This window comes from Methylobacillus glycogenes JCM 2850 (genome assembly GCF_000617925.1).
GTDB classification, from domain to species: domain Bacteria; phylum Pseudomonadota; class Gammaproteobacteria; order Burkholderiales; family Methylophilaceae; genus Methylobacillus; species Methylobacillus glycogenes.
In genome coordinates this window covers 518,615-574,743 of record NZ_BAMT01000001.1, presented here as the reverse complement: position 1 = coordinate 574,743, position 56,129 = coordinate 518,615, and the positions used below count along the sequence as shown (strand labels likewise).

Here is a 56,129-nt window from a genome sequence, read left to right as displayed (position 1 = left end):
CTGATTGATTTTGAAGTGCCACAATCCGCCCCAACCGCAGGCTGGGGCGCAGGTGTACGCACCGCCTATGCCACAGAACTGGAAGCGCTGAAGAGCGGCAAGGTAGATGTGATTTTCACCAAGGGCGCACGTGGCTATGAAGCCGCTGAAGCCAATGGCCTGACCATTATTTATGATGTACGCCAGCACCCTGATGCCCGCGTACGTGCCAACAATGGCGCACCACGTCCTATCACGGTTGATGCCGAGTTCCTCAAGCAACGCCCTGACCTGGTAGCACGCTTCCTCAGCCGTATTGTGGATGCGGGTGATTGGGCTGCCGCTCATGAAGCTGAAACCGTGGCTTATATCGCCAAAGAAAGCGGCTCTAATGACGAATACGTGCGCAAGGCCTATGGCAACGACATTCATCTGCGCCAGGGTACAGACCTCAGCGCTGAATCGATAGAAGCGCTGGAAGGCTACAAAAACTTCCTGCTGGAGTGGGGTTTCATCAAGGCAGACTTTGACGTTAAAGCCTGGATAGACCCAGCACCACTGGCTGCTGTGCTGAGCGGTGCTGCTAAAAAAGCCGCCTAATAAGCTTATAACAAACAACCATATCAAGCCTTAACTTCATGTGGTTAAATAAGGCAGTCCTACATCTGGGACTGCCTTATTTTTTGGGCCTGAGCGGCACGCCAGACCTCAGGCCTGTTACCCCCGGAACAAAAACAGGAGATCAACATGGCTACATTACGTTTAGGCGATACCGCGCCTGACTTCACACAGGATTCCAGCATAGGAAAACTATCCTTCCACGAATGGCTGGGTGACAGCTGGGGCATCTTCTTCTCACACCCTGCCGATTACACCCCGGTGTGCACCACAGAGCTGGGTGCCACCGCCAAACTGGCGGGCGAATTCAAAAAGCGTAACGTCAAAGCCATTGCGCTGTCGGTAGACCCGGTAGATTCACACAAGGGCTGGATCAGCGATATTAATGAAACCCAGGGCACAGAAGTCAACTTCCCCATCATCGCCGATCAGGATAGAAAGGTAGCAGAGCTGTATGACCTGATACACCCTAATGCCAGCACCACCGCCACCGTGCGCTCAGTATTCATCATAGACCCAAAGAAAAAAATCCGCCTGACGCTGACCTACCCCGCCAGCACAGGCCGCAACTTCAACGAAATCCTGCGCGTGATCGATTCTTTGCAACTGACCGAATACCACAGCGTGGCCACCCCCGCCAACTGGCAGGATGGCGATGACGTAGTGATTGTGCCGTCGATTACCGACCCGAAGTGCTGAAAGAGAAATTCCCCAAGGCTATAAGGCCGTCAAACCTTACCTGCGCCTCACCCCGCAGCCCAATAAATAAACTGCAAACCACCCTGCCCGCGCTTCAGCGGGCATTTTTTTGCCTGGCGTGGGTGGGCACGAGGGGCGCGCATAAGGGCATGCGAGAAAAAAACCAGAAAATTTTTTCACATGGCCCGCAAGCCAAACTCAAGCCCGGCATTAGCGAGAAGTATTGATTCAAAAAGGAAAAATTCAGCGCGTCAAAATCAGCTGAAAAAGCGCCCTAAAATAATCATAAAAAAATGGCGAAACTTGTTGACCATACCCCTGAGAGCTTTATAGTACGGCCTTCATCGATTCCCCGATAGCTCAGTCGGTAGAGCAACGGACTGTTAATCCGTGTGTCCCTGGTTCGAGCCCAGGTCGGGGAGCCAGATAAAAAAAGGCCAGTGCAAATGCACTGGCCTTTTTCATTATTGGCTAATAATTCAGCGCGAATGTCCCCCGCGTTAAATTAGTATTGATTATCGACTTCTCTTCTTTTCGACCTCTCTTGAAAATTTACCTGCATTCGAACTTGCATCAGTGGCACCGTTTTTTCAGCAATTACCTAGCTAGCCATCTCATGATGATGTTTTGTTTTAGCTTTAAAACCGCAGTAAAAGAAAAAGCCGACATAAGTCGGCTTCTATTCACTCCTTACTGAAACACTTTATTTTGCTGCGTTTTCAGCAGTAGCGGTTTTAGCTGTAGTAACTTCTTTCACAACAGTACCATCAGACTTTTTGCCAAGTAGAATTTGATTTTCAACTTCGTCCTTACGGTCATAGACAAGGTTTTCGCCCATTTGCACCTTGATCCAGCCAGGATAGGAATAAGCCGTACCCTTGTTGTGATCTATGATGGCACCAATACCGCCACCAAAAATAATGTTTCCGTACATGCCGCCATTAGCGCGTGAAACCACAGTGCCATTGCCATCTAATTGGCCATCAACTGCACAACGCACTGATAAATTCTCGCCTGACCTATGAACATTGAGTGAGCCAGGAGTGTATGTTTTCCACTCCCCCCTATCGTTGCGAGCGACACACTCTATTCCTTTTACTGGCTTGTTGTCTGCAGAATAAGTTTCGATCTGGATATTTTGGTAGGCGTCTTTGGTGATGGTAGCGCAACCAGACACAGTGGATACAACAGCTAGCACAGCGGCTAGCTGGATAATGCTCTTGCTCATAATTCCCCTTGAATATTTAATTAAACTTCGTATTATTTTTTTGTTTAGTTAGTTATTTATCTACAACCTTTCTAAACGCACGAAATATTAATTGAATACAAGTATCATTTGAAGTCTATTAAATTGAAATTTTTATAAAAATCCAACTTAATTCTCAAACAATAAAACTATTTACGCTCATACGAAGGGCATTAATTATCGGCCATCCCCTCAAAGTGAGCATGCGAATATTTTATCAATATCAAACAATTACCATTTGGTGATTAATGATATATTGATTTAGTCAATTTTTGCACTTTGGCCTTATTAGAAAAATATTGTCACGACTAGAGTCTGTTTTAACGCTATGTGCGTATGTCGGTAATTATCAGATATACCCCATCATAGGTAATTAGCTTGGATGGACTTGGTTAATCTATGATTGAGTCGCAATATAGCTTTTTGTGAATCTGAAATATGTAATCACTGCTTATCGCTTGGCAGTTTTTATATGCGCGTAAATAGTTAGCATAATTGTGCGATTTCAGAAAATTAGAAATTCACTCGTACAGTGCGATGAGCCCCTACTCACACTACAACACTACCCCTTTGCAACATGTTCAGGTTTGCCTTTGCGCTTGGTAGAAGCCAGCTCCTTTAATTCTTTCTGGCTCATGGATTTCTCCATCGTCTTAGAGGCACCCTTAAGACTGCTCTTGCTGACCTTGCCACGCTTGGCTGCAAGCGCTGCGCCTGCGGCTTTTTGCTGGGCTTGGGATTTGGCTGGCATGATGTTTCCTTAAGTTTGTTTAACACGGTTTCAGCTTAAGCCTGCGCTTGTCCATCTGTAGTTAGGTATAGGCCGAATCTGCTGTCAGTGCGCAGCCATGCCCAGCCTAAGTCTGGCTTAACACCCTCAGCCTCACCCATGCTTGCCAAACCCTGCCTCTGAATAAACGGGCACCTTGTGCTGACTTCATGGTCGTAAAAGTTTGCAGATGTCTATCAATAAAATAATCTAAGGAGCCTAGCATGAGCACAAAAAGCCGTTTTAGCCCTTTACAGCGCACCTTGCTGGCCTTGTTGCTGGCGGTGCTGGCCGGGGTGGGGATTTACCGCGTGATAGGCCCAGAGCCGCCCTTGCCTGAGCCTGCACGCACCGATATAGAAGCGCAGGCGCGGCACCTGGAGCAGCGTGCAGCTGAGGCCAAGGCCGATGGCGATAACAACACCAGCAAGTGGATGACCGCGCCGCTGGTGAAAGATGGGGTGGATGCCAAGAAAGTAGAGCCTGATGAAACCCCGCTGGCGGAACCCAAGGTTGAACCGCATTGAGGGCTTGCAGTTATGCTCAACGCTCTGGCTGATATCTCTAAGAAATGATCAGTAGTGATTTGGCCAAGTAGTGATTCAACTTAGCAGTGATTCAATTAAGCAGCGATTTAACATAGACGCCCCACCTTGCCCCCATTAGCATGCTGTACAGATGTACAGCATGCTTTAAAATGCCTGGCTATACCGTGGTTTAATTACGCTTGAATCACCCCTGCCTGATGTTCAACTCACTTTGATGCCCTGCCCATGTTGCCTGCTTATGTATTGCTAGATCTTGAAACCACTGGTGCCACTGCCGTCAGCGACAGAATTACCGAGATAGGTCTGGTGCGTTATGAAAACGGTATAGAGGTAAAGCGCTGGCAGACGCTGGTGAACCCTGAAATGCATATCACGCCTTTCATACAGCGCATTACCGGCATTGATGATGAAATGGTGAAAGATGCGCCCTTGTTTAAGGATGTGGCGCATGAGTTGCTGGAGCATCTGCATGGCGCGGTGCTGTGCGCGCATAACGTGCGTTTTGACCATGGCTTTCTCAAGAGTGAGTTCAAGCGCCTGGGCATTACGCTGCGGCAAAAGGTGTTGTGCACGGTGAAGCTCTCGCGCCTGCTTTACCCTGAGCACAAAAGCCATGGGCTGGATGCGATTATTGCGCGCCATGCCATTCATTGCTCGGCGCGTCACCGGGCCATGGGTGATGTGGAGGTAATGGAGCTTTTCTTGATGTAGCCGCGCGTGAGCATGGCATGGTGAAGCTGGAGGCCACCGCTGCGGAACTACTCAAGAGCCAGTCCCTGCCTTTGGGGCTGGATGCGCAATTACTGGATGACCTGCCCGAGCAGCCTGGGGTGTATCTGTTTTATGGCGAGAATGCGCTGCCTCTTTATGTAGGCAAAAGCACCAATATCCGCTCCCGTGTGCTCTCGCATTTTAATAGCGACCATAGCCGTGCGCGTGGCATGCGCATCACGCAGGAAATCAAACATGTGGAATGGATAGAAACCGCAGGTGAATTTGGTGCCTTGCTGCTGGAGGCGCGGCTGATCAAGGAGCGTCAGCCTATTCATAACCGCCAGTTGCGCCGCGAGCGCCAGCTTTGCGCCTGGCAGCTAAGCCCTGACCCAGCGGCTCAGCCTTGTTAAACCTGGCAGACCTCAACGAAACCCAGCCGGATGCGCTGGGTGAGTTATTTGGCACTTATCGCAGCAAGCGCCAGGCCATAGCCGCGCTGCGGCAGATAGCCGAGGCGCATCAATTATGCCCACAGGCGCTGGGGCTGGAACCGGGGGCTGGGGCTTGTTTTTCGCAGCAGTTAAAACGCTGTAAAGGCGTATGTTGCGGCAAGGAGGCACCAGCGCTGCATTATCTGCGGTTGAAGCAGGCGCTGATCAGCCATCAGCTCAAATCCTGGCCTTATCCTGGCAAGCTCGGCATACAAGAGCATGGCCAGGATAAATCCGTGATTCATGTGTTTGAGCACTGGTGCTACCTCGCAGCGTCAGCGATGAAGCCGGGCTGGAAAGCCTGCGCGAAACCCGGCTGCAGTTCAGCTTTGACCTTGATACCTACAAGCTGCTGCAAAAGCAAATCAGCAAGTCCAAACTCAAACTGTTGCAGCTCTAGCTTTTAGGTTATAGCTTTTAGCTTATAAACCTGGACTACCCGCCCAACGCTAAAACTCCTGCCCGGCCTCATAAGCATGGTAAAGCTCGGCGTAATGCCCGCCTTGCTGCATCAGCGCGTTATGCGCGCCCTGCTCCACCACCTGCCCCTCACGGATTACCGCTATGCGGTCAGCATCACGTATGGTGGCTAAACGGTGCGCAATGATAATGGCGGTACGGCCTTCGCACAGGCGGCGCAGCGCATGTTGTATCTTGCGCTCGGTCTGGATATCCACCGCCGAAGTGGCTTCATCCAGAATCAAAATCGTTGGGTCCGCCAAGTAAGCCCGCACCAGGCACACCAGTTGGCGCTGACCATGACTCAAGTGGCTGCCCAAAGCCCCCACCTCGGTATGGTAGCCATGCGGCAAGCGGCTGATGATGTCATGCACGCCCAGCGCTTCTGCCGCTGCTATCAACTCCGCCTCACTCGCGCCCGGCCGTGCCAGACGCAGATTATCCAAGATACTGCCGCTAAACAGCACATTGTCTTGCAGCACCACGCCTACATGGCGGCGCAAGGCATGCTGCTCACTGATTTCACATCCTTGCCATCAACCAGCACCGCCCCGCCCTGCACTTCATAAAAGCGCGTCAGCAATTGCACCAGCGTGCTTTTGCCATGCCCGGTAGGCCCCACTATCGCCAGCACCTCGCCTGCATTGACCTTGAGATTAAGGTTTCTGATCACCGGATTAATCGCTTCCGGGTGATAGGAAAACACCACATCCTTAAACTCCACCTCACCGCGTATGTCTTCAAACGGCTGCGGCTGTTCCGGGTCACGTATCTCGGCCTGGGTATCCAGCATCAAGAAAATACGCTGCGCCGAGGCCACGCCATTGATATAGCGCTCAAACAGATCACCCAGCTCTTGCAGTGGCCCCAGGAACATAAACACATAAAACATGCTGGCGGCCATCTGGCCAAAGCTGATATGCCCCAGCGCCACTTCACGTCCGCCAAACACAATCAGCAGCATCATGCCCAGCGTGGTCAAAATGCTGGTGAAATGCGTAAACCAGCCTGACATTAAAGTGTTGCGGATCAAGGCATTGATAAAGTCGCGGATCAATACACGGTAACGGTCACGGTTGCTGTCTTCCTGCCCGGTTTGCTTGATCATGCGCACCCCGGCCACGGTTTCCACCAGATGCGCGGTGAAGCGCGCACGGTTTTCTGCCACCCGGGCGTAATTGCTTTGCGCCAGGTATTTGAACAGCCAGGTAGAAAGCAGCAGCAAGGGGATGATAGAAGCCAGGCTAAAGAACAGCACTGGTGAAGTCAGCCACAGCAATATGCCCGCCAGCACGCTGCGCAGCATGGCCGAGAGAAACTCGGGCGGCCCCTGAATCAGCAATGGCTCCAGCGCATCTACATCACGATCTATGCGTGAGACGATGCGGCCAGACTTGGTGCGGTCAAAATAACCCACGCTCAAGTGCTGCACATGATTAAACACGCTGACGCGCAAGCTGTTGAGCAGGCGTATGGCAGCGGAACCTGAGAGATATTGCGAAACCCCAGCCAGACCAAAACGCCCGGCCCAGGAAACACACATCCCCGCCAGCACCCAGGCCAGGATATGCGTATCCAGGCTGTAAGCGCCTGTGAGGTCACGCACCAGGCCGTGATCTATCACCTGCTCTATCAGCAAGGGCCGTGCAAACACCAGCGTCACCAGCACAATTTCGGCCAGCACCGCGCCCAGCACAAAATGCCTGACCGGGCGCAGCAGCGGCAATAAACGCCAGAACATGCTGCGTTGCAGCTTTTGCTTGGCGAGCATTTCCTCCAGCTCAATATCAGACATCACCCGGATTGCCGGTACTGGATTACTCGCCATCTTCTATCCCCAACAATTCACGGTATTCAGCACTTTCTGCCACCAACTGCGCATGGCTGCCATTGGCAATAATCTTGCCGCCAGCCAGCAGCAGCACACGGTCGGCCAGCAAAATAGTAGAAAGCTTGCTGGCGATCATCAGCACCGAGACCGCCTGCCCACGCTCCTGCTTGAGATTGCGGATATTGTTCAACACCCGGCGCTCGGTCACGGCATCCAGCGCACTGGTGGCATCATCCAGCACCAGAATGGCAGGATGACTCACCAGCGCGCGCGCCAGGCAAATACGCTGACGCTGACCGCCGGAGAGGGTGACGCCTCTATCGCCTATCTTGGTTTGCAGGCCATCGCTAAGCCGCGTCAGCACATCATCGGCGGCGGCCATGCGCAAGGCCCACAGCAAATCCTCATCGCTGGCCTGCTCTGCACCCAGGCGCAGATTGGCTGCCAGAGTGTCCGAGAACAAAAAGCCTTCTTGCGGCACCACATGGATTTGCCTGCGCACATCTTCCAGCTTGAGTTCATTCAAGGCTTGCTGGGTGTTGATGCCATTCACATCAGAATCCAGTGTGATATGCCCGCTATCAGCATCTGCCAGCCTGGGCAGCAGGCTGGCCAACGTGCTCTTGCCCGAGCCAGTAGCACCAACCAGCGCCAGCACCTCGCCAGGCTTGAGTTGCAGGCTGCAATTTTGCAGCACGGCATTGCCACCGCCTGGGGGTAATACGCTGATGTTGTGCAGGCTGATGCCTAGCGGACGTTGCTCGGTCAGCGCGGCATTGCCGCCTGTGATTTCCGGCACCGCATCCAGCAGCTCCCAGATGCGCCCGGCAGATGAACGTGCATCGGCAAACACCTGCATCACCCGGCCCACGCCTTCAACGCGGAACACCAAGGTGGTGGCCATCAGCAAAGCGGCAACCAGCTCACCAAAGTTGAGTTGCTGCTGTGAAACCAGATAAGCCCCCACGCCCAGCACCCAAACCTGCCCCAGGCCCACGACAAACTGCGGAATGGGAATACGGCTGCAGGAATATGCCAGGGCTTCCAAAGCCTGTTGCACAAAGAAGCGCACCTGACCTTCAAAACGCTGCACACGGCTGCTTTCCAGACCAAACGCCTTGATCACGCGCACGCCATTCACGCCTTCAGTCAGGTCTTGATTAACACCATCAAACGCCTGGCCCACCGCTCTATCCAGTTGCACCAGATGATCAGTCTGGCGGAACAGAATATAAAAACCCGTCAGCGTCAGCAGCAAAGGGCCTACCCCAAGCAAAGGGTGATACCAGAACAGAAAACCTACCGCGGCAATGACAATAAAAGAGGTATCCACCACCTGCCGCCAAAAGCTGATCAAGGCATCGCGCAGCTTGTCAGCATCACGCGTGGTGCGCGTGACTATCTCCCCCGCGCCGTGCAGCCAGTGGTAAGCCAAATCCAGGCGCTGCACCTGCACCAAAATCATCTCGCGCAAATGGCCGAGTAAATCTTGCTGTATCACCAGCGAGAGCCAGCCGACAAAATACATGATCAGCGCACGACCAGTGGCGATATCCACGATAATAAACAGCCAGTGCAATGCCACGCTGACATCCAGCCCGCCCGTGCTATCTACCACCACCGCCACGCCCTGCTCTACATCATGCACGGCCTTGGCAATCATGCCCTGCTGCCAGGCCAGCATGAGGTTGGCCAGGGCAAACAGGGCCGCCGAGAGCCAGAAGCGCACCGGGGTGCGCTTGTAGAGCAAAAGACAACGCAGCAAGGGATAGGAACGAATATTCACACAAGACTTTCGCAGGTCAACATCACCAATATCAGAACGCAGACATGCTGACGGCAGCGCAAGCGCTGCCGTCAGCGGATTACAAATCAGGGCTAAAGACTACCGCAGATTGCGCCAGCGGAACAAATAGCGCCCGGCACGATTGATGAAGAAGTTCATCAAAAAGCCCAGCAGCCCTATCAGCGCCGTGAGAATAATCAGGATATCCATGCGCGAGGCAGCTTGGGCATTCATCATGATATTGCCCAGACCGGCCCCTGCCGCAAACAGGATTTCACTGCCTATGGTCGCCAGCCAGGCAAACGCCAGCGCAAAGGAAATACCTGTAAAGATATTGGGCAATGCCGCAGGCAGCAATATCTTGTAGAAAGTGCGCCACTTGCCCAGCTTGTAGACATCGCCTACTTCACGATACTTGCCTTCAACCTGATGCAAGCTTTCATAAGTTGCCAGCACCAGCGGATAAAACGCCGATAGGCACACTACCGTGAGTTTGGAAGGGTCACCATTGCCCAGCCACAGGCTGAACAGTGGCACCAGGCCCATCAACGGCACCTGACGCAGCATATGGTAGAGGGGGCCTATCAACACATCGGCCACACGCATGAAGACATAATGGCACCGACCACAAAGCCAGCCGAGCCACCAATCAGCAAGCCCAGCAAGGCGCGCTGCACGCTGGCGGCTATCCCCTGCTGCAACTCTCCGGTGGAGATAATCTCAACCAGCCCATGGAAAATCTGCGAAATAGAGGCAAAAGCATAAGAATGCTCGGCACTCTGGCGCGACATAAACTCCCACACCAGCAGCAGCGCCACTGGCAGCACCCAGCCGCGCGCACTGCGCAGGAACTGGAATCTTGAAACAGTATTCTGGCTCATGGCTTATTGCTTTCCTTCAGTCTTGCGCCAGGGGATGAGGTTGGCTTCACCCCACTTGAAAATGCGGTCTATGCCAAAGCCTATCAGCCCGGTCAGCACCACGCCAACCATGACAATATCAATGCGGAACACTTCACGGCCCATCTGCATCATATGTCCCAGGCCACTATCGGCCGCGAGCAACTCTGCCGCCACCAGTATGGTCCAGGAGCGCGAGAAGGCAATGCGGAAGCCAGTGAGTATAGGCGGCAAAATCGCCGGGATCACCACTTTGGAATACAAAGTCCAGGTGGGCAGCTTGTAAGCCTGCGCCACCTCGAAATAATTCTTGGGCACACCTTTGGTGGCTTCATACGATGACAAGGCCACAGTAAAGAAAGCCGCCTTGGTGACAATCGCAATCTTGAACAGTTCTTCAATACCAAACAGCAGGATGAAGATAGGAATCAAGGCGATGGTGGGCACCTGACGCAGCGCCTGGAACAGGGGTGAGAAGAAATCTTCCACCGTGCGCGACAAGGCCATGAGTATGCCAAACAGCAAGCCAGAGCTGGCACCGAGCACAAAGCCCAGACCTAAGCGCGACAGACTCACAGAAAGGTGATCCCACAACTCGCCGGAATCCAGCAACTCATGCAGGCTACGCAGCACTTCCAATGGGGAAACCAGCAACTGTGGCGAGAAAATTTCCAGCTTGGTCACCCAGGCCCAGACCAGCAGGAACAGCAGCGGGGAAATCAGGGCCGCCAACCGCAGACGACTGCGGCGGCGGAAAACGGGGTCGGCCTGGTTGATGCCAAGTGCGACCCGGATGCCTATACTCATGACGTAACGTTCTCCGGCCTTTGGCTATTCAGCCTGGGTCAATACAGCAAGCTTGGTAATGCCAGCACGTTCAATCGAGGCCATGACCTTGGCCACCACGCCATAATTGACGGACTCATCAGAGCTCAAGTGCAGCGCCAGATCAGGGTTGGCGGCCTGACGTGCCTTGAGTTCTGGCTCCAGCTTGTCCAGCGCCAGTTCCTGCTTGTCTACAAACACCTTGCCCTGGGCATCAACGCTGACAGTCACTGGCTTTTTAGGCTCGGGTGGCTGGGTTGCTGCGGTTTTGGGCAGGTTGACGGTAATGGCGTTGTTAAGCACCGGGATAGTGACGATGAAAGCCACCAGCAATACCAACATCACGTCCACCAAGGGGGTGATATTGATCTCGCTTAATACTTCATCGCTTTCAGTGGTAGAGGAAAAAGCCATTATGCGTATGCCTCATTCTTGAGTTTAACAACAGAAGATGCGTTATCAGCCTGGTGCTTGGCAGCAGAAGTATCTAACTGCTTGCTGGCAAAGTTGGCCTTGCGTGACAGGCGGATCAAATCAGCTGCGAAATCGTCCAGATCACCATTGATCAGCTTCAGGCGACGGGTGAAGAAGTTGAAGGCCAACACGGCAGGCACCGCTACGGCAATACCCAGACCAGTGGCTACCAGCGCTTCACCAATTGGGCCAGCCACAACTTCCAGGCTGGCAGAGCCCAGCGCGCCGATATTGGTCAGCGCATTCATGATGCCCCATACCGTACCGAACAAACCGACGAATGGTGAGTACTACCGATACTGGCCAACACAGCCAGGCCGCTATCCAGACTGCGACGCTCCTTGAGGATTTGCTGACGCAGGGAACGCTCCAGCAAGTCCTGACGGTCACCGGTGTGCTCCAGATCGTTGCTGGTGTGGGCATCTACATCATGCAGGGTGTTGAAACCAGCCTGGGCTACGCGGGCAGCCGGGCCGTCAACGTCCTGAATATCAGCCGCAGCCAGAATATTGGGGGCGCTCCAGAAAGCCTTTTTGTAACGCTTGGTCTGGCTGGCAGCACGCCAGTGTTGATAACCCTTCACCAGCAACAGAGTCCAGGTCACCACGGAGAAGGCAATCAGCGCATACAGCACGCTATCCACGATCAGAGAGTTGGAGTTTGCAATATCGAACATATTTTTCTTTCCTTACAAAATGAGTTGAGTGCTACTAAATCAGGAGGCGATCTTGAATTCGATGGGCACCGTTGCCCAACCATCAATCGGCTTGTTGCCACGCTTGGATGGCGCAAATTCCCAGCCGTTGACGGCTTCAATCGCCGCCTCATCCAGCGTCTTGCGACCGCTGGACTGCTTGATCTCTACACGTTCTACACGACCATTGGCTAATACCCTGACCCGCAATATCACCGTGCCCTGCCAACCTTGGCGCTGGGCAAATGACGGATACTTGGGAGCCGGGTTATTCAGATAACCGGCATAACCCGTGGCTTCTGTCACTGGCTCTTCCTTGGGCGGTGGCGCAGGTGGCGCTGGCGGCGCAGGGGGCGCTGCCTCTACCGGGGCCGTGGTTTTCTCTGCCACGCGGTTTTCCTGCACCACAATATCGTCAGGCTTGATATCCGGCTCGGCCACGGGCGTCTTCAAGGCAGGAGGCGGCTTGGGCGGCTGCTTCACTACCTTTTTCGGTGGTGGTGGCGGAGGTGGTGGTGGCGGCTTGACCTCGGGTGGTGGCTCTATCACCGGCTTGATGATCTCAATTTCTACACGCTTGGGCTTGGGCGCAAGTGGCACATGCTGGCTGTTGATGTAGAAATAAGCACCCACAACGTGGGCGGCGATCACTACCAAGCCTAAGGCCAGATAGTTTCTGCCAGCACCTGGCGTGCCCGCCTCGGCCTGCAGTTCCCTTTGCCGCACGGCAAAGGCGTGATCGATGCGCTTTGTGGCTTCGGCCACCCGCTTGGAGATCTGATCCTTGCCAGGCAAGAGATCAGCGCTATCAAGCAGGCCACCAGAAGGCTTCAAGGCAGAAGTAGACAATTGCAATATCCTCCTTTAGCTAATTCCAGAATGCGCTAGGCAAAATCGGTCAGCACATCCTCTTTGATGCGCTGGAATTCAATGGTTGAACGAAGGCGTGGGCGTGGCAAATCCACAGGCACGATGCGCTTGATGCGCCCGGGGTGGGATTGCATCACCACAACGCGATCGCCAAGGAAGACCGCTTCCTCGACATCATGGGTGACCAGAATGGTGGTCAGCCCCTCGTGTTCCCAAAGGCGTTGCAACTCTTGCTGCAATTTAAGCCGGGTCAGCGCATCCAGTGCGGCAAACGGCTCATCCAGCAGCAATAGTTGCGGACGCAGCGCCAAGGCGCGGGCAATGGCAACACGTTGCGACATGCCGCCCGAAATCTGGTGTGGGTAGGCTTTTTCAAAACCGGACAGACCAACGAGGTTGATCTGCTCCTGTACTCTTTGCTTGCGTTCGGCCTTGGGCACGTCGGTGGCAGAAAACGCCAGGACGATATTGCCTTCCACCGTCAGCCAGGGAAACAAGCGGTGTTCCTGAAACACAATGCCGCGAGAAAGATCGGTGCCTTCAATACGTGCGCTTGGTAAACAATGTCACCGCCATACTGAGTGTCCAGACCTGCCACCAGCTTGAGCAAGGTGGACTTGCCGCAACCACTGGCGCCAACAATGGAAATAAACTCACCAGCACGTATGTCCAGGTTGATGCCGGACAACACTTGCAAGCTCTCGCCGCTGAGCTGGTAGCTTTTTTCCACATTCTTGATGGTCAGCGTAACTGGCTGACTGGCAGTTGAAGACTGGTGGACTGACGCTTCCGTCTCGTCCTGCAGTGCTGGATCGCGCTTGAAATTCAGCACTGTGTTAGATGCGCTCATACTTCTTTCTTTCTCGGTTTACGGCTGTCTCAGAATACCTTTTGCATATGCGGTATCTAAATACTTTGTCGCCATAATGTCTTACAAAAAACATATAAGACACGGGCGATCATTTAATTTGGTTATATATGAGCAATTGCTATGCCAAAGTCAGCAAGCCATCGCCATAACGCTTTAGATTCATTCATTTAGCAGCCAAATCTCAAGGCGGCACTTGTACAACTGTTGCCCAGCCACCATCAGCCTGGATTAAAGTGTTGCTATATAAACAGTTTGTGCTGGTGGAAATGAAACAGCACTGCCTGGGCAGTGCTGTTATGAGGGTGTAATAATTTTCAGGAATAAGGCTGAAAAGCCCGTCAATACTGAATGCTGAGCATGAGCATTAGTTGGCAGTCCAGTAATCTTCCAGCTTGAGTTCTTTCAATGCATGTTCCACAAAGCGCGGATTAAGCATCTGCGCCAGATCAGGCTCCTGACGTGTCAGGCCGGATTCCTTGGCATAAGCTACCGCCTTGCGGTAATGCTCCTTAAGGGCATTGTCATACAGCGGTGACCAGCGTTGACGCCAGCTGACGTTATCCTGCTCATACTCGCGGCGGTTAACGCTTTCAGGATAGATCTTGTTGGAATAATCGCGGATATAAGCGGCTTTGTTTTCATCCTGCGCTACCCAGTGCACGCTTCTGAGATAAGCAGTGACCACGGCTTGGGTGACCTCTGGGTTTTTCTGCACAAACTCATTGCGCGCCCACACGCCGCCCATCAACTTCCAATCGACAGGGGCAGTCTTGGTGGACCAGATGATTTTGCCTACACCTCTATCTTCGAGAATATAAGAATCAAACAGGCTGAAGAAACCATCCACGGTGCCACTGGCCAGGGCTGCGGCCCCCACTTGCGGATTCACGTTGACGATCTTGAAATCCTTGAAGCTCAGGCCCTGACTCTTCAGCAGATTGGCAAAGGCCAGCTCCCAGGGGCGGCCTCTATGCAGGGCAATGCGCTTGCCCTTTAAATCCTGAATGCTTTTGGCTGTGGAGTTTTTGGGCACGACCAAATAAGAGTTGGCGGTGGTGCCCCAGGGCGCTACCAGTTGCACTGTGGGTTTGCTGGCGTTCAGGATAATCGGTGGCAGGTCACCATAAATACCAAAATCAATCTTGCCGCTGGCAAAACCTTCGTTAATCACCGGGCCTACCGAGGCCATGGCCGCAGGCACCCATTCGACCTTGATGCCCTGCTTTTTCAGTTCTTCGGGGAAAGTGCCATTGACCACCAGCGAGGCGCTGCCGGTATATACGGTTTTGCCAGCCACATTGGTGGCTACCGAGGCAATGCGCACTACCTTGAGTGCTTCTTCTGCCTGTGCAGGCTGGAAGACTACTGAGGAACCCAATGCCAGTAGCGCGAGAGCGTTTTTGAATTTCATATGATGTCCTAATGAGGTGCTCCTGCGCTGCATCACTTGGCAGATGCAGCGCAGGAGTAAATTGATAGCCTGGCCTATTTAATACTCGGCCTATTTAATACTTAGCTTAGGCTCTACTTGGCACTAGCCTGAACCTGCTTGCTTTCCCAGTAGTGCTCCAGCTTGAGCTCCTTGAGCGCATGTTCCACAAATTTGGGATTAAGCAGTTGTTGCAGGTCTACGTCATTACGCACCAGGCCAGATTGCTTGGCATAGCTGGTGACGCGCTTGTAATGCGTCAGCAGTGCATCGTCATACAAAGGTGACCAGCGGTCTTTCCAGGCGACGATGTCATTGTCGTAATCCTTGCGGATAACGTCTTCTGGCAAGGCATTGGTGGCGTATTCGCGGATGTACTCATCTTTGTTGGCCGCCTGCGAAGTCCAGTAGCTGGTTTTGACATAGGCAGTGACTATGGTCTGGGTCAGCTCAGGATACTTCTTGATGAAGTCATTGCTGGCCCAGAGCCCGCCCATGAGTTTCCAGTCTGGTGGCGCGCTCTTGGTGGACCAGATAATGCGGCCGACTTTACGCTGCTCCAGGATATGCGCGTCGTTCAGGCCAAAGAAGCCATCGACAGTGCCGCTTGCCAAGGCCGCTGCACCTACTTGCGGGTTGACGTTGACGATCTTGAAGTCTTTGAAGCTCAGGCCTTTGGATTCCACCAGATTAGCAAAGGCGATTTCCCAGGGACGGCCACGGTGCAAGGCGATGCGCTTGCCCTTGAGGTCTTCTATGCTGCTGGCCTTGGATTTGGCAGGTACGACCAGATAGGAGTTACCGCTGCGGCCCCAGGGGGAAACCAGTTGTACGGTAGGCCGTGAGGCATTGAGAATCACAGGCGGCAAATCACCATAAGAGGCAAAGTCTATTTTGCCGCTGGCGAAGCCTTCATTGATGATGGGGCCAACAGCTGAGTGCGAGGCTGGCACCCATTCAATCTTGACGCCTTTGTCGAGCAGGGTTTTTTCCAGGCCGCCTTCTTTCAGCACGGCAGCGCCGTTAAGGTAAGTGGTTTTGCCCGCAATGTTGTAGACCACGGCGGCAATGCGTACCACCTTGGGGGTGTCTTCCGCCCAGGCTGAGCTGGACAAAATACCGATGGAAAGCGCAGTAGGTACGGCAAGCCAGGCACTCAATGCCAGGCCCAGTAGTTTATTTCTCAACATATTTACTCCAAAAAGCGTGTCCGGTCTGATTCAAAATCCGGTTTGGGGGTATCTGAACACTCTGTGAAATCCGAGAAAAAATCAGCGCCTCGCCCGTTGACGGGTAAAGGACGCTGAAAACGAGACAGTTTTCTTGGGAAGGATTAGTCGTTCCTGTAATGCTTGAACTTGCGCTAATGCGGGCCTAGGCGGCTTTTTCTGTCAGCCACTTGCGGGCTTCCTGCAGCGGACGTTGATCCACCCAGGCATCCAGATCAAAATCTCTATCCAGCAGGCCATGTATCCACATGAATTCCTTCTGCTTGCGGAACAGTTCAATCCGCTCGCTATCCAGCGTGGGCTCGAGGTGCAGGTGGAAATCATTGCGGTAGGCTTCGGCCACACTTTCCGCCCCGGCAAAGGTTTCGTCCTGCAGAATGCTGCGCACGCCATCAAGATTGGTCTTGGCCCACTCAGCTGCACGCAGGGTCTGGTGCAGGAAGCGCACAACCAGATCAAAATGGTTTTCCAGCAAATCTTCATGCACGGTGATAGGACGCGGCGTGCCGTTGTTGACACGTGATGCCAGGTCACCATAGGTATCGAGGTCTATACCAACCACCAGGCCTAGGCGTTTGGCCGCTTCAACAGCGGAAGCGCCCTTGACGTAGACCGCATCGACATTGCCAGTGATAAGATCATCCAGCCCAGCCCAGAGGCCGCCCAGCACATCACGGGTACGCGTGGCATCGCCACGGCCACGACCAGCAGCTACTTCCACCAGTTTGACTTCATCCAGTGTCAGCCCGGCCAGGCCGAGTGCGCCTTTGTAACCATGCAAGCTCATGCCACGGGCAATACTGCTGCCGCGGATATGATCCTTGATTGGATGATCGACAAACTCAGGCAGTGCCAGGCGCTTGCCCTTAAGGGCAGCAGGCTCGCTAATGCCGGAATCCGGACGCACCAGTATGGCTTGCCATTCGTCTATCCAGGTCAGGCCTATCAGGCGCGTGGGTGCTGCTTGCGCACGTGCTGCAATTGCCAGCAGGTTGCCGCCTTCGCGGATCAGCGTAGGCAGTTGGTGATCGTAATGATGACGGTTGTACTCACGTGGCCCACCCTGCAAGGTAGAGACGGTGATGCCGTCCTTGGCAAATTCTTCAGTCAGCCAGCCCAGCTTGTAAGCCAGGCCAGTTGCTGTTGGTACTGGGCAACGCGTAAACCAGATTTGGTCGAGTTGATCGCTCATGTTTCCCCTCGTACCTACTAGTTAGCCGCTGGCAGATCAGTGGCAGGCAACAGGTTGAGCGCCTTGGCCTGATCAAAGATCTTGGCCATGCGCCATTGCTGCGCCAGTACGCCAGGACCGTAATCACGCGAACCACCAATGGCATCAGCCAGGGTTTGAATCTGCGCGCCCTCTTCCAGCAACAAAATAAACTCTGCTGTCTTGCGCAAGCCTTGCTTGCCCCAGACGGTGGAACCACCATTGGCTTCGAGGATGGCTGTGTTGTGTGGGTTGAGCTTGATTTGGTCGAGAATGAAATCAACTTCTTGCTGACGTCTATCTATATAGATAGGAATTTCGCGGATCAGGTTATAGCGTTGTACAGGCACATAGCGGATAGGCAGTGTGCGGTGGGTTTGCGCCCAGGCACCGAGGTAAGGTGAATGTACGTGGGAGATGGTGGTGATGTCGGCATGCTCCTTGAACAGCTTGGTGTAGCGGCCAGATCCAGCTGCGCTACCCTGACCCAGCACCAGGTTACCTTCAAAATCCACCACAATCGCCTTCAGCTCACGGCCTTCCCAATTGAATGGGCCTGGATCATTCACAATCACCAGCTTTTCTTCACCTGGCACGCGCTCAACAAAACCCACGGTTCCGTTGGCAGTGATGGTGTTGGTGAGGCGGAATGCGGCAAATGCAGTTTTGGCATCGGCAAGCACTTGGGCGGCAAACGCTTCGAGATCGTTCTCGGTTTCAATCTTGGTGATGGTCATAAAAATTCCCGCAGTCAATGATGGGCAGCTGCATGCTTGCCCTGAATACCCGGCTATCACCGGGTGCCTATTGACCAAGAGAGTGGCAAGAGCTGTGCCAAGCTGAGGCTGGCTTGGAAAAAGCAAAATAAAATCTTCTATTACATCAACTTAAGTAGCCAGACCCATATCCCCAACCTCATAAGCAAGTGCTGTGCAGGCAACAGCTGTTGCTATTGAAACAGTTGATCAAGGCCGTGCTGTTGTTGCAACACCAGCAGTTACCTTGGTTGCAATAAAGATAACTTGTCATTAACAATCTATATTCCATAAAAATATATAAATATAAACATATAGTTTTAGACCAGCTAAAGAATTGTGCGTATATTGGCCTCACCCCTCACCAAGGAAAGTCTTACCCGATGCACGCGGAACTATGGAACTATGAACGCGCTTTCGAAAGCGCGGATCATGTGATCACCCACCCCAACCCTAGCGCAGTCAGCCTGTCTGTACGCGCTAGTGCGCTGGTATTCAGCGATCCCCGTTCGCAAAACCTGCTTAATCTCATTGAGAAAATCGCAGCCAGCAACGCCACTGCGCTTGTGATTGGCGAAACTGGCACAGGCAAGGAATTGATTGCCCGCCATATTCACGCCTTGAGCACGCGTCGCGATGGCCCTTTCCAGGCGATCAATTGCGGTGCGTTTTCTGAGACGCTGGTTGAGAGTGAGCTGTTTGGCTACGAGCGCGGTGCATTTACGGGCGCCACTTCCGCCAAGACTGGCTGGTTTGAATCGGCCAATGGCGGCACCTTATTCCTCGATGAAATTGGCGACTTGCCACAATCCACCCAGGTCAAGCTGTTGCGTGTGTTGCAGGAGCGTGAAGTGGTACGCCTGGGTTCGCGCAAGGCTACGCCGATTGATGTACGTTTGATCGCCGCCACCAATGTGGACCTGGAAGAAGCGGTACGCGCTGGTCGTTTCCGTGAGGATCTCTACTACCGCATCAAGGTTGTGCCCGTGGATTTGCCGCCTTTGCGCGAGCGTCCGGGTGATATCTTGCCGCTGGTGGAGCATTTCCTGAATGTTTACAAGAGCCGCTTGCATACTAATATTCCCAAGCTGGCACCGGAAACCATACAGCAATTGCTGGAATACCCATGGCCAGGCAATATCCGCGAGCTGGAGAATGTGATTCACCGTGCCTTGCTGATTTCAACCTCTGGTGTGCTGTATCCACGTGATTTGGGCTTGCCCGCAATCACTACCCTGACAGAGAGATCAGAACCACGCCCAAGCTTGACCAGCCTGGCAGGCAGCAAGCCCAGCTATCAGACCCAGGCTGAGGTGGCTAACTCTAGCACCACTACGCTGGAAACCTATCAGCTGGAGCGCATACTCGGCCAGTTGTTTGAATCGCCGCCGCCCAATCTGTTTGAGCTGGTGAATTCAGTGTTGGTGAAAAAAGCCTACGAGTACAGCAACAAGAACCAGGTGCACACTGCCAAGTTACTCGGCATTAGCCGCAATATTCTGCGCGCACGCCTGAAGGAGCTGAAGCTGATTGCCTGATGGCTAAGCGGCTGAATGCAGTGCAACAAAAAAGCGGCTTGAAGCCGCTTTTTTTATTATGTGCCTGACTTGTGTTCAGTCATTTGTCAGGCACTTCACTATCTTTCTTGCCGTTTCAGGCGACTAAAGACTGTGGTGACTCCTGCTTCAACAGGAACAAGGCCTGCTCTACCGCCACTTCCACGCGCTTGCTGATGGATTCGCTGGTGAGCTTGTAATCGGTGAACTCGGTATCCTTGGCGTAAATCGCGGTTGGCGTGGTGTAGACATTAAAGAAGCTTGCCAATGTACGCAGCTGATAATCCACCACCAGGGCGTGCTGGTCACTGCCACCAGTGGCAGCCAAAATTGCCACCTTGCCCACTAACACCTTGGGGTCGAGCAAATCAAAGAAGTGCTTGAGCAGGCCCGTATAAGAAGCCTTGTAGACCGGGCTGGCAATCACCAGCAGGTCAGCCTCTTGTACCTTGTTGTAAATCTGGGTCAAGGACTCGGGGAAGTTGTTATATGAAATGGTGCTACCCAGCACAGTGGCGATCTGGGCGATATCTATGATCTCGCGGGCGCATGCAATTTTTGCGATGCACTGGCCGTAATCTCTTCCACCAAAGCCTTGGTTCTTGAAGGTTGCGTCAGGCTACCCGAGATACCTACTATTCTTGCCATACCTACTCCTACAAAACATGATTGATTCAAACCTTGCGGGCACACCTATGCAAGCATGCCAATAAATGACTTCAGCAATAAAAATGCCAAGAATGCTGCCATAAAAAATTGATTATAAATCAAGTACAAACAATATTAACCCCAGAAACGATCAAGGTTAATTGCTGCTATAGCAACTTAAATGCTGGCTGGCTGACTGAAAATCAACATTTGGAAATTTTGTTGCTGCGCTGGCAACAGGTGGTGTGGCGCACCTTTACAGGGATAGAACTCCAACGCCACCGCTATGTCATACCAGCCATCTACCCCCCACAGGAAGCATCATGCAAAAAACCACCAAGAAGTTTCTAATTGCAGGCATCGTCATTGTGTTTCTCTGGATAGCGTTTACACAATTCCCCAATTATCTTGATCGCGACATTCTCAATGGCAAGGCCGCAGTGCTACGCTCGGTAGCGAATGCCGAGAGTGTGGAATTCCAGAATTTGCGCAAGGTTGAGCACGAGGGTTTGACCATTGTCTGCGGCGAATACAACGTCAAGGATACGCAAGGTGAATACGTAGGTTACAAAGGCTTTTCCGCCAAGGTTGTCGACAAGAACTCGGTGTTCAGCGATGACCCGCAGGAATATCAGCAGTTTTGTGCTGCCAGCGCTTAAAACGCATTTTTGATCATAGGTAATTCAAGCGGCGCCAATGGCGCCGTTTTCATGATCAACAGCCTCGCAGATATGTAGTCCTAGTCCTACAGCAAGATATTGCTTTGGCTGATATAGCAAAACCCCTGTACGCCTTAATCTCAGCGTGCCTTATTGGCATTCAACAGATCATATTCAGGGGAACTCATGAAACGCATCACTGGTATTTTTTTCTTGTGCTGTATGGTCAGCGCGCCTGCCTACGCGGTTGATGGCATTGCCTTTGCGGGAGGCTCAGGTTCAGATGCTGATTTGGCTACCGTCTCGCTCACCTGGAACTGGGATAAACGCTGGTTTACCGAAGGCGATTGGTCATTGGGGGGCTATTGGGAACTGAGCGGCACCGCCTGGAAAGGTGATGGTCCCAGACCTGAAAAAGAACTCTATGGCATAGGCATTGCACCCGTGTTCCGTTTTCAACGTAACGCCTTTGCCAATAGCATCAGCTTATGCAGAAGTTGGGGTGGGCGCGTATCAATTTTCCGGCAAGCAAATCCACGGTGAGCAAAGCATGGGTTCACGCTTTGAATTTGGTACCCATATTGGCCTGGGCATGACCTTTGGTGACAGACAGCAGTTTGATGTGAGCTATCGGATACAGCATTTTTCCAACGCGGGCATCACCAGCACCAATCCTGGCATCAACTTCAATGAAATTCGCATTGGCTACCACTTCTAAACATAAAGCTTAACACAATGCTACACCCCGGCCAGTGCGATTGCCTGGCCGTGAGGTTCTCTCTCGGCAATGTTCTAGGCTAGCGCTTTAAGCCGCTCAGGCCTCTCCCACCATGGCCTGACAAGAACGCAGATCGCTATGGTAAACCTTGGCCAGCGGAGAATCCGCAGTCAAATGCCCCTTGGCCTTGAACTGCGCATCGGAATAATGCCTGAATGAATCCAACATAATACGGCAGGGACTGAAAGCATCGTAGCGCTGATCGCCAAAGCGCGGCCATTTGCGCACCATCTGAATGATGGGCTGGTGAATGTTATGCCGATAATCCTTGGCCGTACCCGCCGCAATCACCTGCATCAACACTGCGTCCCTCTCTTTTACCAGACTGAAAGACTGCCTGGCCAAACCTTGTGCCTCATCTGCACTCGCCAATATGGGCAGGATAAGCAAGAGAGCAAATATTCCGGAACGCTTCAACATCATGCCACCTTGCTAAATGTGATTATTAATTTAAGCCGCGAATATAACCTATTGAGCTATATAGGTCATCAATGAATGGTATTTAATGCTTTATTGTAAATAAACCCATTGCCAAGCGCATGGCGTGATGCACAGCTGTGATCATTCAAGCTCGTCTGGATAATTCACCCGGAAATATCCTATTCTGGGGAAATATCGAGTATTCACATTATCCAAACTCATGATCTGCAAAGGTGATGCCGCTTGCAATGTGCCTACCCCAACGCCTGCACTACCTGGTTTTCCATCTGCGAGATAGATCAGGCCAAAACTCCCTACCTGACCTTTATAAAACACCAGATCCCCAGGCCTGGTTGGTCCACTTGGTGAAATTGTTGCATCAAGCTATCAGAGAGCCGCACTCCAGGCGTTCTTTCTACTGGCACTTTGCTCTTTGAGAGCACAAAAGCCATGAAAGAAGGAGAATCAAAGCCAGCGGTGACGGATTTACCGCCTAGGGTGAAGGGAATATCTTTCCACGCCAGCAGAATGGCATTCAACAGCGTTTGCTTGCGCATGCCATGCGGCATTTTTTCTATGCTTTGTTTGACGCTGGCCCAATCAACATCTGGGTCGAGGATATTGATACTCTTGCTGTCTGTGACCGTGGTGAGAAAATCCAGAATGCCATCCTGAGTTTGCCCCAGGTCTTGCACTTGATGGGTCAACTGTGGAATCTGCGCTTGCAAGGCAGTCACTTCATTATTTAGCGCGTGGATTTCCGCTTTTTTTGCCTGGACTTCCTTTTCTATCGTCGTGATATGGATAAACGAATAAATGATAGAACCCAGCACGATCAAGCCGCCAATCGCGCTCACTCGTGCAGCTCGTTTTGATGCCCTTTCAATTGCCTGCAAATCAGCCTGCATCATTTGGCTTTCTCCGCAGGTTCATCAATCGGAATCAGCCGCTTGATAGCTTCTGTCCACATCAGCAGCAGCCTGCCCAATTGATATGCGATAAAACCTGAACTACCAAACAACAGGCTTAACTCGCCATAGCCCGCCTGCCCCTGCAGCAAGATTCTGATGGCGGATGCCAATACCATGACACAGGCAATGGACGTGGCAACAAGATAAACCAGACGTTCAGTACGGAACAAGGCCGTGATGCGCTCCACGGCCTCTATACGTTGCTGCAGATCATTCGCCATGCTTTCCTTGAGCCACTTGAGAAAGAGTTAGATTAACTGATATTTTTATCAATATATCCTAATAAATTCTGCAAAGGCAATTTAAGAGAGCTATAGGCGTTTAATGGAGAGGCGTTGCTTTTATATCCGCTGGATGGCTTTAGCGGCAGCATTGAGGCGCGTGCCATTTCTATATGCAAGCTGCCTAATTTGGGATGCTGCCCATGCTGAGGTTTTGGGGGCACGTCAAAGAAATCTCTGCCCCAGGGCAATTCCAATATTTGATTGAGATCAAACTTGGTATCAAAAGATAAACCAGATTGAGCACAAGAGGCTTTATGCAAGGCTTTGGAGATTAAAAATTCCCCAGCTTTTAACTGGTCAACTTTTTATGTAGTGCCATAGGCTACTTCTATACCTATGCCATCTTCGTATTCATTGACGGCAACAACTAAGGCTGGCTTTGGCTTGGGACCAGCTTCATCCCTGGGCTTTTGTGGAAACTTGCACCAAACAATATCTCCAACGCTTGGTAACTCCCACATGGCCTACGTCTCAAGTAGAGATGTTTTGCGTAACAACTTACCTTTAGGCAGCTTTGGTTTTGCAGCTTGCTTGATCGCATGAATATCCTGATCTGTCAGAGCTGCTTCATCTGTCTCATAGTGAGGCAAGTGATCTTTAGCAAAAGAAGACAAAGTGATATTGACCAACATGGTTTCACTCGAGAGAGGGTGTGCAAGCAGGTTTGAAATGAATACCCCACGCAATAGCTGAGTTTTACTCGCTAAGCGCGACACAACGTTTTACCTGTATGTCGGGATTTTCCTCACGGGCTTTCCAAAGGTCATAGGCTGTTTGTTGAGACAGCCAAAGATCAGCGCGTCCGCCATTTTCCACCCCAAGCCAAGCCTCTAACCTCAATGCCATCGTGATGGATATACCAGACTGTTCATTTAACAACCTGGATAATGAAGAACGATCTACCCCCAACTGTTCTGCCGCTTGAGCAGGAGTGAGCCCAAGTGCTGGAAGAATATCTTCACGCAGCATTTCACCTGGATGTGATGGTTGATGTATGCGAGCCATGTTAAGCCCTCCTAATGGTAGTCCTGATAATCCACAAGAATTGCATCTGCGCTGTCAAAAGCAAACGTCATTCTCCAGTTCCCGTTTACTGATACTGCGAAATGCCCAAGCAAATCTCCGTCCAATGAATGCAGGCTCCAACCTGGAATATTCATATCTTCTGCGCAAGTTGCATCATCAAGACGAGTTAATTGCCGTCTAAGTTTATTTGCATGATCTGGCCTTATTCCAGCCTTACTTCCGGACTGATGAAGTTTCTGCAATCCTTTGTGTTGGAAACTTTTGATCATATAAGAATCATATCCACGAATTGCGCCATGCGCAACACGCAACAGCACATCAAATGTGCTTTGACCATGCAGCTTTGGCTTTGCTGGCAGCTGCAAATCCTGTCTGTGGGGGTGCGCTACCTAGCCCGCGCTAACAAAAAAGATGCTGGGAGCTTATCACATTAGGCTGACCAACTGAGAGAATTGGCAAAGGCCAATGAAACACCAAGTGTCCCAAAAATGCCCCAAGAAATTACTGAACCGCTGGAAACCGCATTATGACGGGCTTCGGATGGCGGAAGCGGTGAGATTCGAACTCACGAACCCTTGCGGGTCGCCGGTTTTCAAGACCGGTGCCTTCAACCACTCGGCCACACTTCCGTTCTGACAACCAGTCGAGCGACTGGAAGAACGGCATTCTAGCAAAGAAGTTCAGTCGTCGTCCACGACCATTCCAGGGAATAATACTTCTGTGAAGCCAAACTGGGCCAAATCGCGTATGCGCATTGGGTAAAGTATGCCGTCCAGATGGTCGCATTCATGCTGCACCACGCGGGCGTGGAAGCCGCTGACCAGCCTATCTATCTTGTTGCCATATTGATCAAAGCCTGTGTATTGCAGGCGTTGATATCTGGGCACTACGCCACGCATGCCGGGCACGGATAGGCAACCTTCCCAGCCATCTTCCAGATCCTCGCCCACCGGGGTCAACACCGGGTTGATCAGGACGGTGTAAGGCACCTGGTCTGCATCGGGGTAACGCGGGTTATGGCCTACGCCAAAAATCACCACGCGCTTGCTCACTCCAATTTGCGGTGCAGCTATGCCCGCCCCATTCATATGCGCCATGGTGTCTTCCATGTCCTTGATCAAGGCATGTAGTTCCGGGGTGTCAAATTGCGTGATGGGCTCAGCCTTTTGCAACAATAAAGGCTCACCCATTTTCAGTACGGGCTTAACAGGCATGAGCTATCACCAACCTTTCTATCAGTTTGCGTACGCGTTCCATGGTCTGGTCCAGCACTTCGCCCACGTTCTCGTACTTGATGCCGTGCTGGCTGCTGGCGCGGCCTGCCGCATGGTTAACTACTGGGCAGATGGCGGCATAGTGCATATCTAGCTCGCGTGCCAATGCGGCTTCTGGCATGCCAGTCATGCCGACGATATTGGCACCATCACGTTCCAGGCGGTTGATTTCGGCTGCGGTTTCCAGCCTGGGCCCCTGTACGCAGGCATAGACGCCTCCATCAATCAGGGCTTCCTGGCTTGCTCTCCCCGCCTCCAGGCACAGGCTACGTAGTTGGGTGCTGTAGGGCTGGGTAAAGTCTATGTGTTTCACGGGCAGATCGCCACCATCAAAAAAGGTGTTCTTGCGCGCTTGTGTGTAATCAATGATCTGGTCTGGCACAACGATGGTGCCAGGACTCAGGTGTTCTTGTATGCCACCGACCGTGGCAACCGCCACGATGTCTTGCACGCCTTCTGAATGCAATGCCCAGATGTTGGCGCGATAATTGACGATATGCGGTGGCAGCGTGTGACCGTTGCCGTGCCTGGGCAGAAAGATGATTTCATGCCCACCAATATCACCGAAGGTCAGTGGCCCCGAGGGCTCACCATAGGGGGTGCGTATGATTTGCCTGCGCTTGATCTTGAGATTGGCCAATTTGGTCAAGCCAGTACCGCCGATGATGCCGAGCATGAAAACTCCACGAGGTTAGACCGTCTCATTGTAGCGCAAGCCGCGAGTCTTGCCACAAGGCCCGCGCTGCATGGGTTTTATGGCATACTCTAGGTCGCTTATGACTAACTCCCCGCACGCAGCCCTCCAGCAGAGCATGGCACTCAGCCAATCGCATTACGAAAATTTCCCGGTCGCTTCCATTTTGCTACCTAGGCATTTGCGCGAACCCATAGGGCTGATTTATGCGTTTGCGCGGCAGGCAGACGATTTTGCCGATGAGGGCGATTTAACGCCAGAGCAACGTCTGGCCTTGCTCGATGCTTTCGCCAGCAGCTGGATTTGATTGCCCAGGGGCAGCAGCCAGGGGTAGCTTTGTTCCAGGCACTGAAAGTCATGATAGAAGAGCGCGGCCTGCCTTTGCAGCCTTTCTATGACTTGCTTTCTGCCTTCAGTCAGGATGTCATTAAAGCCCGGTATGCCAATTTTGGTGAGGTCATTGATTATTGCCGCCGTTCTGCCAACCCGGTAGGACGTCTGTTGCTGCATTTATATGGCGAAGCCACACCGCGTAATCTTGGTTTGTCAGATGCCATCTGCACTGCCTTACAACTGATCAATTTTCTGCAGGATGTGGCCATCGATACTGGCAAGGACAGAATTTATCTGCCACAGGATGAATTGCAGAAGTACAAGGTGAGCGAGGCGCAGATCATGGCGCATGACCCGCAAGGCACCTGGAGCTTGTTAATGGAGTTCCAGATCAACCGTACGCGACGCCTGTTACAATCGGGTGCGCCACTGGGGATGATTTTGCCAGGCCGCATAGGCATGGAAATGCGCATGATTATCGCCGGAGGCGAGCGCATTCTTAAAAAGCTGCACCAGCACAGAGGCGATGTGTTCAATCATAGGCCAGTGCTCAAACCCAGGGACTGGATTTATATGTGTTACCGCGCGGTGAGGAAGAAATGAGTCCGCAAGAATATTGCCAGAAGAAAGCCGCAGCCAGCGGCTCAAGTTTTTATTACAGTTTTCTTTTTCTGCCCAAGCCCAGGCGCGAGGCAATTACCGCGCTTTATGCTTTCTGCCGTGAAGTCGACGATGTGGCCGATGAGGTGCAGGATTTGGGTGTGGCCCACATCAAGCTGGACTGGTGGCGTGGCGAAATTGCCAATCTTTATCAGGACAAGCCGCAGCATCCCGTAACCCAAGCCTTGCAAGGCCCGGTTAAGCAATATCATCTTAAGCAGGAACACCTGCTGGAAATTATCGCGGGCATGCAGATGGATCTGGAACAGAATCGCTATCGTGATTTTGCCGAGCTGGAGCTTTACTGCTACCGCGTTGCCAGTGTTGTGGGCTTACTCTCTGCCAGCATTTTTGGCTACTCCAACCCGCAAACCCTGCAATATGCCAAAGACTTAGGCATGGCCTTCCAGCTCACCAATATCACCCGCGATGTCGGTGAAGATGCGCGCCGTGGCCGCATTTATCTGCCGCTGGATGAGCTGCAACGGTTTGGCGTCAGCGAGGACGATGTCCTTTATGGGCGCGAATCCGCAGGCATGCGCCAGCTGCTGGAACTACAGGCTAATCGTGCGCAGAGTTTTTACGATAAAGCCCTGGCAGAATTGCCAGCAGAGGACAGAAAACCGCAGCGTACTGGCCTCATCATGTCTGCCATTTACCGCACCCTGCTCAATGAAATCCAGGCAGACAATATCCAGGTGGTGCTCAACGCCCGCGTATCCCTCACTCCCCTGCGCAAACTCTGGCTCGCCTGGCTGACATGGGTACGCAATTAGCCCCTTCTCAGCTAGACCATAGGCCAGACCCTAAATCTGCACCTAGCGCTGCCATCATAGGTGGCGGTTGTGCCGGGCTGGCTGCAGCAGTCAGGCTGAGTGCAGCTGGTGTGCCTGTCACCCTATTTGATTCCAGCCATCAACTCGGCGGTCGTGCGCGCAGCATCACATGGCAAGAGCAAACGCTGGATAACGGTCAGCATATCCTGCTGGGGGCTTATGCCCGCACTTTGGATTTTTTGCAAACCTGCGGCCTGGCTCCAGAACAGGTGTTGCTGCGCCTGCCCTTGAAGCTGGATATGGCAGGCGAATTCTCCTTACGCAGCCAAAGCGCACTGCCCGCTCCTTTGCACATTCTGGCTGGTCTGCTACAGGCCAAGGGCTTGAGTTGGCAAGAACGCTTTGCCGCTGTACGCATCATGGCGGGTTTCAGACTGAGGCAATTCCAGCTAAGCCAGGACATGCCCCTGCAACAGCTCTTGCAAGATCAGCCACCACGCTTGATTCAGATGTTGTGGGAGCCATTATGCCTGGCGGCGCTTAATACTCCCCTGGCTGAGGCCAGTGCCCAGGTATTTCTCAACGTGTTGCGTGATAGTTTTGCGCGCAGCAAGACCGATAGCGATCTGCTGCTGCCACGCAAGGATCTGTCACAGTTGCTGGTTGATCCAGCCGTTGCCTACATACAGCAGCATGCAGGCTCGGTCAGGCTCAATACGCCTATAGAATCTCTACGGCAAGAAGGCTCAGGCTGGGTATTGCAGCATGGGGATGAACAATCACATTTCAGCCATGTCATTATCGCCACCTCACCCTTCCGCGTTGCTCCTCTCTTAGCTGGGCTGCCTGAGCTGGCAGAGACTGCAAGCCAGTGTGCCGCACTGGATTATCAACCAATTTACACGGTGTACCTGCAATATGAAGCCGCGACGCAATTACCTGATGCCATGTGCGGCCTGGCCAATAGCCTGGGGCAATGGGTATTTGATCGCGGACAACTATATGGGCAAGCGGGTTTACTGGCCGTTGTCATCAGCGCGGCTGGCCCGCACCAATCCATGACCCAGGCAGCGCTGGCTTTAGCGGTTGATCAGGAGTTGCGACAACACTTCCCGCATTTGAGCGCTTTATCATGGCACAAAGTGGTTGCGGAAAAACGCGCCACCTTTGCCTGTCGCGCAGGCTTGAAACGCCCCGGGCACCAACTCAGTCAAAATCTTTGGCTGGCCGGGGATTATGTGGCCAGCCCAGACCACTTGCAGGACTACCCTGCCACCATAGAAGGTGCCATACGCAGTGGTGAACTGGCGGCTTTTGAACTTACTAAATCACTTAAATAAAGATATTTAATATTATGATACTCAATGATATTTATGATTTTATTTTACACTGGGCGATTATGAGTTTGTGCTTATGGATCGCCAGCCTGGTATTTCCGGGCATCCAGTTTTCCTCGCGCAGCTCTCTGCTGATATCGGCTCTAGTGCTGGGCTTTGTCAACGCTGTGATCAAGCCACTGTTAGTGATACTCACCTTCCCGCTGACTTTGCTCAGTCTGGGATTGTTTGTACTGGTGATTAATGCGCTGATGATTATGCTGGTCGCCAAGCTGATCAAAGGCTTTGAGCTTTCCGGTTTCTGGACCGCCTTTTTTGCGAGCATTTTCATGGCAATACTGGCATTCCTAATCGAGTGGGCCATGCCCAGCCAGGGCATGGTGTTGATCCCCATGGGTGGCAACGCAGATACCATTTCCATCTAGAACAAGTTACCAAAGCCAGGCTTAGGCTCTCTAAAGGCAACTTGAGCCAAGGTCATCGGTCTATGCACTAAGTTTGAGGTTTATGGGTTTATCAGCAACAACATTTTCCCTGTCATCGTTATTTGATATGCTGTAGCAAAAACCCCCTTACCAGTGCTGCAAACCGCCTGGGACGGGCCTTGTGGCTTTATCAACCCTAACCAGCAAAGACCGTCACCCTTGCGCATCCTCTTTGTCAGTTCAGAAGCATATCCCTTGGTCAAAACCGGTGGTCTCGCCGATGTCAGCGGCTCACTCCCCGCAGCACTGAGCGAGCTGGGTGTTGATATTCGTATCCTGCTGCCTGGCTATGCCCCGGTACTGGAAAAGTTGCAAAATACGCGTTTATTGACGCGCGTGAGTGGCTTGCCCGAAGTCGGCGAGGTCAATCTATTGCTGGGCACTATGCCAGACACAGAAGTACCTGTGATGGTGATAGAAAACAGCCGCCTCTATATCAGGCCAGGCGGCCTGTATAACGATAGTCAGGGTAATGATTGGGATGATAATGCGCTGCGCTTTGGCATTCTCTCCAAGGTTGCCGCCATTCTCAGCAGCCACGATACCCCGCTGCGCGACTGGATTCCGGATGTGGTGCACTGTAATGATTGGCAGACCGGGCTGACACCAGCCTATCTGCATTATTCCGGGCTAGCGCATGCCAAATCCATGGTCAGCATCCACAACTTGGCCTTTCAGGGCAGCTACACTCAGGACTGGGTGCAGAGATTAGGCTTACCCGCTGAGAGCTATCAGATGCACGGCGTGGAATACTATGGCCAGATGTCTTTCCTCAAGGCGGGTATTTTCTATGCGGATAGCATCAGCACCGTCAGCCCCACCTATGCCCGCGAAATTCAAACCGACGAATATGGCTTTGGCATGCAAGGCTTGCTGGCAAGTCGAGGGCATGAGATTCACGGCATACTCAATGGCATAGAAACCCAGGAATGGAACCCGGCCACCGACCCTTACCTGGCAAAAACCTACAATATCGAACACCTGGCAGATAAGAAAATAGTGAAAAAAGCCCTGCAAGTGCAACTGGGGCTGGAAGCCGCGCCGCACAAACCCTTGCTCGGCGTGGTCAGCCGCCTCACGCATCAAAAAGGTCTGGATTTATTCTTATCGATTGCAGATAAATTATTAAAGCAGAATTGCCAGATTGCGGTACTTGGCAATGGCGAGGCCAGCATGGAGGCAGGCTTCAGGGAATTGGCCAAGCGCCACCCGCACCAAGTCAGTGTGACTATAGCTATAGAGAGCCACTTTCGCACCAAATCATGGCAGGGGCAGATATGTTTATCATGCCTTCGCGCTTTGAGCCATGCGGCCTCAACCAGATGTATGGGCTAAGATATGGCACGCCGCCTATAGTCACCCGCACTGGCGGGTTGGCCGATTCCATACAGGATAGCAACAGTGCCAGCATGAAAAACAACACCGCCACGGGGTTTGTCATGAATCAGGCCGAACCCCAGCAATTGCTTAATGCGGTAGAACGGGCCTTGGTGTATTACCACGATCCGCGCGCCTGGCGCAAAATCCAGCGCAATGGCATGCGCCGCGACCTGAGCTGGAACCATAGCGCCCAAGCTTATCTACAGCTATATCAAAGCCTGGCAGCCAGTTGAACCAAAAAAAATAGCGTCGGGATTTACTCGACGCTCATTCTTACTCAGCTAGAAATCCCATGAAAAACAGCAAACTGTTACATCTTTTTAACAGTTTGCTAACCATTCTGGCCTTCTCCGCAATATTTAATTAACACTTGCCACCTATTATGGATACCAACGCAGGATAAATGGCATGCTTAATGCTCATTTATATGCGAGCTTTCTCCAAAGCTATACTTCTCCTCCCTTAAAGGGTGCGCACTGCGCACCTTTTTTTTGCCTGTCACTTTCGTAACAGCCTATTCCAGGCGGATCTATTCGAGGCGGATAAAGTGCTCGCGGTAGTACTTGAGTTCATCGATGGATTCATAGATATCCGCCAAAGCTTCATGCTTGCTGCTTTTCTTGAAACCACCAGTGAGGCTAGGACGCCAGCGTCGCGCCAGTTCCTTGAAAACGCTGACATCCAGATTACGGTAATGGAAGAAAGACTCCAGCTCTGGCATGTAGCGCGCCATAAAGCGTCTGTCCTGACAGATGGAGTTACCGCACATAGGGGATTTACCCGCTGGCACGTATTCTTGCAGGAAAGCAATCATTTGCTGGGTAGCGGCGGCTTCGTCCAGCGTGGAAGCCTTCACCTTATCAATCAGGCCTGAGCGACCATGGGTGCCCTTATTCCAGGCATCCATGCCATCAAGCACAGCGTCAGATTGATGGATCACCAGCACTGGAGATTCGCCCAGTACATTAAGCTCAGCATCTGTGACAACAGCTGCAAGTTCGAGAATACGGTCGCTATCAGGGAGCAAGCCGCTCATTTCCATATCCAGCCAGATTAAGTTGTCGTTGTGTTGTGCCATCATGATTTCCATTAAAATGTGACCGCATGTAAAGACAGGTGAACCTTACACCGCTTTCATGCTTCAAAATAAACACAATATTTTAACCGATAAAGCATAAAAATGATGGCGACCAATCTTACCTTCCTGTTTCTTGCGCTGCTGGTATCCACCACTTTGATCCGTGTTTGGCTGGGTCGGCGTCATGTAAGCTATATCCAATCACATCGTAATCAGGTTCCTGCCGCTTTCAATCCCAGCATCAGCCTGGATGCGCATCAGAAAGCCGCTGATTATTCTTCGGCCAAGACTCGCACTGCTCTGCTCGAAACCGTGTTCCAGGCCGCACTGCTGGCAGCGCTAACCGTAGGTGGTGGCTTGCAGTTAATAGATGATATCTGGCGCGGCTTTCTGCCAGATCAGGAAATTTTGCGTGGTGCTGCGGTGATTCTTAGTGCCTTGGTGGTCAGCAGTCTGCTGGACCTGCCTTTTGATTATTACCGTACTTTTGTGGTCGATCAGCACTTCGGTTTCAACAAAATGACGCCAGGCATGTACTTTATGGACATGATCAAGCACAGCATCGTTGGCCTGCTGTTGGGTGCACCACTTCTGTTTGCCGCACTATGGTTGATGCAAGGCGCTGGTGATTACTGGTGGCTGTATCTATGGGTAGTATGGAGTGTATTCAATCTCTTGATGCTGGCGATCTACCCCACCTTCATCGCCCCGCTGTTCAACAAGTTCTCACCTCTCGCTGATCAATCGCTGAAGACACGCATTGAAGCGCTGCTGACCAAGTGCGGTTTCAAGTCCCAGGGTTTGTTTGTGATGGATGGATCCACACGCAGCAGCCATGGCAATGCCTACTTCACGGGCTTTGGTGCCAGCAAGCGCGTGGTGTTCTTCGACACCCTGCTGGAGCGTCTCAATGGTGATGAAATTGAAGCGGTGCTCGCGCATGAACTGGGTCACTTCAAACACAAGCACGTGATCAAGCGTATTGCGCTGATGTTCCTGGTAAGCTTCCTGGGCTTGGCCCTGCTGGGCTGGCTGGTTAAACAAGAATGGTTCTATCTTGGCTTGGGCGTCAATCAAGCCAGTCCCTATATGGCGCTGATGTTGTTTATGCTGGTAAGTCCAGTATTTTTGTTCCTGTTACGCCCACTGATGGCGGGATATTCGCGCAAGAATGAATTTGAGGCCGATGAATACGCCGCCACCAATGCCAATGCCGATGATTTGGTAGAAGCCTTGGTCAAACTGTATAGAGACAACGCCTCTACCCTGACGCCAGACCCGCTGCACTCGGCCTTCTATGATTCACACCCACCTGCCAGCATACGCATTGCCCGCCTTAATGCCTTTACTGCACGTTAAGCTAGATGACTAGCTTGCTAGATGGTTTGGTGGTTGCCTCCTATGGCAAGCGTTTTGGCGTAGAAATCAAAAGCGATGACGGCGAAAGCCGCGTCATCAGCTGTGTCACCCGCGGCAAGAAAACCGATCTTGCCTGCGGTGACCAGGTGCAGGTGCGCATGACCAGCCCCAATGAAGCCGTGGTGGAAAAACTTAAGCCCCGCCAAAGCTTGCTCTATCGCAGCAACAGCATGCGCAGCAAAATGCTGGCAGCCAATGTCACCCAGGTGATTATCGTCTTGGCTACCACGCCGAGCTTTTATGAAGAACTGCTCAACCGCTGTTTGCTGGCCGCAGAAACCGCCAATATCCGCGCCGTGATTGTGCTGAATAAATGCGATCTCGCGATGCCGAGGCTGTGCTGGCCAGACTGGAACCCTACACCGCGCTGGGTTACACCATACAAGCGTTATCAGCACACCAGGACATCACACCACTGCGGCAATGGCTCAAGGGTGAGGTCAGCGTCCTGGTAGGCCAATCCGGCATGGGAAAGTCCACCATCATCAATCAATTACTGCCAGGGCTGCAGGTGCGTACCCAGGAAGTCTCCAGCGTGCTGGATAGTGGCAAGCACACCACCACCGCCGCCCATCTTTACCATCTGGATGCTGAAAGTGCCCTGATAGATTCACCCGGCCTGCAGGAGTTTGGCTTGCACCATCTGGGGCCTGATGAGCTGGAAATGGCATTCAGGGAATTCCGCCCTTTCCTCGGCAAATGCCGTTTTGCCAATTGTCGCCACCTAAAGGAGCCAGGCTGTGCCATCCACGAGGCCGTTGCCTCTGGTGCCATCGCCACCAGACGGCTGGATTATTACCAGCAGCTAAGAGGTGAAATCTCGTGACGACCGCGCTGCTGACACATCCCGACACCTTGCTTCACGTTATGGATGGTCAGCATCCGGAGTCTCCTGCCCGCATTACCGCCATTCTTGACGCGCTAGCGCAAGAAAAAATCTCTTCACACAAAAGCCCCAACACCCTACTCGCTAGCCTGCAACGCCATATAGCGCCTGAAGCCAGCGATGAGCAATTGCTACGCGTGCACTCCGCCGCCTATGTGCAAAAAATCCGTGAACTGGCTCCACGCGCGGGATTAGTCCGGCTAGACCCGGATACTGCCATGGGCCCTATGTCCTTATCCGCCTGTTTGCATGCCTCTGGCGCTGCGGTGCTGGCTACAGACTTAGTGATGCAAGGCAAGGCAAGCAATGCCTTTTGTTGCGTACGGCCACCTGGCCACCATGCTGGCAAATCCCGCGCAGCTGGCTTCTGCATCTTTAACCATATCGCCGTTGGCGTGGCACACGCCCTGGCTGCGCATGGCCTCAAGCGCGTGGCGATTCTGGATTTTGACGTGCATCACGGTGATGGTAGCGAGGATATTTTCAAGAATGATGAGCGCGTGATGCTATGCTCCACCTTCCAGCATCCGCACTATCCACACCGGGGTGCGGATAGCAGGACTGAGCGCATGATCAACGTGCCGCTGGCGGCAGGCACTGGCAGTGAGGGTTTCCGCGCTGCGGTACAGACTGAAATAGCCCCTGCGCTGGAGCGCTTCAAACCGCAGATGCTGTTTATTTCTGCAGGCTTTGATGCCCACGCGCAAGACCCGCTGGCGCAACTCAAACTGCAAAATGAGGATTACGCCTGGGTCACCAGCTTTGCGATGCAGGTGGCTGAGCGCCATGCGGGCAAGCGCATAGTCTCACTGCTGGAGGGCGGCTATCATCTGCCTGCGCTGGGCCAGGCAGCGACTAGTCATGTACGCACTCTGGCTGGGTTATAGCGTTTGATTGCATGGCCAGTCTTGCTGCAATGGCAATGACAGCCGCGCTGAGATCACATGCAGCTCTAGCGTTACTGCTATAATCTGCGCCATGCAAATTACCACCCGCCTTGAATTCGATGCTGGCCATCGCATTCCCAGCCATAAAAGCCAATGTCGCAACCTGCATGGTCATCGCTATGCACTAGAGATCACCCTGTCCGGCAATATCATTGTGCAGGATGGTCTATCCGATAACGGCATGGTGATGGACTTCTCCGATGTTAAAGCCATTGCTAAACGCACTGTGGTCGACGTTTGGGATCATGCGTTTCTGGTATATGAGAAGGACGCAGTAGTGCTGGAGTTTTTGCGCAGCCTGCCTGACCACAAAACCGTGATCTTCAAGGCCGTGCCAACCGCCGAGAACATGGCGGCCGAAGCGTTCAGAATCTTGCAGGCTGAATACACCGATACCTATGGCAATAGCCTTAAGCTGGAACGTGTAAGACTGTATGAAACCCCCAACAGCTGCTGATGCGCTGGGCTAAGCGGGCTAGCTTGGCATCACCCAAAAAATAAAAAGAGCTTGCATCAGCAAGCTCTTTTTATTTTTAACGCAGCGTAGGATTAAAAGCTATTGCGCCCAGACGCAACTACCACCCTTGAGCAAACCCTGTAAATAAGCTTCGTGCTCCTGCTGCTCTGCCTCGCTGGCCGCCAGCACTATCAAAGGCTTGTTGCTGCCTAATTCCATCTCGCCACCCTGATCCTGCTCGTGATGATCCAGCATATCGATCATCAGGCTTTCCTGGCCGCGCGTCATAGCCATGTAAACATCAGCGAGCAATTCGGCATCTAGCAAGGCGCCGTGCAGGGTGCGGGTGGAGTTATCCACGCCGAAGTGTCGGCAAAGCGCATCCAGATTGTTACGCTGCCCTGGCCGCATTTCCTTGGCCAGCTTGAGTGTATCTATAATCTCCAGCACGCCATGCTCAATATTGGGTCTGCCTATCTTGCCCAACTCGGCATTAAGAAAGCCAATATCGAAAGGCGCGTTATGGATAATCAGATCGGCACCCGCAACAAACTGCAAAAACTCATCAACAATCTCTGGGAAACGCGGCTTATCCTGCAAGAATTCCAAGGTAATGCCATGCACTTCCTGCGCGCCAGCATCGATATCGCGATCCGGGTTCAGGTAAACATGAAAATGATTGTTGGTCAGGCGGCGATTGACCAGCTCTACCCCGGCAATTTCGATGATGCGGTGGCCTTGGGTATGGTAGAGGCCTGTGGTTTCAGTATCTAGAAAAATCTGGCGCATGGCTTGAATTCCCGGGCTGTAATGGATTGATGGTTGGGGTGATTAGGATTTTGCTACCGACTTGGCCAGCACCTGGTCCACACCCAGATTTGCCAGGCCATCTGCACGCTCGTTGCCTACATTGCCAGCATGCCCCTTGACCCATACCCACTGTATGCTGTGCTGCTGCACCAAGGCATCCAGTGCCTTCCACAAATCCACATTCTTCACTGGCTTTTTGTCGCTGGTCATCCAGCCTCTAGCTTTCCAGTTGTGCACCCACTCGGTAATGCCTTTTTGCACGTAAGAAGAATCCGTATAGATTTTCACTTCGCACTGGCGCTTGAGTGCTTCCAGAGACTTAATCACCGCAGTGAGTTCCATGCGGTTATTGGTGGTCACCAGTTCACCGCCATACAACTCTTTCTCATGCCCGGCCATCGCCAGCCATGCACCCCAGCCACCTGGGCCAGGATTACCCTTGCAGGCACCATCTGTATAAATTTCAACGACTTGATTGCTCATGCTTGTTTTGTACGTCCGTTCTTTGGGTCGGTGTGGGAATCAGGTTGGCCTTGAGCTTGGCCTTGCTCCAGGCAGGCTTGATCAGGCGCATGCCCAGCACACGTTTTTTGGCGAGCACGAAGTATACCCCACCCATCATGGGCCACAAACGCCCGCCTAGACGCTCAACTAAGTTGGAACGACCACAGAAGCGCTTGTGCTGGAAAGGCAGGCGATGACAGGTCATGCGGCTATCAACAATCTCAAAATCCAGCAACGTCAGCCAATCCTTGACCCGCATCAGGCTGAGAAAATTGGCGTCCCAGGGGTAAGTGCCCTTGTCATTGGCCAATCGGCGCAAGCCCCAGGCACTGACGGGGTTGAAACCAGTGATGATCAGATGACCTTCTGGCACCAGTACACGCGCCGCTTCGCGCAAGGTTTGATGTGGATGTTCACTGAAATCCAGCGTGTGGGGTAACAACAACATGTCCAGCGTATCGGCACTGAATGGTAAGCGGTGGGACTCACACTGTAGCTGTCCAGCACTAACATCAGCGCGATATTGATAGGGAATGCGGCAGTTGCGCAGCAAAGGCATTTCCAGCATGCCAAACTGCAAGGCATTGAAACCGAAAATATCGTGCACGGCGTTATCGAACAAGGCTTGCTCCTGCTCTTGCAGGTATAGCCCCAATGGACTCGCCAGCCAATGTGCCGCGCTTATTGTTGACATCCCTTGCTCAATAGACATAAATAGGCGGCAGACAAAATGAGTGACGTTGAGATGCTAGAAATTATCCCCATTCCCGCCCTGGAGGACAACTATATCTGGTTACTGGTGCAGCAAGGCCATGCCGTGGTGGTTGACCCAGGCGATGCCGCACCTGTGATTAGTGCGCTGACGCAGGGTAACTACATTCTGGATGCCATTCTGGTGACCCACCACCATGGCGACCACACCAATGGCATTGCCGCACTTCTTGAGCATAGCCCTTCTGCCCAGGTCTATTCACCGCATAATCCGCGCTTCAGCTTTGATTATCAAACTGTCAACGCTGATAGCAGCCTCAGCCTCTTTGGCGATAGCTTGATGCTCACGGTGCTGAGCGTCCCCGGGCATACCCTGGATCATGTGGCTTATGTTGGCGAGAGCAAATTTGACGATAAAAAACAGCTATTCTGCGGCGATACCTTGTTTGGTGCAGGTTGCGGCAGATTGTTCGAGGGCACGCCTGCACAGATGTTTCACTCACTGCAGCAACTCGCCCAATTACCGGTAGATACCGCTATTTACTGCGCTCACGAATACACCGCCCATAATCTACGCTTTGCGCTCAGCCTGCAGCCTACTCATGCCAGCCTGCTAGCGCGCCAGGCTGCAACTACGGCCTTGCGTGCGCAAGGTTTACCTAGCCTGCCTTCAAGCCTGGCCTTGGAACTAGCCACCAACCCCTTCCTGCGCTGCCATGAGCCAGGTTTACAAGACGTCACCAAGATGCAGGAGCCACTAGAAGTGTTTACACAGCTCAGGCAGATGCGTAATCGTTTTTGATGGCGACAAGTAAGTTTACAACCCATCTCCAAGCGGCTTGCAGATTGGTTGCGCACTTGACGCTGGCTTGCAAGTTTAGCTACTATCCTAGCACTCTAGAGCCCTCCGAGAAGTCCGAATGACTGTCAGGTCCCTGCTACAGCTGCTATTGCTGGCCTCCCCTGTTTTTGCTGCGTCACTGGCCTCTGCTGATAGCAATGTTGCAGGCGATGAAATTGTTATCCTCAATGACTATCCCGGCGAAGAATTCGTCAATTACCTGCCAGATAACACGATTGCGGCCAGCCGACTGCCGCGAACGTCCTCAGATCTGATTGCGCTTGATCTCTGGCAACGCATCAAAGATGGCTACGCCATTCCCGAACTGCAATCTCCCTACACGCAAAATCACGAAAACTGGTACTCAACGCGCCCTGACTATGTCAAACGCATGGTGGATCGCAGCCAGCGCTATCTCTACCATATTGTTGAAGAACTACAGAAGCGCGGCATGCCCACCGAAATTGCCCTACTGCCCATGATAGAAAGCGCCTTCAATCCGCAGGCGCTTTCGCGTAGCAGCGCCTCGGGTATCTGGCAATTCATTCCTTCCACTGGCAAAAACTTTGGCCTGAAGCAGGATTGGTGGATGGACAACCGTAGGGACGTTACCGCTGCCACTAATGCCGCGCTGACTTATCTGCAAAAACTCTATGTGATGTTTGGCACCTGGATCTGGCGCTGGCAGCTACAATGCTGGCGAAGGCACAGTGGGCCGGGCCATAGAGCGCAACCGTAGCCGTGGCCTGCCCACTGATTACCAAAGCCTGGATCTTTCCGACGAAACCAAGAATTACGTGCCCAAGCTGCAGGCGGTCAAGAACATCATGACCAACCCGCAACGTTATGGCCTGAATATCCAAAGTATTCCCAATCGGCCTTATTTCACCAAGGTCACCGCGCCGCAGCAGATTGATGCACGGCTGGCGGCAGAGCTGGCAGAAATATCCTATGAAGAATTTTCTTCACTCAATCCGGAATATAACCGCCCGGTACTGACTGCCAATGGCAATGTGCATGAAATCCTGTTGCCGATTACCGCCGCCGAGATATTCACCAACAACCTTTCGGCTTACGACAAGCCTCTGGTCAGTTGGCAGACCTATCATGCCAAGCGTGGCGAGCGCATGGATAGCATCGCGCGCAAGTTTGGTATTGATGCCAGTAAGTTGCGCGACGTCAATGGCTTGAGCGGCAGCACCCAGATCAAGAGCAATATGCCGCTGTTGGTGCCTACCCAGGAAAGTAGCGATGCCGAAGCAGTGATTGCCGTCAATGATCACGGTCAGGTCAGCGTTGCCACTATCAGCAACCCCAATGCCAGCAACAAGCTGCAATACACGGTACGCAGCGGTGAAACCCTGCACGCCATTGCCAAAAAACATGGCACGACTGCGCAGCAGATCATGAGCATGAATAGTCTGAAGTCCAGCCAGCTCAAACCTGGCCAGCAACTCAGCATTAGCGTCAGCACCACCCATGCTGCAGCTGTCAAAAAAGCAGTAGCCAACAAGCATTATGTGGTGAAACGTGGCGACACTCTGGATAGCATAGCCCGCAAGTTTGATGTGCAAAGCAAGGACTTGAAGCGCTGGAACAAACTAACTGGCTCGCATATCGCCCCGGGCAACAAGCTCACGGTATCAGGCCCAGACGAAGCCTGACACCAGCGACTATGCGCAAGCGCTTTCCATCTTCATCGTTGACCTCTTGCCTGACTATGGTTTTGCTTGTAGGCCTGTTGGGCGCTTGCAGCCAAAGCAGTGATACGGGGGTTAAAACCAGCGTCAATTACGACGCCGACTACGCGCCAGAAGATGGCGGCACACTGATTGATGCCACACGCGGCGAACCCAGTGGATTGATTCCCATGATTGCTGGTGAATCTGCGGCATCAGAAGTAGCCCAGCATATTTTCAGCAGCCTGCTACGGTTCGATAAAAATCTCGAATTTGAAGGGCAGCTTGCCGAGTCCTGGCAAGTATCGCCAGACCAAAAAATCATTACCTTCAAGCTTAAGCCCAACCTCAAATGGGCAGATGGTAAGCCTTTGACCAGTGCCGATGTGCTGTTCACCTGGAAGCTGGTGACTGATGACAAAACCCGCACTCCCTATGGTTCAGACTACAAACTGGTGATCAAGGCGGAAACCCCAGACGCGCGTACCTTCCGCGTGAGTTATGCCGAACCCTACGCCCCTGCCATCAACTCCTGGGCTGGGCTTGATATCCTGCCCAAGCATCTGCTGGAAGGCAAAGACATCAACACCACCGCGTTCGCACGCAATCCGGTAGGCAGTCATTACTACAAGCTGGAAAAATGGCGTCCAGGCGAACAAATCACCCTGACGCGCAATCCGCTCTCTAGCCAGGGACAAGCGCATATAGAACGCCTGACCAGCCGCTTTATACCAGATGAAGCCGCACAGTTCCTGGAGTTGATGGCGAACAATATCGACGCCATGACGCTATCCCCTGTGCAATATGCGCGTATCTTCCCGGCCAGACCTGAATTACAAAAGAAATTCGCTTTATATAAAGAACTGGGCAACAGCTATACCTATTTGGGCTTCAACCTTAAGCGCAAGCCATTTGACGATATCCGTGTGCGCCAGGCCATTAATTACGCCATCAACAAGCAAGAGATTATTGATGGCGTTTTGCTAGGCCTGGGTGAACCAGTGGCCTCACCTTACAAGCCTGGCACCCGCTGGGCCAATCCCAATCTCAAGCCTTATGCCTATGACCCAGCCAAAGCTAGGGCTTTGCTCCAAGAAGCTGGCTACCAAGATAGAGGCGATGGCATCCTCGCGCGCAATGGCAAGCCTTTGTCTTTCACTCTACTGACCAGTCAGAACAAGCAACGTGAGATGAGTGCAGTGCTGATCCAGCGCAGGCTCAAGGAAGTGGGCATAGAAATACACATAAGGGTGCTGGAATGGGCAACCTTTATTGGCCGTTTCATCAAGACCAGCGATTTTGATATGGTAGTGCTGGGTTGGTCTTTGGCGCTGGATCCGGATCAATACAGCATCTGGCACTCCTCACAACAAGCGCCCGGCCAATTCAATTTTATAGGCTATAACAACCCACGCGTGGACAGATTGCTGGAGCGTGGCCGCATGGAGCTTAATGCTGACAAGCGCACCGTCATCTATCATGAATTGGCGGAGATACTGCTAGAGGAAAGCCCGATAGTTTATCTGTCAGCGGGCTATGGCTTGCAAGCCATACATAAACGCGTCAAGGGCATACCCGACCCTGCCCCGCCTGCGGGCTTGGGCAATAACACTCATGAGTGGTACATCCCGCAACCCTTGAGACGTACGGAGATTACACCATGACGTTTACTTGCCATTGTGTTGCTCACCATTGTGTTGTTTGTCTGCTGTGGTGCGAGGTTCACTCATGCTGAGCTATCTGCTCAAACGCTTGTTCTGGATGGTGCCGCTACTGGTGGGTATCAGCCTGATCTCCTTCCTTATCATGCATCTGGCACCAGGGGATATTACAACCAGCGAAGCTGGCTTTGACCCTAAATCCAGTGAGGAGTCCCGCCAGAAGCTACGTGAAATGTACAACCTGGATAAGCCTGTGATTGTGCAATATGGCTTGTGGCTGCAACGCATGGTCAAGCTTGATTTTGGTAATTCCTTTGCCTCACATCAGCGCCCAGTGTTTTGGGATAGCAAAGACAAGGAAGGCAATATCACTCCAGGCATGATCAAGGAAGCCTTGCCGATTACCCTGTTGATCAATGTATTAAGCTTAGGGCTGATTATCCTGATTGCCCTGCCCTTGGGCGTAATATCGGCACTGACGCAAAACCGTCTGCCTGACCGCTCGATTACTTTGTTTGTATTCCTTGGTTTTGCCATTCCTGGCTTCTGGTTGGCATTGCTGATGATGTACTGGACCGGGGTCATGCATGACTGGTTGCCAATTTCTGGCTTGCACAGCCAGGGCGCAGAAAAACTGGCCTGGTGGCAATACGCCTGGGATAGCCTGCAACATCTGGCCCTGCCTGTGTTCATTTCCGCCTTGAGCGGATTGGCAGGTATATCGCTATTTGTGCGCAATGGCATGCTGGATGTGCTGCATCAGGACTACATCACCACTGCACGTTCCAAGGGCTTGCCTGAGAACAGCGTGGTCTACAAGCATGCCTTGCGCAATGCCTTGTTACCTTTGATCACCATTCTTGGCCTGTCCATTCCCGGTCTGATTGGCGGCTCTGTGATTGCAGAATCCATCTTTGCGATTCCCGGCATGGGCAAATTGTTTTACGACGCGGTGCTGATGCGGGACTTCCCCACCATCATGGGTATTCTGACCATAGGTTCTGCACTGACACTGATTGGTAACCTACTGGCAGACCTGGCCTATGCCTGGCTGACCCACGTGTACGCCGGGGAGTGATGCAATGAGACGTGCGCTTGCCAATCCGCTCGCCCTTTCCGGCTTTATCATCATTGTTGGTATTTTCCTGCTGGCCGTGCTGGCACCGTATTTGGCGCCATATGACCCGAATGCGATAGACGTAAAGGCGATATTGCTCTCGCCCAGCTCCACACATCTCATGGGCACGGATGCCCTGGGGCGCGATGTGTTTTCGCGCATGCTGTTTGGCGCGCAGATATCGCTGCTGGTTGGCTTGGTGGCTGTGGGTATTGCCACCAGTATCGGCATCATACTGGGGGCGATTGCGGGCTATTACCGTGGCTGGGTGGATGTGGTGATCATGCGCATGGTCGATGTCATGCTCTCCATCCCGACCTTCTTCTTGATTCTGGCCGTGATTGCCTTTCTATCGTCTTCCGTGGTCAACATCATGGTCGTGATCGGGCTGACTTCATGGATGGGCGTGACACGCCTGGTACGTGCCGAGTTTCTCAGTTTGCGTAACCGAGAATTTGTCATGGCCTCTGAAGCCCTGGGTGCCAGTGATAAGCGATTAATCTTTATGCACTTACTGCCCAATAGCATGACCCCTATTATTGTCAGTTCTGTGCTGGGTGTCGCCAGTGCAGTGCTGATTGAATCGGGCTTAAGCTTCCTGGGTTTGGGCGTGCAAGCGCCTCAGGCGTCCTGGGGCAATATACTCACTGATGGCAAGGAATACATCCAGTTTGCCTGGTGGTTATCCTTATTCCCCGGCCTTGCCATCTTGATTACGGTCTTGGGTTACAACTTGTTTGGTGAAGGTCTGCGCGACGTTTACGACCCTAGAACCTCGGCCAAGAAATAAGCAGCGTTCTCCTACTGTTACGGATCTGCCTCTTATCTCAGCCTGATGTAAAACCCCTCCCTCAGGAGCATTGCATGAGCTTTCTACAAGGCAAACGTGCCCTTATTATTGGTGTGTTGAGTGAACAATCCATTGCCTACGGCATTGCCCAGGCCATGCGCGCCCAAGGTGCTGAACTCGCCATCACCTATCAGAAAGACAAGTTTCTGCCACGTGTCACCCCCTTGGCCCAAGCATTGGGTAGCAATATCATCCTCCCTTGCGATGTGGCCAGCGATGAATCCATCGCCAGCATGTTGCAGGCTTTAGAACAGTATTGGACACAATTCGACATTCTGGTGCATTCGGTGGCCTTTGTGCCCAAGGCAGCACTTGCTGGGGATTATCTGGACAGTGTCAGCCGCGAGTATTTCCAGATTGCTCATGATGTCAGTGCCTACAGTTTTGCCGCGCTGGCCAAAGCTGCCCTGCCCATGATGCAAGGGCGCAAGGCCAGCCTGCTCACCGTGAGTTTCCTGGGTGCTGAACGCGCCATGCCTAATTACAACGTCATGGGTCTGGCCAAGGCCAGCCTGGAGGCCAACGTACGCTATATGGCGCAGAGCCTGGGCCCCAAGGGCATACGCGTCAACGCGGTTTCTGCTGGCCCTATCGCCACGCTGGCTGCGTCTGGCATCACAGGCTTTGACGCCATCTTGCAGCACAATGCAGCCCATGCGCCCTTGCGTCGCAACATCACGCTGGAAGAAATTGGCAATGCCGCGGCGTTTCTTTGCAGCGATCTTGCCTCCGGCATTACGGGAGAGATTACCTATGTTGATGGCGGCATGAATATCGTCGGCTGATAATCAGTGATTGAGATGTCAGTGATTCAGAAGCCAGCGATGGAGAAAAATAAACGCTGAGAACTTGATAAGTATGTAAAACAGGCAAAAAAAACGGCTGAATCTTCAGCCGTTTTTTATTTCAGACTGTGGTCTGATGATTATTGATTGTTCTGCTCTGGGCTTAACAATTGCTTGTTTACATTGACCTTGCTCTTTTGCTTGAGCGATGCCATGTATGCACGCTTGTACTCAGAGGTCAAAGCAGTTTGCAACTCGGCCTTGGCTTCGCGCTGGGCTTCTTCCGATTCCACCGCGAATTTCACATCGCTCACCTTAACCAGCAAGTAGCCATTGCGGTCAGCAACCGCGTTGTAAGCTGGCAATTTAGTCGCGTTGGCCTTGAACGCAGTCGTTACAGAAAGATCGGTCAGACTTTGCGGGTTTTTGCGATCCACCACAACAGGTTCAGTCCAGTTGGCAGATACTGTCTTGCCAGCACGCAAGTCAGCCAGGGCTGCTTCACCTTTTTCACGCGCCAGCTTGGCGGCTTTTTCCTGCTTGAGGTAATCCTCAATGCCAGCTTTTACTTCCTCAAAAGTACGTGCGGCAGCAGGCTTGTATTCCAGCACGCGTGCAGAGAGCAAATTGTTGGGTGAAACTTCAACCGCTTCGGTATTGCGCTTGTCCTTCAGTACTTCATCGCTGAATACCATATCCATCAGCTTGTCGTTCTTGAAGAACTTGGCACCTTCCGCACGGCTCAACCAGGCGCTGGTTTGCACTTGCAGGTTGAATTCCTTGGCAGCAGCGTCAAGACTGTCAGCCTGTTCATACACCATATTGCTGAAATTGTCGGCCTGCTCGGCAAACTTGGACAATGCTTTCTGGTACATCAACTCGGCACGAATCTGGCCTTGTACATCGGCAAATGCCTGACCGCTACCCTTGATTTCGGTCAGCTTGATGATGTGGTAACCAAAATCAGATTCAACCAGCTCGCTGATGGTGCCTGGCTTCATGGAGAACACGGCATCCTCGAAAGGCTTGACCATAGCACCCGTGCCAAACAAGCCCAGATCGCCACCCTTATCCTTGGAACCAGGGTCTTGCGAATACTGCTTGGCCAGCTCTTCAAACTGGGCAGGGTTCTTCTTCACCAAAGCCAGCACTTCTTCCGCCTTGGCTTTGGCTTTTTGCTTGGCTTCCTCAGTGGGGCTAACACCAAAGGCAATCAGGATGTGGCTGGCTCTGCGCTGCTCATCGCCCTGGAATTGAGCTGCATTCTGCGCGTAATAATCACGTGCTTCCTGCTCTGAAACCTGTTGGCTGGCAATCAGGCTGTTGGCAGACAACAGCACAAACTGCAGCTTAACCTGCTCAGGCACCTTGAATTTTTCCTGATGTTCTTTGTAATAAGCCTGGACTTCGCTATCGCTTACCTTGACCTGGGGAATGTAATCCGCGGTTTTGAATTCAGCCACACTGACTTCACGCGACTGATGTTCAACCTTGATGACATGATTGGCCAGGCCATTGGGCACAAATGCCAGAGCACCCAGACCATCACGCGCCTGCATGGTCAGCAAGTCAGATCTGACTTCACTCTCGAATTGCGAAGGGGTACGGCGACGTTCTGTGAGGAACTGGTCATAGAGCTCTTGCGAGAACTTGCCGTCCTGCTGGAAGATTTGCTCGGAGGTAATATAGTGCGAAAGCTGCTCATCGCTGACGACAAAATTGGCACGCTTAACCTCTGCTGCCAACAACTTGGTATCAACCAAGTGATCTACCACAGCCTGCTTTAGCTCAGGGCCGTCAAGAACGGACTGATCAACCTTACCTTCACTCTGCAAGCGATTGCGCAGATTCTCTAGCGCCGCTTGATACTCCTGCACGGTAATCGAATTGCCATCGACCTTGGCCACCGCCACATTAGACCCGGCATCACGCAAATAACTATCTACACCAACCAATGCGAATGGCACGGTGATAAGTGCCAGAATAGCTTTGGCCAACCAGCCTTTGGAACGATCACGAATTGAATCCAACATACAAAAGACGCCTTCTTTATTTTCAATGTAGGAAATTGTTAGTCTGCAATACAGACTGGTAAACCTAACTCTCGAATATACCACACCTGCAGGCCTCAAACCTACCTCTCACAGGCTAAAACATGGCTTGAATCAATAGGAAAAGTGAGCTGGGTGATACAACTAGGCGGGGAAATTAAATGAAGGGAAAATCGCGCAAATTCATGCATGAGTAATGGCAGCCAAGAACTTACAGGCAATAAAAAAGCGAACCCTAAGGTTCGCTTTTTCTGGCGGAGTGGACGGGGCTCGAACCCGCGACCCCCGGCGTGACAGGCCGGTATTCTAACCAACTGAACTACCACTCCTTGACTTCGCGTTGCTTTCTCCAAAACTCAACGTCTTTTTCATTGATTATATGGTGGGTGCTGACGGGGTCGAACCGCCGACATTCGCCTTGTAAGGGCGACGCTCTACCAACTGAGCTAAGCACCCATTCGCTAATCAACGAAGACCGCTAGTTTACTGCATCTTTGAGCGCTTTACCAGCCTAAATTTAGGAGAATTAGCAGCCTTGATTTTAATAGTGGCGCCAGTGCGAGGATTACGACCATTACGTGCAGCACGTTTACCAACGTAAAAAGTACCAAAACCAATCAGGGTCACATCATCACCTTTTTTCAGCGACTTTGTGATTGCAGCAGTTGTTGCATCCAACGAACGACCCGCAGCAGCCTTGGAAATACCAGCGGCTTTAGCGATTTGATCAATCAATTCAGACTTATTCACCTGTAATCCCCTTTCGACATTGTTTTAAGAACAGGGGCGAAAAGACCCTGTGCAAGCTTTATATCAAGCGGAAAAAGCCTGTGTCAAGCTTTTCCCGCCCGATAACATGCGCTTTAGATCAATGTTTTGTCACTGAAGAGGACTTGGTGGTTTTACCCTTGGGCTTAACCTCAGCTACCTCTTCTTCACCCTCAGCCGATTCAGGCAAGCGCTCAAGCGCTAGCTTGAGAACTTCATCAATCCATTTCACTGGATGGATATCTAGGTGATTTTTGATATTGGCAGGAATATCGCTCAAGTCTTTGACGTTCTGCTCAGGAATCAACACGGTCTTGATTCCACCGCGATGCGCCGCCAACAACTTTTCCTTCAAGCCGCCGATAGGCAATACTTCACCACGCAGGGTAATTTCGCCTGTCATGGCAACATCCGCACGTACTGGGATATTGCTCAGTACAGAAACCAGCGCGGTCGAAATGGCGATACCCGCACTTGGACCGTCCTTGGGCGTAGCGCCTTCGGGCAAGTGGATGTGGATATCGTTCTTTTCGTGGAAGTCCTCAGCAAAGCCCAGACGCTTGGCACGGCTACGCACCACGCTCATTGCAGCCTGTATGGACTCTTGCATGACCTCACCCAGCTTACCTGTGGTAATCACCTTGCCCTTGCCTGGCAGCAGCACAGATTCAATGGTGAGCAATTCACCGCCCACTTCAGTCCAGGCCAGACCAGTCACCTGCCCTACCTGGTTTTCCTTGGCAGCCACACCATAGTCAAAGCGCTGTACGCCCAGGTATTTTTCAAGGTTTTTCGGCGTCACTACAATCTTGCGCGCGCTGGCAGCCTTGCTCTTGTTGGTGAGAATTTCCTTCACCACCTTGCGGCTGATCTTGGAAATTTCCCTATCCAAGCTACGCACACCAGCTTCACGGGTGTAATAGCGCACAACATCACGGATGGTGGCTTCCGAAACACTGATCTCGGTTTCCTTGAGGCCGTGCGTCTTCAGCTGCTTGGGCAGCAGATAGCGCATGGCAATATTCACCTTCTCATCTTCGGTGTAACCCGCCAGACGTATCACTTCCATACGGTCCAGCAATGGGCCAGGAATGTTCAGCGAATTAGCAGTTGCCACAAACATCACATCTGAGAGGTCGTACTCGACTTCCACATAGTGGTCGACAAAAGTATGGTTCTGCTCTGGGTCCAGCACTTCCAGCAAGGCGGATGAAGGATCGCCACGGAAATCCTGGCCCATCTTGTCGACTTCATCGAGCAGGAACAGCGGATTTTTCACGCCCACCTTGGTCATGCTCTGCAACACCTTGCCTGGCATGGAACCGATATAAGTACGTCTGTGACCACGAATTTCCGACTCATCGCGCACACCACCCAGGGCGACACGAATGAACTTGCGATTCACCGCCTTGGCAATGCTTTGACCCAAAGAGGTCTTACCCACACCAGGAGGGCCAACCAGGCAAAGAATAGGTGCCTTGAGCTTGTCCACGCGTTGTTGTACCGCGAGGTACTCAACAATACGCTCCTTGACCTTTTCCAGACCGTAGTGATCTGCATCAAGGATATCTTCAGCACTGCCTAGGTCACGGCTGATCTTGGTTTTCTTTCTCCAGGGCAGGCCTACCAGGGTTTCGATGTAGTTACGCACCACAGTGGCTTCCGCCGACATGGGGGACATCATCTTGAGCTTCTTCAATTCAGCATTAGCCTTGGCCAAAGCATCCTTGGGCATTTTGGCATCAGCAATGCGCTTTTCCAGCTCATCAATGTCAGCATTTTCGTCTTGCTCACCCAGTTCTTTCTGGATCGCCTTGACTTGCTCATTAAGGTAATACTCGCGCTGGCTCTTTTCCATCTGGCGTTTGACGCGGCCACGAATGCGCTTTTCTACCTGCAGGATGTCAATTTCGGCTTCCAGCAGGCTGAGCAAATGCTCCAGGCGCGCAGAAACACTGAACATTTCCAGTATCTTCTGCTTCTCTTCCAGCTTGAGGGTCAGATGCGCAGTAATGGTATCTGCCAACCTGCCTGCATCGTCAATGGTAGCCAGTGAGGTCAGAATTTCAGGCGGAATTTTCTTGTTGAGTTTGACGTATTGGTCAAACTGCGTGAATACAGTACGCATCAGCGCCTGCGTCTGGCTATCTTCGCCAGCGGGGCTTTCTATGAGTTCAGACTTGGCAGCAAAGCATTCCTGAGTTTCAACAAACTCCAGTACTTTGGCTCTATGCAGGCCTTCTACCAAAACCTTAACTGTGCCGTCAGGCAGCTTGAGCATTTGCAGTACGGTGGCAACAGTGCCCACATCGTAGAGATCTTCTGCATCAGGCTCGTCCTTATTGGGCGAACGCTGCGCTACCAGCAGAATTTGTTTATCTTGCTCAGAGGCGAGCTCCAAGGCTTTTACCGACTTTTCGCGACCAACAAACAAGGGAATGACCAGATGCGGATAAACCACTACGTCGCGCAGTGGCAATAAGGGCAACAGTCCAGATTCTGGGGAGAAAGCCGGTAGTGTTTGTTCTGTCATGTGGAAACTTTCAGTGTTGTCAGCAGCGGCAACATGCCAAATGCTATATACATCTATGGGGGCTTACACTGGCGCTTCAAGTACCAGCGCTTAAATTCTCACATAAAAAAGGCTGCAAAGCAGCCTTTTTAAAACAACCTAACTTGCGGTTTCGAGCTTGGGCTCATCCGCATAAATCAACAGCGGCGGGGAGTCACCTCGAATAACGCCTTCATCAACCACCACCTTGTTCAGGTTAGGCATGGAGGGTAAGTCGTACATGATTTCCAATAGCGAGTGCTCCATGATGGAACGCAGGCCACGGGCACCAGTTTTACGCTCGAGTGCTTTCTTGGCGATCAGCTTCAGCGCAGCTTCCCTGAACTCCAGGTCCACACCTTCCATCTTGAACAGCTTGGTGTATTGCTTGGTCAAGGCATTCTTGGGTTCAACCAGGATAGTGACCAAAGCCGCTTCATCCAGCGATTCCAAGGTAGCAATGGCGGGCAAACGACCGACAAACTCTGGAATCAGACCAAACTTGATCAAGTCCTCAGGCTCAACGTCACGCAGCACTTCACCAATCGCGCGTGCATCTTCCTTGCTCTTAACCTCAGCACCAAAGCCTATGCCACCCTTTTCAGAGCGACGACGAATAACCTTGTCCAAGCCATCAAATGCGCCACCGCAAATGAACAGAATGTTAGTGGTATCCAGCTGGACAAATTCCTGATTTGGATGCTTACGGCCGCCCTGAGGAGGAACAGAAGCTACAGTACCTTCAATCAACTTCAGCAAAGCCTGTTGCACGCCTTCACCAGATACATCGCGGGTGATAGAAGGATTGTCAGACTTACGCGAAATCTTGTCGATTTCATCGATATAGACTATGCCACGCTGCGCTTTTTCAACGTCGTAATCGCACTTCTGCAACAATTTCTGCATGATGTTTTCAACGTCTTCACCCACGTAACCAGCTTCGGTCAGGGTGGTTGCATCAGCCATCACAAAAGGTACATCCAGCAGACGGGCCAGAGTCTGCGCCAGCAGGGTTTTACCCGAGCCAGTAGGACCAATCACCAGGATGTTGCTCTTGGCAATTTCCACGTCATCCTTTTGCGAGCCTTGATCCAAACGCTTGTAGTGGTTATACACCGCTACGGCCAGGTTTTTCTTGGCCTGGGTTTGCCCAATCACGTATTGATCGAGGATGGCGCAAATTTCCTTGGGCGTTGGCAGCTTGCCACTCTTGGGCTTGAGACCATTTTCATCCTGAATTTCTTCGCGAATGATATCGTTGCACAGGTCAACACACTCATCGCAGATGAACACAGATGGGCCCGCAATCAGCTTGCGCACTTCATGCTGGCTCTTGCCGCAAAACGAGCAATAAAGTAGCTTTTCGCCCTCGGCTTTAGTAGTCATTCAATATCCTAAATTTAACAATATCTTGCTTGGTATCTTATGCGGCATCCGCACGGCTGGCAATAAGCTTGTCCACCAAACCGTAAGCTACTGATTGCTCAGCGCTCATGAAGTTGTCACGGTCAGTATCCTGAGCAATCTTCTCAACCGGCTGACCAGTGTGATGAGCCAGAATATGGTTGAGCTTTTCACGCAAATAGAGAATTTCCTTGGCGTGAATTTCAATGTCAGAAGCCTGGCCCTGGAAACCACCCAGAGGCTGGTGAATCATGACACGCGAGTTAGGCAGGCAGAAACGCTTGCCCTTGGCACCAGCGGTCAGCAGCAAGGCACCCATGCTGGCAGCCTGGCCTATGCACAGGGTGCTGACATCAGGCTTGATGAATTGCATGGTGTCATAAATCGCCATGCCTGCAGTGACCGAACCACCTGGGGAGTTAATGTAGAAGAAAATATCCTTGTCAGGATTTTCTGCTTCAAGGAACAACAACTGAGCAACCACGAGGTTGGCGGTAACATCATTCACCGGGCCCACCAAGAAGATGATGCGCTCCTTCAGCAGACGGGAATAGATATCGTAAGAACGCTCGCCTCGGCCGCTCTGCTCAATCACCATGGGGATATACCCCAGGCCTTGTGGCTCGAACTGGCTTTGCGCGGTAACTTGGTTGTTTATGAACATTAGCTATTTCCCATCAGGTCATCAAACTTGACTTTCTTGTCGCTTACCTTGGCAGCACCCAATACCCACTCCACCACGTTTTCTTCAGTGGCCAGTGCTGCAGGCTCGTCCAGGCGCTTAACATCGGCGTAATACCAAGCCACCACATCAGCAGGACGCTCAAAGCTTTGGGCAAACACGTCTACCATGCCGCGCACTTGGTCAGCATTGGCTTGCAGGCTGTGCAGATTGACCAGTTCAGACAGAATCAAACGCAGGCTGGCATTGCGGGTAGCCTGCTCTTCAAACAAGCCTGGCTCAAGGTTGACATTGGACAGATCAACACCGCGTTGTTGCAGGTTGTTCTGGGTGTTTTGAATCAGACGGCCAATTTCAGCGTTAACAAACGCCTTAGGCACTTCCAGTTGTGTGTTCTCGATCAGGGCTTGGAAAGCCTGCTCCTTGAGCTTGGCACGTACACGCTTGTCTACCTCTTGCTTGAGGCTGGCAGTAATTTCTTCTTGCATTTGTGCCACGTTGCCATCTTCAACACCCAGGCTACGTGCGAAATCAGCATCAAACTCAGGCAGCTTGGCTTGTTCAACACTGTTGAAAGTCACGTCGTAGCTAACAGTCTTGCCAGCCAGTTGCTCAGGCTTGTGATCTTCAGGGTAAGCCACTTCAAATACCTTGTTGCTACCAGCCTTGTTGCCACTGAGTTCACTTTCGAACGCAGGGAAACGGCCGCCTTCGCCAATGACCAAATCCAGGCCAGATGCGTCGGTACGTTCAACTTCCTTGCCGTCTATAGACGCAATCAGAGTGATGTTGATTTTGTCACCCTTCTTGGAAGCGCGCTTGACTGGGTCAAATGTCGCGCGTTGACGCAGCAGCACATCGATGGTTTTCTTCACTTCGGCTTCGCCAACTTCAAGCACTGGGCGCTCAATTTTGACCTTGGCCAAATCACCAATTTTCACTTCTGGGAATACTTCAAATGTGGCGATGTATTCGATTTTCTCATCAGCCTCAGCATAAGGCTTGTGCTCAATGTTGGGGTAACCCGCAACACGCAGCTTGTTTTGTTGCACAGCATCATTAAAGCTACGCTCAACCGCATCAGACAGCACTTCGTTACGCACTTGCGCACCATATTGCTGACGCACCATATTCAATGGCACCTTGCCAGGACGGAAGCCAGGCAGCTTGGCAGTGCGTGCCAGACGGTTGATACGCTGGCTTACTTCAGCCTCCAAGGGTTGCACTGGTACGGAAACCGTCATCCTGCGCTCAAGATTGCTGATGGTCTCAACGGTTGCTTGCATCTGCTGTGTTCCTTAAATCGAGAAATGGCAGCGTAGGGTCGCAGCTGCGACGTGGCATACACTGTCCAAGTTATTGAAAATCAATCAATTGCAAAACCCGTGCCGGGCCTTGCGCCAGCATTCGTATCATTCAGCCTGCTATATCACGCGCATGACTGTAAATGTGTCTGAATATTAAGCGTTTGATTTTAGCATAGCTGGCCATAAAAAATCATGCCTGGCATTTCTCGCCTGATCAGCATAAGGCTGCTATCACTGGTTCAGGTCATATATGGTCAGGTTAAAGCACAATTACAAGGGGGCGTAGAAAACAAAAATGCTGCATCTGTGAGGATGCAGCATAAAGGGATAATGTCTGGGGAGATTTAGAGGCTTGCAATGCTCAAGAGCAAATTAAGCGGTCATTCTAAAAATTAACTATAGCTTTAGAGCATTAGGCGCGCTGGATGTTGGATGCCTGCTTGCCCTTGTTGGTTTGTGTGATTTCAAAGCTCACGCGCTCATTTTCTTTCAGGCTTTTGTAGCCACTTACCTGAATTTCAGAAAAGTGGGCAAACAAGTCATCACCACCTTCGTCCGGGGCGATAAAGCCAAAACCTTTTGAATCGTTAAACCATTTCACCGTACCAAGTGCCATTTTTATTCTCCTAACCGTTTCAAGTCATCGATAAATTTCAATCCACTAATAAATTCCAATGACTTGCACCGCAGGTAAAACCGTGGCCTGGGACATTGTTTGAACATAGTGTGAATGTATCGTAATCCAATGCTGTAGCGGGTCAGATCAGGAAACTCTGATAATTGTGTAGGAATTATCTGTCACCAACCGCTGATTACCATCACCCGATAATCAACCATAAAATAAAGCCCGATCACTTTAATGAAGTGATCGGGCTTTAAACAGCAGCAGTTGCTGCGTGAGTTATTTCTGTTTTACCTCAGTACCGCCCTTTTCAGGATCACTCTTGAAGCGTTCACCTTTTTGCTGGGCGCTGCTAGGGGTAGTACCCTCATGTTTGTTTTTGTTGCCTACGGCGTTTTTATCCTGGGTCTCTAGATAATCGCCACTGGCATTGGTATCAGGCAAATTCTTTTTTTGCTTATGGGCAGGTGGCGCATCAGCGGTTGGGTCTGCAGCGTAGACACTATTACCCAAGCTCACGAGAAACACAGAAAGAATGGCAGCATAAATCTTGGTCATGTCGTACTCCTTTTATATTGACTTTTGCAGGAGCCCCCATGCTAAGTGAATGTTTCCTTGAGAGATGTAGGCTCATCTTAGAAACATCTGTCAGCCCACACCGGGAAAGCTGTAGGACATGGTTTCATTCATTTTCAGCGTCGAAATTCAGCCATTCCAAACTCCCAGCCTATAGCCCAATCTAGCCACTGTCAGAATCATCTGACAAAAGCTCGGCATGAGCGCTGATACCAAGGATGAGCTGAATTCACTACATTGCACTCACTTTCATATCGGCCACACATCCATGAGCATCGTAAAAGAAGGCAAGCCCTACCCTCGCGGTGCCCACTTTGATGGCAAAGGCACTAACTTCGCGTTGTTTTCCGACCACGCCAGCAAAGTCATTCTCTGTTTGTTTGATCAGCAAGGCAGCACCGAGATTGAACGCATACAGCTTAAGGAATGCACCAATGGTGTTTGGCATGGTTATGTAGAAGGCATCAAACCCGGCCAACTATATGGTTACCGCGTAGAAGGTACTTGGGACCCCGCCAACGGCCTACGTTTCAATGCCAACAAACTTCTGCTGGATCCTTACGCGCGCAAGCTGTCAGGCAATATCCAGTGGGACGATGCCCTCTATGGCTACACCATCAGCGATGACACCGATGCTGATCTCAACATGGACGACAGGGACAGCGCCAAGTTTATGCCCAAGGCGATTGTGGTAGCACCGGATGTGCTTGTGAAATCCAGCAAGCCCGATATCCGCTGGCCGAAAA

At 52.1% G+C, this 56,129-nt stretch carries 59 protein-coding genes, 4 tRNA genes and 7 pseudogenes (2 of these 70 running past the window's edge); 27 read left to right on the top strand and 43 right to left on the bottom strand.

Annotation, left to right across the window (positions count from 1 at the left end; all coding sequences use genetic code 11):
• The 3 genes and pseudogenes from JCM2850_RS16630 to JCM2850_RS02790 form a co-directional block, all read left to right on the top strand.
• On the top strand, window positions 1-579 hold the 3' portion of the coding sequence (locus tag JCM2850_RS16630; protein ID WP_234406043.1) for an ABC transporter substrate-binding protein. It extends 183 nt beyond the left edge of the window; only the last 579 of its 762 coding nucleotides appear in the window; the start codon falls outside the window, past its left edge; its stop codon occupies window positions 577-579.
• A 147-nt stretch (window positions 580-726) separates the two neighbouring features.
• Window positions 727-1,366 (top strand): annotated as a pseudogene (locus JCM2850_RS16625) (peroxiredoxin).
• 279 nt (window positions 1,367-1,645) lie between these two features.
• Window positions 1,646-1,721: transfer RNA gene (locus JCM2850_RS02790), tRNA-Asn, on the top strand.
• 278 nt (window positions 1,722-1,999) lie between these two features.
• On the opposite strand, the gene JCM2850_RS02785 is transcribed toward JCM2850_RS02790, so the two are convergent.
• Together JCM2850_RS02785 and JCM2850_RS02780 are read right to left on the bottom strand one after the other, a co-directional pair.
• Window positions 2,000-2,524, bottom strand: a complete 525-nt coding sequence (locus JCM2850_RS02785) for a hypothetical protein (protein ID WP_025869697.1) — start codon at window positions 2,522-2,524, stop codon at window positions 2,000-2,002.
• A gap of 580 nt (window positions 2,525-3,104) precedes the next feature.
• Entirely contained in the window at window positions 3,105-3,293 is a 189-nt protein-coding gene (locus JCM2850_RS02780) for a DUF3008 family protein (protein WP_025869696.1), read from the bottom strand.
• A 242-nt stretch (window positions 3,294-3,535) separates the two neighbouring features.
• Here JCM2850_RS02780 and JCM2850_RS02775 point away from each other — a divergent pair, with 242 nt between their 5' ends.
• Together JCM2850_RS02775 and JCM2850_RS24225 are read left to right on the top strand one after the other, a co-directional pair.
• Window positions 3,536-3,838, top strand: a complete 303-nt coding sequence (locus JCM2850_RS02775) for a hypothetical protein (protein WP_025869695.1) — start codon at window positions 3,536-3,538, stop codon at window positions 3,836-3,838.
• 246 nt (window positions 3,839-4,084) lie between these two features.
• Window positions 4,085-5,464, top strand: a pseudogene (locus JCM2850_RS24225) (exonuclease domain-containing protein).
• A gap of 49 nt (window positions 5,465-5,513) precedes the next feature.
• Here the strand turns inward: JCM2850_RS24225 and JCM2850_RS23270 are convergent.
• From JCM2850_RS23270 to JCM2850_RS02695, 15 genes and pseudogenes are all read right to left on the bottom strand, one after another.
• Entirely contained in the window at window positions 5,514-6,026 is a 513-nt protein-coding gene (locus tag JCM2850_RS23270; RefSeq protein WP_267879231.1) for an ATP-binding cassette domain-containing protein, read from the bottom strand.
• A complete protein-coding gene (locus tag JCM2850_RS16615) occupies window positions 6,011-7,318 on the bottom strand; it encodes an ABC transporter ATP-binding protein (RefSeq protein WP_267879230.1) in 1,308 nt (435 codons plus the stop codon). Before JCM2850_RS16615 ends, JCM2850_RS23270 begins: the two co-directional genes overlap by 16 nt.
• 22 nt (window positions 7,319-7,340) lie before the next feature.
• On the bottom strand, window positions 7,341-9,140 hold the full coding sequence (locus JCM2850_RS02745) for an ABC transporter ATP-binding protein (RefSeq protein WP_025869692.1): 1,800 nt from the start codon (window positions 9,138-9,140) through the stop codon (window positions 7,341-7,343).
• 99 nt (window positions 9,141-9,239) lie between these two features.
• Complete coding sequence (locus JCM2850_RS22280) at window positions 9,240-9,746, bottom strand: ABC transporter permease (protein ID WP_234406042.1); 507 nt, start codon at window positions 9,744-9,746, stop codon at window positions 9,240-9,242.
• Window positions 9,725-10,021 carry an ABC transporter permease gene (locus JCM2850_RS22275; protein WP_234406041.1) on the bottom strand — a complete coding sequence of 99 codons (297 nt, stop codon included), beginning with the start codon at window positions 10,019-10,021 and terminating at the stop codon, window positions 9,725-9,727. Before JCM2850_RS22275 ends, JCM2850_RS22280 begins: the two co-directional genes overlap by 22 nt.
• Window positions 10,022-10,024: 3 nt before the next feature.
• The gene (locus JCM2850_RS02735; protein WP_025869691.1) at window positions 10,025-10,846 is read right to left on the bottom strand and encodes an ABC transporter permease; all 822 of its coding nucleotides are present in this window, start codon (window positions 10,844-10,846) and stop codon (window positions 10,025-10,027) included.
• A 24-nt stretch (window positions 10,847-10,870) separates the two neighbouring features.
• The gene (locus JCM2850_RS02730) at window positions 10,871-11,278 is read right to left on the bottom strand and encodes an ExbD/TolR family protein (protein WP_025869690.1); all 408 of its coding nucleotides are present in this window, start codon (window positions 11,276-11,278) and stop codon (window positions 10,871-10,873) included.
• Window positions 11,278-12,014: pseudogene (locus JCM2850_RS16605) on the bottom strand (MotA/TolQ/ExbB proton channel family protein). Before JCM2850_RS16605 ends, JCM2850_RS02730 begins: the two are co-directional and overlap by 1 nt.
• Window positions 12,015-12,053: 39 nt before the next feature.
• On the bottom strand, window positions 12,054-12,887 hold the full coding sequence (locus tag JCM2850_RS02720) for an energy transducer TonB (RefSeq protein ID WP_439645840.1): 834 nt from the start codon (window positions 12,885-12,887) through the stop codon (window positions 12,054-12,056).
• A 29-nt stretch (window positions 12,888-12,916) separates the two neighbouring features.
• Entirely contained in the window at window positions 12,917-13,399 is a 483-nt protein-coding gene (locus JCM2850_RS23730; protein WP_369384803.1) for an ABC transporter ATP-binding protein, read from the bottom strand.
• Window positions 13,384-13,752 (bottom strand): ATP-binding cassette domain-containing protein, encoded by a 369-nt coding sequence (locus JCM2850_RS23725; protein ID WP_369384802.1) that lies wholly within the window; start codon window positions 13,750-13,752, stop codon window positions 13,384-13,386. The genes JCM2850_RS23730 and JCM2850_RS23725 overlap by 16 nt, the downstream gene beginning before the upstream one ends.
• A 385-nt stretch (window positions 13,753-14,137) precedes the next feature.
• Window positions 14,138-15,184, bottom strand: a complete 1,047-nt coding sequence (locus JCM2850_RS02710) for an ABC transporter substrate-binding protein (RefSeq protein WP_025869688.1) — start codon at window positions 15,182-15,184, stop codon at window positions 14,138-14,140.
• A gap of 113 nt (window positions 15,185-15,297) precedes the next feature.
• Complete coding sequence (locus JCM2850_RS02705; RefSeq protein WP_025869687.1) at window positions 15,298-16,392, bottom strand: ABC transporter substrate-binding protein; 1,095 nt, start codon at window positions 16,390-16,392, stop codon at window positions 15,298-15,300.
• Between the two features lie 184 nt (window positions 16,393-16,576).
• Window positions 16,577-17,623, bottom strand: coding sequence for an ABC transporter substrate-binding protein (locus JCM2850_RS02700; RefSeq protein WP_025869686.1), 1,047 nt, complete (start codon window positions 17,621-17,623; stop codon window positions 16,577-16,579).
• A gap of 17 nt (window positions 17,624-17,640) precedes the next feature.
• Window positions 17,641-18,378: a class II aldolase/adducin family protein gene (locus tag JCM2850_RS02695; RefSeq protein ID WP_025869685.1), complete on the bottom strand. Its 738-nt coding sequence runs from the start codon at window positions 18,376-18,378 to the stop codon at window positions 17,641-17,643.
• Window positions 18,379-18,779: 401 nt separating this feature from the next.
• Here JCM2850_RS02695 and JCM2850_RS02685 point away from each other — a divergent pair, with 401 nt between their 5' ends.
• Entirely contained in the window at window positions 18,780-19,934 is a 1,155-nt protein-coding gene (locus tag JCM2850_RS02685) for a sigma-54 interaction domain-containing protein (RefSeq protein ID WP_025869684.1), read from the top strand.
• Window positions 19,935-20,049: 115 nt separating this feature from the next.
• On the opposite strand, the gene JCM2850_RS16595 is transcribed toward JCM2850_RS02685, so the two are convergent.
• A complete protein-coding gene (locus tag JCM2850_RS16595) occupies window positions 20,050-20,463 on the bottom strand; it encodes an NAD(P)H-dependent oxidoreductase (protein WP_234406040.1) in 414 nt (137 codons plus the stop codon).
• 460 nt (window positions 20,464-20,923) lie between these two features.
• On the opposite strand from JCM2850_RS16595, the gene JCM2850_RS02670 reads away from it, so the two are divergent.
• The 3 genes from JCM2850_RS02670 (at window position 20,924) to JCM2850_RS20845 (ending at window position 21,977) form a co-directional block, all read left to right on the top strand.
• A complete protein-coding gene (locus JCM2850_RS02670; protein WP_025869683.1) occupies window positions 20,924-21,259 on the top strand; it encodes a hypothetical protein in 336 nt (111 codons plus the stop codon).
• A 186-nt stretch (window positions 21,260-21,445) separates the two neighbouring features.
• Window positions 21,446-21,802 (top strand): acyloxyacyl hydrolase, encoded by a 357-nt coding sequence (locus JCM2850_RS21345; RefSeq protein WP_148301175.1) that lies wholly within the window; start codon window positions 21,446-21,448, stop codon window positions 21,800-21,802.
• Window positions 21,762-21,977, top strand: coding sequence for an acyloxyacyl hydrolase (locus JCM2850_RS20845; RefSeq protein ID WP_159105115.1), 216 nt, complete (start codon window positions 21,762-21,764; stop codon window positions 21,975-21,977). The genes JCM2850_RS21345 and JCM2850_RS20845 overlap by 41 nt, the downstream gene beginning before the upstream one ends.
• A gap of 96 nt (window positions 21,978-22,073) precedes the next feature.
• Here the strand turns inward: JCM2850_RS20845 and JCM2850_RS02655 are convergent, their stop codons facing one another.
• The 11 genes from JCM2850_RS02655 to JCM2850_RS02610 form a co-directional block, all read right to left on the bottom strand.
• Window positions 22,074-22,460 (bottom strand): hypothetical protein, encoded by a 387-nt coding sequence (locus tag JCM2850_RS02655; RefSeq protein WP_025869681.1) that lies wholly within the window; start codon window positions 22,458-22,460, stop codon window positions 22,074-22,076.
• 311 nt (window positions 22,461-22,771) lie between these two features.
• On the bottom strand, window positions 22,772-23,314 hold the full coding sequence (locus JCM2850_RS02650) for a hypothetical protein (RefSeq protein WP_036265371.1): 543 nt from the start codon (window positions 23,312-23,314) through the stop codon (window positions 22,772-22,774).
• A gap of 50 nt (window positions 23,315-23,364) precedes the next feature.
• Entirely contained in the window at window positions 23,365-23,649 is a 285-nt protein-coding gene (locus tag JCM2850_RS02645; RefSeq protein WP_025869679.1) for a hypothetical protein, read from the bottom strand.
• A 32-nt stretch (window positions 23,650-23,681) separates the two neighbouring features.
• Complete coding sequence (locus JCM2850_RS20190; RefSeq protein WP_051525228.1) at window positions 23,682-23,972, bottom strand: hypothetical protein; 291 nt, start codon at window positions 23,970-23,972, stop codon at window positions 23,682-23,684.
• 45 nt (window positions 23,973-24,017) lie between these two features.
• Window positions 24,018-24,173 carry a putative type II toxin-antitoxin system PemK/MazF family toxin gene (locus tag JCM2850_RS22270; RefSeq protein ID WP_148301173.1) on the bottom strand — a complete coding sequence of 52 codons (156 nt, stop codon included), beginning with the start codon at window positions 24,171-24,173 and terminating at the stop codon, window positions 24,018-24,020.
• Between the two features lie 3 nt (window positions 24,174-24,176).
• Window positions 24,177-24,344, bottom strand: a complete 168-nt coding sequence (locus JCM2850_RS21550; protein WP_159105114.1) for a hypothetical protein — start codon at window positions 24,342-24,344, stop codon at window positions 24,177-24,179.
• A 64-nt stretch (window positions 24,345-24,408) separates the two neighbouring features.
• Window positions 24,409-24,717: a HigA family addiction module antitoxin gene (locus JCM2850_RS02630; protein WP_025869678.1), complete on the bottom strand. Its 309-nt coding sequence runs from the start codon at window positions 24,715-24,717 to the stop codon at window positions 24,409-24,411.
• An 11-nt stretch (window positions 24,718-24,728) separates the two neighbouring features.
• Complete coding sequence (locus JCM2850_RS20840) at window positions 24,729-25,103, bottom strand: type II toxin-antitoxin system RelE/ParE family toxin (RefSeq protein ID WP_234406039.1); 375 nt, start codon at window positions 25,101-25,103, stop codon at window positions 24,729-24,731.
• A 176-nt stretch (window positions 25,104-25,279) separates the two neighbouring features.
• Window positions 25,280-25,367 (bottom strand) — tRNA-Ser (locus JCM2850_RS02620).
• 51 nt (window positions 25,368-25,418) lie between these two features.
• The gene (gene def / locus JCM2850_RS02615) at window positions 25,419-25,952 is read right to left on the bottom strand and encodes a peptide deformylase (protein ID WP_025869676.1); all 534 of its coding nucleotides are present in this window, start codon (window positions 25,950-25,952) and stop codon (window positions 25,419-25,421) included.
• A complete protein-coding gene (locus tag JCM2850_RS02610; protein ID WP_025869675.1) occupies window positions 25,942-26,688 on the bottom strand; it encodes an S-methyl-5'-thioinosine phosphorylase in 747 nt (248 codons plus the stop codon). The genes def and JCM2850_RS02610 overlap by 11 nt, the downstream gene beginning before the upstream one ends.
• 136 nt (window positions 26,689-26,824) lie before the next feature.
• Between JCM2850_RS02610 and hpnC the strand changes: the two are divergent.
• From hpnC to JCM2850_RS23720, 6 genes and pseudogenes are all read left to right on the top strand, one after another.
• A pseudogene (gene hpnC, locus JCM2850_RS16580) lies at window positions 26,825-27,642 on the top strand (squalene synthase HpnC).
• Window positions 27,639-28,475 carry a presqualene diphosphate synthase HpnD gene (gene hpnD / locus JCM2850_RS02600; protein WP_025869674.1) on the top strand — a complete coding sequence of 279 codons (837 nt, stop codon included), beginning with the start codon at window positions 27,639-27,641 and terminating at the stop codon, window positions 28,473-28,475. The pseudogene hpnC and the gene hpnD overlap by 4 nt, the downstream one beginning before the upstream one ends.
• The gene (hpnE, locus tag JCM2850_RS02595; RefSeq protein ID WP_025869673.1) at window positions 28,460-29,815 is read left to right on the top strand and encodes a hydroxysqualene dehydroxylase HpnE; all 1,356 of its coding nucleotides are present in this window, start codon (window positions 28,460-28,462) and stop codon (window positions 29,813-29,815) included. Before hpnD ends, hpnE begins: the two co-directional genes overlap by 16 nt.
• A gap of 59 nt (window positions 29,816-29,874) precedes the next feature.
• Window positions 29,875-30,237, top strand: coding sequence for a phage holin family protein (locus tag JCM2850_RS02590; RefSeq protein WP_234406038.1), 363 nt, complete (start codon window positions 29,875-29,877; stop codon window positions 30,235-30,237).
• Window positions 30,238-30,492: 255 nt separating this feature from the next.
• Window positions 30,493-31,632, top strand: coding sequence for a glycogen synthase (locus tag JCM2850_RS16575; RefSeq protein WP_369384801.1), 1,140 nt, complete (start codon window positions 30,493-30,495; stop codon window positions 31,630-31,632).
• On the top strand, window positions 31,560-31,910 hold the full coding sequence (locus JCM2850_RS23720; RefSeq protein ID WP_369384800.1) for a glycosyltransferase: 351 nt from the start codon (window positions 31,560-31,562) through the stop codon (window positions 31,908-31,910). Before JCM2850_RS16575 ends, JCM2850_RS23720 begins: the two co-directional genes overlap by 73 nt.
• Before the next feature lie 296 nt (window positions 31,911-32,206).
• Here the strand turns inward: JCM2850_RS23720 and orn are convergent, their stop codons facing one another.
• Window positions 32,207-32,755: an oligoribonuclease gene (gene orn / locus JCM2850_RS02580; protein ID WP_199898244.1), complete on the bottom strand. Its 549-nt coding sequence runs from the start codon at window positions 32,753-32,755 to the stop codon at window positions 32,207-32,209.
• A 105-nt stretch (window positions 32,756-32,860) separates the two neighbouring features.
• Here orn and JCM2850_RS02575 point away from each other — a divergent pair, with 105 nt between their 5' ends.
• The 4 genes and pseudogenes from JCM2850_RS02575 to queD all read left to right on the top strand — a co-directional run bounded on the left by JCM2850_RS02575 (window position 32,861) and on the right by queD (window position 36,464).
• Window positions 32,861-34,114 (top strand): M48 family metallopeptidase, encoded by a 1,254-nt coding sequence (locus JCM2850_RS02575; protein WP_025869670.1) that lies wholly within the window; start codon window positions 32,861-32,863, stop codon window positions 34,112-34,114.
• Window positions 34,115-34,119: 5 nt separating this feature from the next.
• Window positions 34,120-35,000, top strand: a pseudogene (gene rsgA / locus JCM2850_RS16570) (ribosome small subunit-dependent GTPase A).
• Window positions 34,997-35,947: a histone deacetylase family protein gene (locus tag JCM2850_RS02565; protein WP_025869669.1), complete on the top strand. Its 951-nt coding sequence runs from the start codon at window positions 34,997-34,999 to the stop codon at window positions 35,945-35,947. The pseudogene rsgA and the gene JCM2850_RS02565 overlap by 4 nt, the downstream one beginning before the upstream one ends.
• A 91-nt stretch (window positions 35,948-36,038) precedes the next feature.
• The gene (gene queD, locus JCM2850_RS02555) at window positions 36,039-36,464 is read left to right on the top strand and encodes a 6-carboxytetrahydropterin synthase QueD (RefSeq protein WP_025869668.1); all 426 of its coding nucleotides are present in this window, start codon (window positions 36,039-36,041) and stop codon (window positions 36,462-36,464) included.
• Between the two features lie 99 nt (window positions 36,465-36,563).
• Here the strand turns inward: queD and dnaQ are convergent, their stop codons facing one another.
• Genes dnaQ through JCM2850_RS02540 form a run of 3 tightly spaced genes read right to left on the bottom strand, consistent with a single transcriptional unit; the run spans window position 36,564 to window position 38,472 of the window.
• Complete coding sequence (gene dnaQ, locus JCM2850_RS02550) at window positions 36,564-37,253, bottom strand: DNA polymerase III subunit epsilon (RefSeq protein WP_025869667.1); 690 nt, start codon at window positions 37,251-37,253, stop codon at window positions 36,564-36,566.
• 42 nt (window positions 37,254-37,295) lie between these two features.
• Window positions 37,296-37,757 (bottom strand): ribonuclease HI, encoded by a 462-nt coding sequence (rnhA, locus tag JCM2850_RS02545; protein WP_025869666.1) that lies wholly within the window; start codon window positions 37,755-37,757, stop codon window positions 37,296-37,298.
• Window positions 37,738-38,472: a class I SAM-dependent methyltransferase gene (locus tag JCM2850_RS02540; protein ID WP_025869665.1), complete on the bottom strand. Its 735-nt coding sequence runs from the start codon at window positions 38,470-38,472 to the stop codon at window positions 37,738-37,740. The genes rnhA and JCM2850_RS02540 overlap by 20 nt, the downstream gene beginning before the upstream one ends.
• 36 nt (window positions 38,473-38,508) lie before the next feature.
• Here JCM2850_RS02540 and gloB point away from each other — a divergent pair, with 36 nt between their 5' ends.
• The 7 genes and pseudogenes from gloB to JCM2850_RS02510 all read left to right on the top strand — a co-directional run bounded on the left by gloB (window position 38,509) and on the right by JCM2850_RS02510 (window position 45,422).
• The gene (gene gloB, locus JCM2850_RS02535) at window positions 38,509-39,291 is read left to right on the top strand and encodes a hydroxyacylglutathione hydrolase (protein ID WP_234406037.1); all 783 of its coding nucleotides are present in this window, start codon (window positions 38,509-38,511) and stop codon (window positions 39,289-39,291) included.
• A 118-nt stretch (window positions 39,292-39,409) separates the two neighbouring features.
• Window positions 39,410-40,069, top strand: coding sequence for a transglycosylase SLT domain-containing protein (locus JCM2850_RS23715; protein ID WP_369384799.1), 660 nt, complete (start codon window positions 39,410-39,412; stop codon window positions 40,067-40,069).
• Window positions 40,041-40,994, top strand: a complete 954-nt coding sequence (locus JCM2850_RS23710) for a lytic transglycosylase (RefSeq protein ID WP_369384798.1) — start codon at window positions 40,041-40,043, stop codon at window positions 40,992-40,994. Before JCM2850_RS23715 ends, JCM2850_RS23710 begins: the two co-directional genes overlap by 29 nt.
• 56 nt (window positions 40,995-41,050) lie before the next feature.
• Entirely contained in the window at window positions 41,051-42,673 is a 1,623-nt protein-coding gene (locus tag JCM2850_RS02525) for a peptide-binding protein (RefSeq protein WP_036265369.1), read from the top strand.
• 64 nt (window positions 42,674-42,737) lie between these two features.
• A pseudogene (locus JCM2850_RS16560) lies at window positions 42,738-43,756 on the top strand (ABC transporter permease).
• A complete protein-coding gene (locus JCM2850_RS02515; RefSeq protein ID WP_025869662.1) occupies window positions 43,753-44,577 on the top strand; it encodes an ABC transporter permease in 825 nt (274 codons plus the stop codon). Before JCM2850_RS16560 ends, JCM2850_RS02515 begins: the two are co-directional and overlap by 4 nt.
• A 74-nt stretch (window positions 44,578-44,651) precedes the next feature.
• On the top strand, window positions 44,652-45,422 hold the full coding sequence (locus JCM2850_RS02510) for an enoyl-ACP reductase FabI (protein WP_025869661.1): 771 nt from the start codon (window positions 44,652-44,654) through the stop codon (window positions 45,420-45,422).
• A gap of 140 nt (window positions 45,423-45,562) precedes the next feature.
• Here JCM2850_RS02510 and JCM2850_RS02505 read toward each other — a convergent pair whose 3' ends face one another.
• From JCM2850_RS02505 to JCM2850_RS02460, 10 genes and pseudogenes are all read right to left on the bottom strand, one after another.
• Window positions 45,563-47,455 carry a SurA N-terminal domain-containing protein gene (locus tag JCM2850_RS02505; RefSeq protein WP_025869660.1) on the bottom strand — a complete coding sequence of 631 codons (1,893 nt, stop codon included), beginning with the start codon at window positions 47,453-47,455 and terminating at the stop codon, window positions 45,563-45,565.
• Between the two features lie 270 nt (window positions 47,456-47,725).
• Window positions 47,726-47,802: transfer RNA gene (locus JCM2850_RS02500), tRNA-Asp, on the bottom strand.
• 51 nt (window positions 47,803-47,853) lie between these two features.
• Window positions 47,854-47,929 (bottom strand) — tRNA-Val (locus JCM2850_RS02495).
• Between the two features lie 22 nt (window positions 47,930-47,951).
• Window positions 47,952-48,223: pseudogene (locus JCM2850_RS16555) on the bottom strand (HU family DNA-binding protein).
• Between the two features lie 118 nt (window positions 48,224-48,341).
• Window positions 48,342-50,774 carry an endopeptidase La gene (gene lon, locus JCM2850_RS02485; protein ID WP_025869659.1) on the bottom strand — a complete coding sequence of 811 codons (2,433 nt, stop codon included), beginning with the start codon at window positions 50,772-50,774 and terminating at the stop codon, window positions 48,342-48,344.
• A 138-nt stretch (window positions 50,775-50,912) separates the two neighbouring features.
• A complete protein-coding gene (gene clpX, locus JCM2850_RS02480) occupies window positions 50,913-52,178 on the bottom strand; it encodes an ATP-dependent Clp protease ATP-binding subunit ClpX (protein ID WP_025869658.1) in 1,266 nt (421 codons plus the stop codon).
• A gap of 37 nt (window positions 52,179-52,215) precedes the next feature.
• Window positions 52,216-52,860, bottom strand: a complete 645-nt coding sequence (gene clpP / locus JCM2850_RS02475) for an ATP-dependent Clp endopeptidase proteolytic subunit ClpP (RefSeq protein ID WP_025869657.1) — start codon at window positions 52,858-52,860, stop codon at window positions 52,216-52,218.
• Entirely contained in the window at window positions 52,860-54,164 is a 1,305-nt protein-coding gene (gene tig, locus JCM2850_RS02470) for a trigger factor (RefSeq protein WP_025869656.1), read from the bottom strand. Before tig ends, clpP begins: the two co-directional genes overlap by 1 nt.
• Before the next feature lie 433 nt (window positions 54,165-54,597).
• Window positions 54,598-54,801 carry a cold-shock protein gene (locus tag JCM2850_RS02465; RefSeq protein WP_025869655.1) on the bottom strand — a complete coding sequence of 68 codons (204 nt, stop codon included), beginning with the start codon at window positions 54,799-54,801 and terminating at the stop codon, window positions 54,598-54,600.
• Between the two features lie 285 nt (window positions 54,802-55,086).
• Window positions 55,087-55,365: a hypothetical protein gene (locus JCM2850_RS02460; protein WP_025869654.1), complete on the bottom strand. Its 279-nt coding sequence runs from the start codon at window positions 55,363-55,365 to the stop codon at window positions 55,087-55,089.
• A 286-nt stretch (window positions 55,366-55,651) separates the two neighbouring features.
• Between JCM2850_RS02460 and JCM2850_RS16550 the strand changes: the two genes are divergently transcribed.
• Window positions 55,652-56,129, top strand: partial view of a glycogen debranching protein gene (locus tag JCM2850_RS16550; protein ID WP_234406036.1) — the beginning only. The gene runs 1,166 nt beyond the window's last position; 478 of the gene's 1,644 nt are visible here — the first part of the coding sequence; its start codon is at window positions 55,652-55,654; the stop codon falls past the right edge of the window.

Coding starts and splice junctions, on each gene's coding strand:
- JCM2850_RS02785 (WP_025869697.1), bottom strand. CDS start 2,524: ATGAGCAAGAGCATTATCCAGCTAGCCGCTGTGCTAGCTGTTGTATCC.
- JCM2850_RS02780 (WP_025869696.1), bottom strand. CDS start 3,293: ATGCCAGCCAAATCCCAAGCCCAGCAAAAAGCCGCAGGCGCAGCGCTT.
- JCM2850_RS02775 (WP_025869695.1), top strand. CDS start 3,536: ATGAGCACAAAAAGCCGTTTTAGCCCTTTACAGCGCACCTTGCTGGCC.
- JCM2850_RS16615 (WP_267879230.1), bottom strand. CDS start 7,318: ATGTCTGATATTGAGCTGGAGGAAATGCTCGCCAAGCAAAAGCTGCAA.
- JCM2850_RS22280 (WP_234406042.1), bottom strand. CDS start 9,746: ATGCGTGTGGCCGATGTGTTGATAGGCCCCCTCTACCATATGCTGCGT.
- JCM2850_RS22275 (WP_234406041.1), bottom strand. CDS start 10,021: ATGAGCCAGAATACTGTTTCAAGATTCCAGTTCCTGCGCAGTGCGCGC.
- JCM2850_RS02735 (WP_025869691.1), bottom strand. CDS start 10,846: ATGAGTATAGGCATCCGGGTCGCACTTGGCATCAACCAGGCCGACCCC.
- JCM2850_RS02730 (WP_025869690.1), bottom strand. CDS start 11,278: ATGGCTTTTTCCTCTACCACTGAAAGCGATGAAGTATTAAGCGAGATC.
- JCM2850_RS23725 (WP_369384802.1), bottom strand. CDS start 13,752: ATGAGCGCATCTAACACAGTGCTGAATTTCAAGCGCGATCCAGCACTG.
- JCM2850_RS02710 (WP_025869688.1), bottom strand. CDS start 15,184: ATGAAATTCAAAAACGCTCTCGCGCTACTGGCATTGGGTTCCTCAGTA.
- JCM2850_RS02705 (WP_025869687.1), bottom strand. CDS start 16,392: ATGTTGAGAAATAAACTACTGGGCCTGGCATTGAGTGCCTGGCTTGCC.
- JCM2850_RS02700 (WP_025869686.1), bottom strand. CDS start 17,623: ATGAGCGATCAACTCGACCAAATCTGGTTTACGCGTTGCCCAGTACCA.
- JCM2850_RS02695 (WP_025869685.1), bottom strand. CDS start 18,378: ATGACCATCACCAAGATTGAAACCGAGAACGATCTCGAAGCGTTTGCC.
- JCM2850_RS02685 (WP_025869684.1), top strand. CDS start 18,780: ATGCACGCGGAACTATGGAACTATGAACGCGCTTTCGAAAGCGCGGAT.
- JCM2850_RS02670 (WP_025869683.1), top strand. CDS start 20,924: ATGCAAAAAACCACCAAGAAGTTTCTAATTGCAGGCATCGTCATTGTG.
- JCM2850_RS21345 (WP_148301175.1), top strand. CDS start 21,446: ATGAAACGCATCACTGGTATTTTTTTCTTGTGCTGTATGGTCAGCGCG.
- JCM2850_RS02655 (WP_025869681.1), bottom strand. CDS start 22,460: ATGATGTTGAAGCGTTCCGGAATATTTGCTCTCTTGCTTATCCTGCCC.
- JCM2850_RS02645 (WP_025869679.1), bottom strand. CDS start 23,649: ATGGCGAATGATCTGCAGCAACGTATAGAGGCCGTGGAGCGCATCACG.
- JCM2850_RS22270 (WP_148301173.1), bottom strand. CDS start 24,173: ATGTGGGAGTTACCAAGCGTTGGAGATATTGTTTGGTGCAAGTTTCCA.
- JCM2850_RS21550 (WP_159105114.1), bottom strand. CDS start 24,344: ATGTTGGTCAATATCACTTTGTCTTCTTTTGCTAAAGATCACTTGCCT.
- JCM2850_RS02630 (WP_025869678.1), bottom strand. CDS start 24,717: ATGGCTCGCATACATCAACCATCACATCCAGGTGAAATGCTGCGTGAA.
- def (WP_025869676.1), bottom strand. CDS start 25,952: ATGCCTGTTAAGCCCGTACTGAAAATGGGTGAGCCTTTATTGTTGCAA.
- JCM2850_RS02610 (WP_025869675.1), bottom strand. CDS start 26,688: ATGCTCGGCATCATCGGCGGTACTGGCTTGACCAAATTGGCCAATCTC.
- hpnD (WP_025869674.1), top strand. CDS start 27,639: ATGAGTCCGCAAGAATATTGCCAGAAGAAAGCCGCAGCCAGCGGCTCA.
- hpnE (WP_025869673.1), top strand. CDS start 28,460: ATGGGTACGCAATTAGCCCCTTCTCAGCTAGACCATAGGCCAGACCCT.
- JCM2850_RS02590 (WP_234406038.1), top strand. CDS start 29,875: ATGAGTTTGTGCTTATGGATCGCCAGCCTGGTATTTCCGGGCATCCAG.
- JCM2850_RS23720 (WP_369384800.1), top strand. CDS start 31,560: ATGGCAGGGGCAGATATGTTTATCATGCCTTCGCGCTTTGAGCCATGC.
- orn (WP_199898244.1), bottom strand. CDS start 32,755: ATGGCACAACACAACGACAACTTAATCTGGCTGGATATGGAAATGAGC.
- JCM2850_RS02575 (WP_025869670.1), top strand. CDS start 32,861: ATGGCGACCAATCTTACCTTCCTGTTTCTTGCGCTGCTGGTATCCACC.
- queD (WP_025869668.1), top strand. CDS start 36,039: ATGCAAATTACCACCCGCCTTGAATTCGATGCTGGCCATCGCATTCCC.
- dnaQ (WP_025869667.1), bottom strand. CDS start 37,253: ATGCGCCAGATTTTTCTAGATACTGAAACCACAGGCCTCTACCATACC.
- rnhA (WP_025869666.1), bottom strand. CDS start 37,757: ATGAGCAATCAAGTCGTTGAAATTTATACAGATGGTGCCTGCAAGGGT.
- JCM2850_RS02540 (WP_025869665.1), bottom strand. CDS start 38,472: ATGTCAACAATAAGCGCGGCACATTGGCTGGCGAGTCCATTGGGGCTA.
- gloB (WP_234406037.1), top strand. CDS start 38,509: ATGAGTGACGTTGAGATGCTAGAAATTATCCCCATTCCCGCCCTGGAG.
- JCM2850_RS23715 (WP_369384799.1), top strand. CDS start 39,410: ATGACTGTCAGGTCCCTGCTACAGCTGCTATTGCTGGCCTCCCCTGTT.
- JCM2850_RS02525 (WP_036265369.1), top strand. CDS start 41,051: ATGGTTTTGCTTGTAGGCCTGTTGGGCGCTTGCAGCCAAAGCAGTGAT.
- JCM2850_RS02515 (WP_025869662.1), top strand. CDS start 43,753: ATGAGACGTGCGCTTGCCAATCCGCTCGCCCTTTCCGGCTTTATCATC.
- JCM2850_RS02510 (WP_025869661.1), top strand. CDS start 44,652: ATGAGCTTTCTACAAGGCAAACGTGCCCTTATTATTGGTGTGTTGAGT.
- JCM2850_RS02505 (WP_025869660.1), bottom strand. CDS start 47,455: ATGTTGGATTCAATTCGTGATCGTTCCAAAGGCTGGTTGGCCAAAGCT.
- lon (WP_025869659.1), bottom strand. CDS start 50,774: ATGACAGAACAAACACTACCGGCTTTCTCCCCAGAATCTGGACTGTTG.
- clpX (WP_025869658.1), bottom strand. CDS start 52,178: ATGACTACTAAAGCCGAGGGCGAAAAGCTACTTTATTGCTCGTTTTGC.
- clpP (WP_025869657.1), bottom strand. CDS start 52,860: ATGTTCATAAACAACCAAGTTACCGCGCAAAGCCAGTTCGAGCCACAA.
- tig (WP_025869656.1), bottom strand. CDS start 54,164: ATGCAAGCAACCGTTGAGACCATCAGCAATCTTGAGCGCAGGATGACG.
- JCM2850_RS02465 (WP_025869655.1), bottom strand. CDS start 54,801: ATGGCACTTGGTACGGTGAAATGGTTTAACGATTCAAAAGGTTTTGGC.
- JCM2850_RS02460 (WP_025869654.1), bottom strand. CDS start 55,365: ATGACCAAGATTTATGCTGCCATTCTTTCTGTGTTTCTCGTGAGCTTG.